53 protein-coding genes, 1 tRNA gene and 1 pseudogene (1 of these 55 cut by a window edge) are annotated in these 57,040 nt (G+C 60.9%); 49 read left to right on the forward strand and 6 right to left on the reverse strand.

The features are described from left to right. Positions 1 to 139: 139 nt before the first annotated feature. Complete coding sequence (locus ABSE61_RS16220) at positions 140 to 994, reverse strand: transporter (protein ID WP_423872141.1); 855 nt, start codon at positions 992 to 994, stop codon at positions 140 to 142. A gap of 243 nt (positions 995 to 1,237) precedes the next feature. Here ABSE61_RS16220 and ABSE61_RS16225 point away from each other — a divergent pair, with 243 nt between their 5' ends. Then, positions 1,238 to 2,095 carry a class I SAM-dependent methyltransferase gene (locus ABSE61_RS16225; RefSeq protein WP_423872142.1) on the forward strand — a complete coding sequence of 286 codons (858 nt, stop codon included), beginning with the start codon at positions 1,238 to 1,240 and terminating at the stop codon, positions 2,093 to 2,095. 85 nt (positions 2,096 to 2,180) lie between these two features. On the opposite strand, the gene pepT is transcribed toward ABSE61_RS16225, so the two are convergent. Together pepT and ABSE61_RS16235 are read right to left on the reverse strand one after the other, a co-directional pair. Beyond that, complete coding sequence (gene pepT, locus ABSE61_RS16230) at positions 2,181 to 3,440, reverse strand: peptidase T (RefSeq protein ID WP_423872143.1); 1,260 nt, start codon at positions 3,438 to 3,440, stop codon at positions 2,181 to 2,183. A gap of 129 nt (positions 3,441 to 3,569) precedes the next feature. After that, positions 3,570 to 3,870, reverse strand: a pseudogene (locus ABSE61_RS16235) (HU family DNA-binding protein). A 230-nt stretch (positions 3,871 to 4,100) separates the two neighbouring features. On the opposite strand from ABSE61_RS16235, the gene ABSE61_RS16240 reads away from it, so the two are divergent. Next, positions 4,101 to 4,177 (forward strand) — tRNA-Asp (locus ABSE61_RS16240). A gap of 176 nt (positions 4,178 to 4,353) precedes the next feature. On the opposite strand, the gene ABSE61_RS16245 is transcribed toward ABSE61_RS16240, so the two are convergent. Then, on the reverse strand, positions 4,354 to 4,548 hold the full coding sequence (locus ABSE61_RS16245; RefSeq protein ID WP_423872144.1) for a hypothetical protein: 195 nt from the start codon (positions 4,546 to 4,548) through the stop codon (positions 4,354 to 4,356). Between the two features lie 337 nt (positions 4,549 to 4,885). Here ABSE61_RS16245 and ABSE61_RS16250 point away from each other — a divergent pair, with 337 nt between their 5' ends. The 21 genes from ABSE61_RS16250 to ABSE61_RS16350 all read left to right on the forward strand — a co-directional run bounded on the left by ABSE61_RS16250 (position 4,886) and on the right by ABSE61_RS16350 (position 24,547). After that, positions 4,886 to 5,251, forward strand: a complete 366-nt coding sequence (locus tag ABSE61_RS16250) for an NADH-quinone oxidoreductase subunit A (protein ID WP_423872145.1) — start codon at positions 4,886 to 4,888, stop codon at positions 5,249 to 5,251. Further along, positions 5,242 to 5,838, forward strand: a complete 597-nt coding sequence (locus tag ABSE61_RS16255; protein ID WP_423872146.1) for a NuoB/complex I 20 kDa subunit family protein — start codon at positions 5,242 to 5,244, stop codon at positions 5,836 to 5,838. Before ABSE61_RS16250 ends, ABSE61_RS16255 begins: the two co-directional genes overlap by 10 nt. Before the next feature lie 11 nt (positions 5,839 to 5,849). Beyond that, positions 5,850 to 6,464, forward strand: a complete 615-nt coding sequence (locus ABSE61_RS16260; protein ID WP_423872147.1) for an NADH-quinone oxidoreductase subunit C — start codon at positions 5,850 to 5,852, stop codon at positions 6,462 to 6,464. A 55-nt stretch (positions 6,465 to 6,519) separates the two neighbouring features. After that, positions 6,520 to 7,716, forward strand: a complete 1,197-nt coding sequence (locus ABSE61_RS16265; RefSeq protein ID WP_423872148.1) for an NADH-quinone oxidoreductase subunit D — start codon at positions 6,520 to 6,522, stop codon at positions 7,714 to 7,716. Further along, on the forward strand, positions 7,716 to 8,681 hold the full coding sequence (locus ABSE61_RS16270) for an FkbM family methyltransferase (protein ID WP_423872263.1): 966 nt from the start codon (positions 7,716 to 7,718) through the stop codon (positions 8,679 to 8,681). Before ABSE61_RS16265 ends, ABSE61_RS16270 begins: the two co-directional genes overlap by 1 nt. 13 nt (positions 8,682 to 8,694) lie before the next feature. Beyond that, a complete protein-coding gene (nuoE, locus tag ABSE61_RS16275) occupies positions 8,695 to 9,306 on the forward strand; it encodes an NADH-quinone oxidoreductase subunit NuoE (protein ID WP_423872149.1) in 612 nt (203 codons plus the stop codon). Then, positions 9,306 to 10,631: an NADH-quinone oxidoreductase subunit NuoF gene (gene nuoF / locus ABSE61_RS16280; RefSeq protein ID WP_423872150.1), complete on the forward strand. Its 1,326-nt coding sequence runs from the start codon at positions 9,306 to 9,308 to the stop codon at positions 10,629 to 10,631. Before nuoE ends, nuoF begins: the two co-directional genes overlap by 1 nt. Positions 10,632 to 10,636: 5 nt before the next feature. Then, complete coding sequence (locus ABSE61_RS16285; protein ID WP_423872151.1) at positions 10,637 to 11,125, forward strand: hypothetical protein; 489 nt, start codon at positions 10,637 to 10,639, stop codon at positions 11,123 to 11,125. Positions 11,126 to 11,132: 7 nt separating this feature from the next. Continuing rightward, positions 11,133 to 13,208, forward strand: coding sequence for an NADH-quinone oxidoreductase subunit NuoG (gene nuoG / locus ABSE61_RS16290; RefSeq protein WP_423872152.1), 2,076 nt, complete (start codon positions 11,133 to 11,135; stop codon positions 13,206 to 13,208). 4 nt (positions 13,209 to 13,212) lie between these two features. Beyond that, the gene (gene nuoH / locus ABSE61_RS16295; RefSeq protein ID WP_423872153.1) at positions 13,213 to 14,268 is read left to right on the forward strand and encodes an NADH-quinone oxidoreductase subunit NuoH; all 1,056 of its coding nucleotides are present in this window, start codon (positions 13,213 to 13,215) and stop codon (positions 14,266 to 14,268) included. A 13-nt stretch (positions 14,269 to 14,281) separates the two neighbouring features. Next, entirely contained in the window at positions 14,282 to 14,770 is a 489-nt protein-coding gene (gene nuoI / locus ABSE61_RS16300; protein ID WP_423872264.1) for an NADH-quinone oxidoreductase subunit NuoI, read from the forward strand. 9 nt (positions 14,771 to 14,779) lie between these two features. Beyond that, positions 14,780 to 15,418: an NADH-quinone oxidoreductase subunit J gene (locus ABSE61_RS16305; RefSeq protein WP_423872154.1), complete on the forward strand. Its 639-nt coding sequence runs from the start codon at positions 14,780 to 14,782 to the stop codon at positions 15,416 to 15,418. Continuing rightward, positions 15,415 to 15,723, forward strand: a complete 309-nt coding sequence (nuoK, locus tag ABSE61_RS16310) for an NADH-quinone oxidoreductase subunit NuoK (protein ID WP_423867316.1) — start codon at positions 15,415 to 15,417, stop codon at positions 15,721 to 15,723. The genes ABSE61_RS16305 and nuoK overlap by 4 nt, the downstream gene beginning before the upstream one ends. An 8-nt stretch (positions 15,724 to 15,731) precedes the next feature. Then, on the forward strand, positions 15,732 to 17,798 hold the full coding sequence (gene nuoL / locus ABSE61_RS16315; RefSeq protein ID WP_423872155.1) for an NADH-quinone oxidoreductase subunit L: 2,067 nt from the start codon (positions 15,732 to 15,734) through the stop codon (positions 17,796 to 17,798). Between the two features lie 3 nt (positions 17,799 to 17,801). Further along, a complete protein-coding gene (locus ABSE61_RS16320; RefSeq protein WP_423872156.1) occupies positions 17,802 to 19,310 on the forward strand; it encodes an NADH-quinone oxidoreductase subunit M in 1,509 nt (502 codons plus the stop codon). Positions 19,311 to 19,326: 16 nt separating this feature from the next. Further along, complete coding sequence (nuoN, locus tag ABSE61_RS16325; RefSeq protein ID WP_423872157.1) at positions 19,327 to 20,763, forward strand: NADH-quinone oxidoreductase subunit NuoN; 1,437 nt, start codon at positions 19,327 to 19,329, stop codon at positions 20,761 to 20,763. Then, complete coding sequence (locus tag ABSE61_RS16330) at positions 20,764 to 21,552, forward strand: biotin--[acetyl-CoA-carboxylase] ligase (RefSeq protein ID WP_423872158.1); 789 nt, start codon at positions 20,764 to 20,766, stop codon at positions 21,550 to 21,552. Then, entirely contained in the window at positions 21,552 to 23,222 is a 1,671-nt protein-coding gene (locus ABSE61_RS16335) for a ribonuclease J (RefSeq protein WP_423872159.1), read from the forward strand. Before ABSE61_RS16330 ends, ABSE61_RS16335 begins: the two co-directional genes overlap by 1 nt. Positions 23,223 to 23,305: 83 nt before the next feature. Continuing rightward, complete coding sequence (gene mce / locus ABSE61_RS16340; protein WP_423872160.1) at positions 23,306 to 23,710, forward strand: methylmalonyl-CoA epimerase; 405 nt, start codon at positions 23,306 to 23,308, stop codon at positions 23,708 to 23,710. Positions 23,711 to 23,882: 172 nt separating this feature from the next. Beyond that, positions 23,883 to 24,158 carry a DUF1467 family protein gene (locus tag ABSE61_RS16345; protein ID WP_423872161.1) on the forward strand — a complete coding sequence of 92 codons (276 nt, stop codon included), beginning with the start codon at positions 23,883 to 23,885 and terminating at the stop codon, positions 24,156 to 24,158. 41 nt (positions 24,159 to 24,199) lie between these two features. Further along, positions 24,200 to 24,547, forward strand: coding sequence for a hypothetical protein (locus tag ABSE61_RS16350; protein WP_423872162.1), 348 nt, complete (start codon positions 24,200 to 24,202; stop codon positions 24,545 to 24,547). A 362-nt stretch (positions 24,548 to 24,909) separates the two neighbouring features. Here the strand turns inward: ABSE61_RS16350 and ABSE61_RS16355 are convergent, their stop codons facing one another. Beyond that, positions 24,910 to 25,395 (reverse strand): formylmethanofuran dehydrogenase subunit E family protein, encoded by a 486-nt coding sequence (locus ABSE61_RS16355; RefSeq protein WP_423872163.1) that lies wholly within the window; start codon positions 25,393 to 25,395, stop codon positions 24,910 to 24,912. Positions 25,396 to 25,634: 239 nt separating this feature from the next. On the opposite strand from ABSE61_RS16355, the gene ABSE61_RS16360 reads away from it, so the two are divergent. The 10 genes from ABSE61_RS16360 (at position 25,635) to ABSE61_RS16405 (ending at position 36,218) form a co-directional block, all read left to right on the forward strand. Further along, positions 25,635 to 25,976, forward strand: coding sequence for a DUF2946 family protein (locus tag ABSE61_RS16360; RefSeq protein WP_423872164.1), 342 nt, complete (start codon positions 25,635 to 25,637; stop codon positions 25,974 to 25,976). Positions 25,977 to 26,068: 92 nt separating this feature from the next. Then, on the forward strand, positions 26,069 to 28,564 hold the full coding sequence (locus ABSE61_RS16365) for a TonB-dependent receptor (RefSeq protein ID WP_423872165.1): 2,496 nt from the start codon (positions 26,069 to 26,071) through the stop codon (positions 28,562 to 28,564). Positions 28,565 to 28,593: 29 nt separating this feature from the next. After that, a complete protein-coding gene (locus ABSE61_RS16370; protein ID WP_423872166.1) occupies positions 28,594 to 29,106 on the forward strand; it encodes a copper chaperone PCu(A)C in 513 nt (170 codons plus the stop codon). 7 nt (positions 29,107 to 29,113) lie between these two features. Then, on the forward strand, positions 29,114 to 29,641 hold the full coding sequence (locus ABSE61_RS16375) for a YcnI family copper-binding membrane protein (protein WP_423872167.1): 528 nt from the start codon (positions 29,114 to 29,116) through the stop codon (positions 29,639 to 29,641). A gap of 11 nt (positions 29,642 to 29,652) precedes the next feature. Beyond that, positions 29,653 to 31,230 carry a copper resistance CopC/CopD family protein gene (locus tag ABSE61_RS16380; protein ID WP_423872168.1) on the forward strand — a complete coding sequence of 526 codons (1,578 nt, stop codon included), beginning with the start codon at positions 29,653 to 29,655 and terminating at the stop codon, positions 31,228 to 31,230. Positions 31,231 to 31,421: 191 nt separating this feature from the next. After that, positions 31,422 to 32,738, forward strand: a complete 1,317-nt coding sequence (gene proS, locus ABSE61_RS16385) for a proline--tRNA ligase (RefSeq protein ID WP_423872169.1) — start codon at positions 31,422 to 31,424, stop codon at positions 32,736 to 32,738. 100 nt (positions 32,739 to 32,838) lie between these two features. Continuing rightward, positions 32,839 to 34,119 carry a lipoprotein-releasing ABC transporter permease subunit gene (locus tag ABSE61_RS16390; protein ID WP_423872170.1) on the forward strand — a complete coding sequence of 427 codons (1,281 nt, stop codon included), beginning with the start codon at positions 32,839 to 32,841 and terminating at the stop codon, positions 34,117 to 34,119. Positions 34,120 to 34,126: 7 nt separating this feature from the next. Next, on the forward strand, positions 34,127 to 34,825 hold the full coding sequence (locus tag ABSE61_RS16395) for an ABC transporter ATP-binding protein (RefSeq protein ID WP_423872171.1): 699 nt from the start codon (positions 34,127 to 34,129) through the stop codon (positions 34,823 to 34,825). Between the two features lie 150 nt (positions 34,826 to 34,975). Further along, entirely contained in the window at positions 34,976 to 35,179 is a 204-nt protein-coding gene (locus ABSE61_RS16400; RefSeq protein WP_423872172.1) for a hypothetical protein, read from the forward strand. Between the two features lie 313 nt (positions 35,180 to 35,492). After that, positions 35,493 to 36,218: an outer membrane protein gene (locus ABSE61_RS16405; RefSeq protein WP_423872173.1), complete on the forward strand. Its 726-nt coding sequence runs from the start codon at positions 35,493 to 35,495 to the stop codon at positions 36,216 to 36,218. A 98-nt stretch (positions 36,219 to 36,316) separates the two neighbouring features. Here ABSE61_RS16405 and ABSE61_RS16410 read toward each other — a convergent pair whose 3' ends face one another. Next, on the reverse strand, positions 36,317 to 37,525 hold the full coding sequence (locus ABSE61_RS16410; protein ID WP_423872174.1) for a potassium channel family protein: 1,209 nt from the start codon (positions 37,523 to 37,525) through the stop codon (positions 36,317 to 36,319). A 1,008-nt stretch (positions 37,526 to 38,533) separates the two neighbouring features. On the opposite strand from ABSE61_RS16410, the gene dnaE reads away from it, so the two are divergent. From dnaE to lpxB, 16 genes are all read left to right on the forward strand, one after another. Then, a complete protein-coding gene (gene dnaE, locus ABSE61_RS16415; protein ID WP_423872175.1) occupies positions 38,534 to 42,007 on the forward strand; it encodes a DNA polymerase III subunit alpha in 3,474 nt (1,157 codons plus the stop codon). A 19-nt stretch (positions 42,008 to 42,026) separates the two neighbouring features. Continuing rightward, a complete protein-coding gene (locus ABSE61_RS16420) occupies positions 42,027 to 42,758 on the forward strand; it encodes a carbonic anhydrase (RefSeq protein WP_423872176.1) in 732 nt (243 codons plus the stop codon). 264 nt (positions 42,759 to 43,022) lie between these two features. Next, the gene (locus tag ABSE61_RS16425; protein WP_423872177.1) at positions 43,023 to 44,024 is read left to right on the forward strand and encodes a 30S ribosomal protein S2; all 1,002 of its coding nucleotides are present in this window, start codon (positions 43,023 to 43,025) and stop codon (positions 44,022 to 44,024) included. 128 nt (positions 44,025 to 44,152) lie between these two features. Further along, on the forward strand, positions 44,153 to 45,076 hold the full coding sequence (gene tsf, locus ABSE61_RS16430; protein WP_423872178.1) for a translation elongation factor Ts: 924 nt from the start codon (positions 44,153 to 44,155) through the stop codon (positions 45,074 to 45,076). A 68-nt stretch (positions 45,077 to 45,144) separates the two neighbouring features. Next, complete coding sequence (gene pyrH, locus ABSE61_RS16435; RefSeq protein WP_423872179.1) at positions 45,145 to 45,861, forward strand: UMP kinase; 717 nt, start codon at positions 45,145 to 45,147, stop codon at positions 45,859 to 45,861. 59 nt (positions 45,862 to 45,920) lie between these two features. After that, positions 45,921 to 46,484, forward strand: coding sequence for a ribosome recycling factor (gene frr, locus ABSE61_RS16440; RefSeq protein WP_423872180.1), 564 nt, complete (start codon positions 45,921 to 45,923; stop codon positions 46,482 to 46,484). Between the two features lie 61 nt (positions 46,485 to 46,545). Continuing rightward, entirely contained in the window at positions 46,546 to 47,304 is a 759-nt protein-coding gene (locus ABSE61_RS16445) for an isoprenyl transferase (RefSeq protein WP_423872181.1), read from the forward strand. Then, entirely contained in the window at positions 47,301 to 48,146 is an 846-nt protein-coding gene (locus ABSE61_RS16450) for a phosphatidate cytidylyltransferase (RefSeq protein ID WP_423872182.1), read from the forward strand. Before ABSE61_RS16445 ends, ABSE61_RS16450 begins: the two co-directional genes overlap by 4 nt. Positions 48,147 to 48,151: 5 nt before the next feature. Next, positions 48,152 to 49,372 carry a 1-deoxy-D-xylulose-5-phosphate reductoisomerase gene (gene dxr / locus ABSE61_RS16455; RefSeq protein WP_423872183.1) on the forward strand — a complete coding sequence of 407 codons (1,221 nt, stop codon included), beginning with the start codon at positions 48,152 to 48,154 and terminating at the stop codon, positions 49,370 to 49,372. A gap of 43 nt (positions 49,373 to 49,415) precedes the next feature. After that, complete coding sequence (gene rseP / locus ABSE61_RS16460; RefSeq protein ID WP_423872184.1) at positions 49,416 to 50,567, forward strand: RIP metalloprotease RseP; 1,152 nt, start codon at positions 49,416 to 49,418, stop codon at positions 50,565 to 50,567. Positions 50,568 to 50,739: 172 nt separating this feature from the next. Continuing rightward, positions 50,740 to 53,310, forward strand: coding sequence for an outer membrane protein assembly factor BamA (bamA, locus tag ABSE61_RS16465; protein ID WP_423872185.1), 2,571 nt, complete (start codon positions 50,740 to 50,742; stop codon positions 53,308 to 53,310). A 220-nt stretch (positions 53,311 to 53,530) separates the two neighbouring features. Next, entirely contained in the window at positions 53,531 to 53,989 is a 459-nt protein-coding gene (fabZ, locus tag ABSE61_RS16470) for a 3-hydroxyacyl-ACP dehydratase FabZ (RefSeq protein ID WP_423872186.1), read from the forward strand. A gap of 112 nt (positions 53,990 to 54,101) precedes the next feature. Next, entirely contained in the window at positions 54,102 to 54,401 is a 300-nt protein-coding gene (locus ABSE61_RS16475; protein WP_423872187.1) for a hypothetical protein, read from the forward strand. Positions 54,402 to 54,523: 122 nt separating this feature from the next. Further along, on the forward strand, positions 54,524 to 55,330 hold the full coding sequence (gene lpxA, locus ABSE61_RS16480) for an acyl-ACP--UDP-N-acetylglucosamine O-acyltransferase (protein WP_423872188.1): 807 nt from the start codon (positions 54,524 to 54,526) through the stop codon (positions 55,328 to 55,330). 18 nt (positions 55,331 to 55,348) lie between these two features. After that, a complete protein-coding gene (locus tag ABSE61_RS16485) occupies positions 55,349 to 56,206 on the forward strand; it encodes an LpxI family protein (RefSeq protein ID WP_423872189.1) in 858 nt (285 codons plus the stop codon). Beyond that, positions 56,206 to 57,040, forward strand: the 5' portion of a protein-coding gene (lpxB, locus tag ABSE61_RS16490) for a lipid-A-disaccharide synthase (protein ID WP_423872190.1). It continues 356 nt past the right edge of the window; the window shows 835 of its 1,191 coding nt (coding positions 1-835); its start codon is at positions 56,206 to 56,208; the stop codon falls past the right edge of the window. The genes ABSE61_RS16485 and lpxB overlap by 1 nt, the downstream gene beginning before the upstream one ends.

Below are 57,040 nucleotides of genomic sequence, written 5' to 3' on the forward strand. Positions count from 1 at the left end.
CATCAATCTCATCGGCCCGCAAAGCCTCAAGATCAGGCTCGCCTGACCCTAAAAATGAAAAAAGAGGCCCAGGATCACCGGAGCCTCTCGTTTCCACACAGCCTGCTCAGGCCGGGGCTTTTATTTCGACGATGCTTTTTTAGAACCTCGCCGAGATGCCGGTGTAGACCTGCGCTTTCGGCGCGGCGCTGTTGAGGCCGAGATTGAGGCCCACATCGAGAATGGTGTGCTGGCTCAACCGGAAATTCATACCGAAGTCGAGCGTGTAGACCGGGGCCGTGCCCGGGTCGGTGCCGACCGATGAAAACAACTCGACCGTGGCGTTGATGCCCTCGGTGCCGGGCACCGCGTGGCTGACGCTGACGAGGTTGACGAAATTGGCGAAGCGGTTGTTGCCGGTTGCGCTTTTTAGATCGTCGACTTCCGTCATCAACGTGACGATGAAATCGGCGGGCCGCAGCGCCAGCGGCGCGATCAAGCCGCCTTCAACCGCGCCGTTGCTGATGAGCGGCGTCGACGACGGCAACTTGACGTAAGGGATCAGCGCGAAACCCACGGGCCCGCTGTCATTGCCGAGCAGGTTGATCTTGCTGCGCAGGAAGACGTCGCCGAAGCCGGTGCTGTTCTGAAAATTGAAAGGCGAGGTTCCATCGACGGATTCGGTATATTGCAGTCCGTTGAACTGGACCTCGATATCCATCCAGTTGGTCAGGCCCAGTTTCAAGGTCGGATCGAGCCCCTGAAAGCTGTGCGTGGTGCCGCCGCGAGAATTTGAAATGATGGTGCTGATGAGATCGGTCTCGATCTCGAAATGCCCGGCATCGACGGTTCGAACCGAAAAGCCCTTCGCGGGCCGGTCGGGCGCGAACTTCCGCAGGAGATCGTCGGGGACAGGATCGAAAAGCGTGTAGCCGCTTTTGTCGAGATCGTCCGCCCTCGCCAAGCCGGGGATCAAGATGGTGAGGGCCGCCAATGCCACAAGCCGGACGATCATTCTTCAACCTTTAGCGGATCGGCCCGGTACGCGCCAAGCTCGCCTTTGGAGGTGCAAACACGGTGCCAGCCTGGGCGTCGCGACCTGACGTCATTCAATCCGTTTTGCCGTGCGGTTGCGCTAAATATTTTGTCATCGTGCCGCGACTGTTGCGCGCGAGAATATGAGCAACGGCGCCGCAGGATATTTTTATGCTATTGTCATCGGAGGTTCCGTTCATATGATGATGGCGAGTCGAACGACATGGACGCACCCGCAGGGCACGATCAAAACGCCGACCAGATTGCGTACTGGAACGGCGCCGGCGGCCAGCGTTGGGCCGATCGTCAGCCGGTGCAGGACATCCTGCTTCAGCCGATTGCCGATCTGCTGATCGATCGCGCCGGCATCAGGGCCGGCGAAGGGGTGCTCGATGTCGGCTGCGGCAGCGGGTCCACCACCTTCGCTTTCGCGCGCGCCGTGGGACCAAGCGGGCATGTCATGGGCATCGATATCTCCGCGCCGATGCTGACGCGGGCGCGGCAAGTGACGCCAGTGGGCGCGCCGGTTGAGTTCGTTCTCGCGGATGCGACCATCCATCCGTTCGCGCCGGAAAATTTCGACCTGCTCGCCTCGCGGTTCGGGGTGATGTTCTTCGCCGATCCGGCGCTGTCTTTTGCGAATATGCGAAAAGCGATGCGCCGATCGGGCCGGCTAGCCTTCGCCTGCTGGCGCGAACCGCGCCAAAATCCTTTTTTCATGACGCCGCTCCAGGCGGTGTATCAGCACGTTCCGAAGATGCCGCAAGTCGGCCCCGAGGATCCTGGCCCGTTTTCGTTTGCGTCGGAAGTGCGCGTCCAGCGCGTCCTGACTGCGGCAGGCTTTTCTGAAATCGCCATGGAGCCCCGTGATCTCGCGCTCGACGTGGCGGTCGGGGGCGGGCTGGATGCCGCGGTCAGGGGCGCGCTCGAAATCGGACCGGCCGCCCGTGCGCTGGCCGACCAGCCGCCGGACGTCATTGCGGCCGCGACCCAATCAATCCGCGAAGCACTGACGCCTTTCGTGAAGGAACAAACGGTGCCGCTTAACGGCGCGATCTGGATCGTGACGGCTAAAGCATGATCCGAAAAGTGGGAACCGGTTTTCCCTCGCGACAAACGTCAGAGGCGTTTGCGCGGAGATCATGCTTAGATAATAAGTTCGGAGTTTAAGCCCGCTCTTCCCAGATCATCGCGAGATGAACGATGGTCTGCACGGCTTTCTCCATGTCCTGCCGGCTGACCCATTCAAGCCGCGAATGGAAGGCGTGCTCGCCCGCGAAAATGTTGGGGCAGGGCAGTCCCATTAACGACAGCCGTGAGCCATCGGTGCCGCCGCGGATCGACGTCTTCACCGGATTGAGGCCCGCGCGCCGGATCGCCTCGATCGCATAGTCGACGATTTGCGGGTGACGATCGATCACCTGTTTCATGTTGCGGTACTGCTGCTTGATGTCGATGCGGGAGGTCGAGCGCGGATAGTCGGCCATCACCTCTTTGACAATGTTCTCCAGTAGCCGCTCCTTCTCGCGCAAACCTTCTTCAGTGAAGTCGCGCACGATGAGGCCGAGCGTGGCCGCCTCCAGAGTCCCGGACAGGCCAATGGGGTGCAAAAAGCCCTCCCGGCCCTCGGTGGTCTCGGGCGAGCAGGTGTTTTTCGGCAGGCGATCGACGATGGCGGCGGCGATCTTGATCGCGTGTTCCATCTTGCCCTTGGCAAAGCCCGGATGGGTCGAGACACCCTCGATGGTGACGATGGCCGCATCGGCCGAGAAGGTTTCATCTTCGATTTGGCCCGCGCTTTCACCGTCGATCGTATAGGCGAACTCAGCGCCAAGCTTTTTCAGATCGGCCTTGTCGACGCCGCGGCCGATTTCCTCGTCCGGCGTGAACAGGATCTTGATGGTGCCGTGTTTGACCTGCGGGTTCCTGGTGAGGAAATACACCGCGTCCATGATCTCCGCGACGCCGGCTTTGTTGTCGGCGCCGAGCAAGGTGGTGCCATCGGTCGTGATGATGTCGTGGCCGATCTGGGTGGCGAGCGCCGGGTGCTCGGCAAAGCGGATCACCTGGGAGGGATCGGCCGGCAGGACGATGTCGCCGCCTTGGTAGTTGCGGACGACTTGCGGCCTGACATTGGCGCCGGAGCAATCCGGCGAGGTGTCCATATGCGAGCAGAAGCAAATCACCGGCACCTGCTTGTCGGTATTCGCCGGAATGGTCGCGTAGACGTACCCGTTGTCGTCGAGATGGGCGTCGGAAAGGCCGATCTCGGCGAGCTCGGCGGCGAGCAGCCGGCCCAGATCCTTTTGTTTTTCGGTCGACGGGCAGGTCGGTGACGCCGGATCGGACTGGGTGTCGATCACCACATAGCGCAGGAAGCGCTCGATCACGGTGTGGGTGAAGCTTAAGGGGGCGCTCGCTGTCATGGGGGCAGCCGAGTAACAGAAAAAACGCCTCTGGGGTAGCGCAGGGTAGTGTCACTCCGGGCGGCCCACTTTCACTTCACCGGAATGACGCTATTTGGGTGAAAAACCTGAGGGTTAGGCCGACTTCTATCAGACGGCTTCCTCCAATTCCTTGGCGGCGCGGAAAGCGACCTTCTTGCTCGCCTTGATCTGGATGGCCTCGCCCGTGGCGGGGTTGCGGCCGATGCGGGCGGCGCGCTTGCGGACCTGGAGGATGCCGAGCCCGACGATGCGGATACGCTCGCCCTTTTTCAGGTGCTTGGTGATCATCGTCACCAGGTCGGTCAGGATGGTTTCCGCCTGCTTCTTGGACAGTTCCTGCTCCTCGGCGATGGCCGCGGCGAGGTGCTTGATGGTGATGGTGGGTCGCCGTCGCAGCCTTCGTCGCCATGTTTGGCCCTCCTCGTGGTTGATCCCTTAAGAAACCAAGACTTGGCAGGCCTCAAACGATTCTTGTCTTGGCCGCCTTAAGCCGATTGGCCGGAAAATAAGCCACTTTTTGCATCGAAATCGCAAAAGTGCCTGCAAGACAAGGGGATTCGGAACAACCTTGACTAAAGAGAGGCGCGCCTTTAATCCCTGCTCTCGTTGCGGACCAGTCCCTTGAGGATTACGGCATCCGCGGGAGTAGCTCAGTTGGTTAGAGCGCCGCCCTGTCACGGCGGAGGCCGCGGGTTCGAGTCCCGTCTCTCGCGCCATCTTTTTGATGGCACACTTTAAATCACCCTCCGAACTACCACTCCCCCCGCCTATATCATCATCAGCCCAGCGCGAGGCCGTGCCTTTGGCCGCCCCAAAAGCAAAAGGGCCGCCTGGGGGGAGCGGCCCTTTCACATCCTCGTTGGGGGGAACGAGGTCCTCGGGGGGACGAGGTTTAGCGAACGACTGAGGTGTCCGAACTAGTCAGCACCACGGGCTTACCCGCCTTGATGACACGGGCGGACTGGCTGTAATCGACGTTGGTGCGCGCGGAAATGGCAACACCTGCAACCGCTATTCCAGCCACAAGCGCCATCACCACGATCTTCACGTGGGTCGCACGGTCTGCGGAATGAATTGAGTGGTTCATGGAAGCCTCCGAGGCGTCTTCAGCGCCATCTGTTGGTTCCCCATGTATCCTGGGTTTGTTTCCGCCCGGTTTCGTCGGATCCGCAAAATGGTTTCGTTCCGGCTTCCTGGCAGCGTTCGGAAAGCCGTCGCCCGTATGCCCGGTCAGCGAATTTTGGACCGCGAAATTGGACGGCGGGGTTGAGCTCGAGGCCGGTTTTCCACGTGTCGCGGGGCCAGGCGGGGCGTCAAGATAGCTTGTCTTGCGCCTCTTGGTGCGCTGCGCTAAGCCTCGGAACAATTCTAATCTTTGCGAATCTGCGGACCTCTCCGATAGCCGCAGGAAAAGGTCCCTCCCGATGACCGGAATCTTGCAAAATTACCTTCCGCTGGTGGTATTTATAGCCGTGGCCGGCCTGATCGGCCTAGTGCTCCTGATCGCTCCTTTCGTGGTGGCGTTCCAACAGCCCGATCCGGAAAAGCTGTCGGCCTACGAGTGCGGCTTCAACGCCTTCGACGACGCCCGCATGAAGTTCGACGTCCGCTTCTACCTGGTCGCCATCCTCTTCATCATCTTCGACCTGGAAGTCGCCTTCCTGTTTCCGTGGGCCGTGGCGTTCGGAAAACTCGGAGCGACCGGGTTCTGGTCGATGTTTGTGTTTCTGGCCGTTCTGACGGTCGGCTTTGCCTATGAATGGAAGAAAGGCGCACTCGAATGGGATTGAGCCCAGCTCCTGCCAGGCCGGGGTTCGCAGCCGCCGTTGCCCCCGCCGCGACCGGCATCCTCGATCCCTCCACCGGCAAGCCGGTGGGTGCGAACGATCCGTATTTCCTCGAAGTCAACCACGAACTGTCCGACAAGGGTTTTTTCGTCGCCGCCGCCGACGACCTCGTCACCTGGGCGCGTACCGGCTCGTTGATGTGGATGACCTTTGGTCTTGCCTGTTGCGCGGTCGAGATGATGCAGGTGTCGATGCCGCGCTATGACGTCGAGCGCTTCGGCTTCGCGCCGCGGGCCTCGCCGCGGCAGTCGGACGTGATGATCGTGGCCGGCACGCTGACCAACAAGATGGCGCCGGCGTTGCGCAAGGTTTACGACCAGATGCCGGAGCCGCGCTACGTGATCTCGATGGGGTCATGCGCCAATGGCGGCGGCTACTATCACTATTCCTACTCGGTGGTGCGTGGCTGCGACCGCATCGTGCCCATCGACGTCTACGTGCCCGGTTGTCCGCCCACGGCGGAAGCGCTGCTTTACGGCATCCTGCTCTTGCAGAAGAAAATCCGGCGCACCGGAACCATCGAACGTTAGGGTTTTAGCTCATGGACGACGGCAGGCTTGACGCTCTGGGGCAGACGATCGTTGGCGCGTTGGCCGGTGCGGCGACGGGCCATTCGGTGGCGTTCAACCAGCTCACCGTGGATGTACAAGTCGGACGTATCGTCGATGTCGTCCGCTATTTGCGAGACGACCCGGCCTGCCGCTTCGTCAACTTGACCGATGTGACCGCGGTCGACTATCCCGGCCGCGAAAAGCGGTTCGACGTGGTCTACCATTTGCTGTCACCGACGCTGAACGCGCGCATCCGCCTGCGTGGCGAAGCCGACGAAACCACCCAGGTGCCGTCGATCATCGACGTGTTTCCCGGCTCCGACTGGTTCGAACGCGAGACCTACGATCTTTACGGGGTGATCTTCGTCGGACATCCGGACATGCGGCGGCTGTTGACCGATTACGGCTTCGACGGCCATCCCCTGCGCAAGGATTTCCCGCTCACCGGCTTCGTCGAGGTGCGCTACGACGACCAGGAGAAGCGGGTGCTGTACGAACCGGTCCGGCTCAATCAGGAGTTCCGGAAATTCGACTTCATGTCGCCGTGGGAAGGCGCGGACTATCCGTTGCCGGGTGACGAGAAAGCGAAGGCGGAGCCCAAATGATATCAGCCATTCGCTATTCGCTATTCGCTACTCGCCGGCAAGCGGGAACTGCCTCATGAACGAACAAAGCCCAGCCTTACGCAACTTCACCATCAATTTCGGACCCCAGCATCCGGCCGCGCACGGCGTGCTGCGTCTGGTGCTGGAGCTTGACGGCGAGGTTGTCGCCCGCGTCGATCCCCATATCGGCCTGCTTCATCGCGGCACCGAGAAGCTGATCGAGAGCAAGACCTATCTTCAGGCGATTCCTTATTTCGACCGGCTCGATTACGTCGCGCCGATGAATCAGGAGCACGCGTTTTGCCTGGCGGCGGAAAAGCTGCTCGGCATCGAGGTGCCGCGCCGCGGCCAGTTGATCCGGGTGCTCTATTGCGAGATCGGGCGGATTCTCTCGCATCTTCTCAACGTCACCACGCAGGCGATGGACGTCGGCGCGCTCACCCCTCCGCTCTGGGGTTTTGAAGAGCGCGAGAAGCTGATGGTATTTTACGAGCGCGCCTCGGGCTCGCGCATGCATGCCGCCTACTTCCGCATCGGCGGCGTGCATCAGGACCTGCCGACCAAGCTGATCGACGATATCGATGCGTGGTGCGATCCGTTCCTTCAGGTGGTCGCCGATCTGGAGACGCTGCTCACTGGCAATCGAATCTTCAAGCAACGCAACGTCGATATCGGCGTGGTTACGCTGCAGCAGGCCTGGGAGTGGGGCTTCTCCGGCGTGATGGTGCGCGGTTCGGGCGCGGCCTGGGACCTGCGCAAGGCCCAGTCTTACGAATGCTACGCCGAGATGGATTTCGACATTCCGATCGGCAAGAACGGCGACTGCTACGACCGCTACTGTATCCGCATGGAAGAGATGCGGCAGTCGGTGCGGATCATGAAGCAGTGCATCGCCAAGCTGCGTGCACCCGAAGGGCAGGGGCCCGTCGCTATTATGGACCAAAAGATTTTCCCGCCGCGCCGTGGCGAGATGAAGCGCTCGATGGAAGCGCTGATCCATCACTTCAAACTCTACACCGAAGGCTTCCACGTGCCCGCCGGCGAAGTCTACGTCGCGGTGGAAGCGCCCAAGGGCGAGTTCGGCGTCTACCTCGTCGCCGATGGCAGCAACAAACCCTACAAGTGCAAGATCCGCGCGCCGGGCTTTGCGCATTTGCAGGCGATGGATTTCATCTGCCGGGGCCATTTGCTCGCCGACGTCTCGGCCATCCTCGGCTCGCTCGACATCGTGTTCGGAGAGGTCGATCGGTGATGATCGCCCAGCCGCCCATTCAGTTCGACCGCGCCTCGGGAGCTCTGGAAGGAGCTAACCTCTGGGAGCGGACGGCTGCCTTGGCGCTGGTCACGGGCTCGAAAATATCGTCGCATTTCTCGCACCGTGGCTACATCGGATGCGCCAATTTGCTGCGCAAGGCGCTGCCGGAGCGCAATATTGCGATGAAACTCAACGAGGATGCGACTTACGAATTTCCCTATGGCGACGGTTACTGGAGCAAGCTACTCGACCGCTCCTACAGTTACGAAGACGAACTGGAATTTCTGTTCCGCCATTCTGCCGACGTCGACTACACGCTGCTCGATTGCGGCGCCAACTACGGCTACTGGTCGGTGCTGGTGACAAGCAGGCCGTTCGGCTCGCACAAGGCAATCGCGATCGAGCCGTCATCGGACAATTTCGCCAAGCTGGCCAACAATGCGAGCGTGAACGGCAATCGTTTCGAGCTCATGAAGTGCGCCATCGGGGCCACCAAAGGCACCGCGCAACTGTCCGGGACCAAGCACGAGAAGTTCAGTATCGCGGGCTCCCCCGGAAGCGGCTTCGAGACCGTGCCGGTGATTGCGCTCGACGATCTGCTGGATCAAGGCAAGATTGCCGCTGATGGCAAATATCTCATCAAGCTCGATGTTGAGGGCGTCGAGATCGACGCCATCAAGGGCGGCGCGCGGCTGTTGGAGTGCGACAGCGTCATCATGTGCGAAGAACACGGCAATGACCCCGACCACACGGTGTCGCGCTACATTCTCGAACAGACCCCGCTCAAGCTTATCGTCTACAATCCCCGCTCGAATCGTCTTGAGACCGTGAGCGAGCTTTCGATCCTCGATCGCATCAAGGTTTCATCCCACATCGGTTATAACGTTTTCGGCACGTCAAGCGCGTTCTGGCAGGAGCGGATCGCTGCCTTGAACGCCAACGCCGCGCGCCGCATGCAATGAGAGACTGATCACGATGTCCGTTCGCCGCCTTGCCCCCAAGGAAGTTCAGCCAGCGAGTTTTGAGTTCACGCCGGAAAATCTGACGTGGGCGAAAGCGCAGATCGCCAAATATCCGGAAGGCCGTCAGGCTTCGGCGGCAATCGCCATCCTGTGGCGCGTGCAAGAGCAGCACGAAGGCTGGGTGTCGGAGGCGGCGATCCGTGCCGTCGCGGACCTGCTCGATATGCCCTACATCCGCATGCTCGAAATCGCGACCTTCTACACGATGTTTCAGCTCCAGCCGGTCGGCAAGAAGGCGCATGTCCAGGTGTGCGGCACGACGCCGTGCCGGCTGCGCGGCGCCGAGGGTATCATCGAGGTGTGCCAGAGCCGGATCCACCACGACCCCTTCCATTTGTCGAAGGACGGCAATTTTTCCTGGGAAGAGGTCGAGTGTCTCGGCGCCTGCGTGAACGCGCCGATGGTCCTGATCTGGAAGGACACCTACGAGGATCTGACCAAGGAAAGTTTTGGCAAGGTGCTCGACGGCTTCGCCTCCGGCAAAGCGCCGGAGCCGGGCCCGCAGATCGACCGTCAATTCTCCGCGCCGGTGGGTGGGCCAACCACGCTGAAGGAAGTGACCTGATGCTCGAGGACAAGGACCGCATCTTCAAGAACCTCTACGGCCTTCATGATTGGGGCCTCGAGGATGCGCGGAAGCGTGGCGCCTGGGATGGCACCAAGGCGATCATCGATAAGGGACGCGACTGGATCATCAACGAGATGAAGGCGTCGGGCCTGCGTGGCCGTGGCGGCGCCGGATTCCCGACGGGGATGAAGTGGTCCTTCATGCCGAAGGAATCGAAAGATGGCCGGCCGAGCTATCTCGTCGTCAACGCCGACGAGTCCGAGCCCGGCACCTGCAAGGACCGCGAGATCATGCGGCATGATCCGCATCTGTTGGTCGAGGGCTGTCTGATCGCAAGTTTCGCGATGGGCGCGCATGCCTGCTACATCTATGTGCGCGGCGAGTTCATCCGCGAGCGCGAGCATTTGCAGGCTGCGGTCGATCAGGCCTATGAGGCCAAACTGATCGGCAAGGACAACGTCAACGGCTGGCCGTTCGACCTTTACGTGGCGCACGGCGCCGGCGCCTATATCTGCGGCGAGGAAACCGCGCTGCTGGAGAGCCTTGAAGGCAAAAAAGGCCAGCCGCGGCTAAAGCCGCCATTCCCGGCCAATGTCGGTCTTTACGGCTGCCCGACCACCGTCAACAACGTCGAGTCGATTGCGGTCGCCCCCGACATCCTGCGGCGCGGCGCGTCCTGGTTTGCCGCCATCGGCCGGCCCAACAATGTCGGCACCAAGCTGTTTTGTATTTCCGGACACGTCGAACGCCCCTGCAACGTCGAAGAGGCGATGGGCATTCCATTCCGCGAATTGATCGAAAAGCACTGCGGCGGCATTCGTGGCGGCTGGGACAATCTCAAGGCGGTGATCCCCGGGGGCTCCTCGGTGCGGATGGTGCCGGCCGAGCAGATCATCGATACGCCAATGGATTTCGATAGCCTCGGCAAATTACGCTCGGGCCTCGGCACGGCGGCCGTGATCGTGATGGACAAGTCGACGGACCTGATCCGCGCCATTGCCCGCATCTCCTATTTCTACAAGCACGAAAGCTGCGGCCAGTGCACGCCCTGCCGCGAGGGCACGGGGTGGATGTGGCGGGTGCTGACGCGCATGGCCGACGGTCGCGCCCACAAGCGCGAGATCGATATGCTCTTGGAGGTTACCAAGCAGATCGAAGGTCACACCATTTGCGCGCTGGGCGACGCAGCCGCATGGCCGATCCAGGGCCTGATCGCGCACTTCCGTCATGAGATCGAAGAGCGGATCGATCAATATTCGCACAAGGCCGATCTCGACGATCAGGGCATTCTCGACCCCGCGCATATGGTCGCGGCGGAGTAGGATTGATGTCGCAGCCCGCAACATTCTGGCAGAAATACGGGACGCTGGCGCAGATGGCGCAGGCGACCGTGGCGCTGCTCGGCTTTGTCGCGGTGCTGTTTCAGATCAACGAGCTTCGCTACGGCAATCGCGCGGCCAGCGCGCGTCAGGCGTTTCTCGGCTACACCGATCTGGCGTTCCGGAATCCGAAGTTTTCCGCACCCGATTTCGAAGCGATCAAGAAGGGCAGCCGCGACCAGCAGGTTCAGTACGAAAGCTTCGTGTCCTACTTCCTCTATGCCTGCGAGGAAGCAAGGGCTGCTTTCGCCGACCGGCAGGAATGGCTTGCCTCATGCGATTACGACCTGAAGCCGCATCTGCCGTTTCTCTGCGAGAAAAACCAGGCCGAGCCCGGCTATCTCGTAACCTACTCGACCGTCACTCAGGAATGGGTGAAGGCCTCCTTCAAAACCGCCAGTGTCGCGCCGCCGGACTGCAAGCTGGGAAAGACTTGAGACAGCAATGACCAAACTCATTGTCGATGGCAAAGAAATCGATGTCCCCGCGGAATACACGCTGTTGCAGGCGTGCGAGGCGGCGGGCGCGGAGATCCCGCGGTTCTGCTACCACGAGCGGCTTTCGATCGCCGGCAATTGCCGGATGTGCCTCGTTGAAGTGAAGGGCGGCCCGAAGCCGGTCGCAAGTTGCGCCTGGGGCGTGCGCGATTGCCGTCCGGGTCCCAAGGGCGAACCGCCGGAGATTTCCACCCGCTCGCCGATGGTGAAGAAGGCGCGCGAAGGCGTGATGGAATTCCTGCTGATCAACCATCCCTTGGATTGCCCGATTTGCGACCAGGGCGGCGAATGCGATCTGCAGGACCAGGCGATGGGCTACGGCGTCGACACCTCGCGCTTCGCCGAGAACAAGCGCGCGGTCGAAGACAAATATCTCGGCGCGCTGGTGAAGACCTCGATGAACCGCTGCATCCAGTGCACGCGCTGTGTGCGGTTTTCGGCCGAAGTCTGCGGCGCGCCTGAAATGGGCGCGACCGGGCGCGGCGAGGACATGGAGATCACGACCTATCTCGAGAGCGCCCTGACCTCGGAGTTGCAGGGTAATCTCGTCGATATCTGCCCCGTGGGCGCGCTGACCTCCAAGCCTTACGCGTTTGCCGCCCGGCCGTGGGAGCTGGGCAAGACCCAATCCGTCGACGTGATGGACGGTGTCGGCTCGGCGATCCGTGTCGATACCCGCGGCCGCGAGGTGATGCGGATTCTGCCGCGTGTCAACGAGGCGGTCAACGAGGAATGGATTTCCGACAAGACCCGCCACATCGTCGACGGCCTGCGTACGCAGCGGCTGGACCGGCCCTACATTCGTGAAAACGGCCAGCTTCGCGCCGCCTCATGGCAACAGGCTTTCCAGGCCATCGCCGCCAGGATTTCACGAATCGATGGCAAACGAATTGGCGCCATCGCCGGTGATCTCGCCGCGGTCGACGAGATGTTCGCGCTGAAGGAACTGCTGGCGAAATTCGGTTCGACCAATCTCGCAGTGCAGGGCGGCGACGCGTTTGACCCGAAGGCGGGGCGCGCGTCCTACATTTTCAATCCGACAATTGCCGGCATCGATCAGGCGGATGCGCTTTTGATCGTGGGCTCCAACCCGCGCAAGGAAGCCGCTGTCCTCAACGCGCGCATCCGCAAGCGTTGGCGCACCGGCCAGCTCAAGGTTGGCGTCGTCGGCGCGCGGCCCGATCTGACCTATGAATATGACTACGTGGGAGCCGGAACGGAATCGCTCGGCGATCTCGCCGCGGGCAAGCATTCCTTCGCCGACGTTCTGAAGAATGCGAAAAATCCGATCGTGTTGGTCGGCACCGACGCGTTTGCGCGGCACGACGGCGCCGCGGTGCTGGCGAAGGCGGCGAAGCTCGCGCTGGATATCGGCGCGGTCAAGGACGGCTGGAACGGCTTTGCAATCCTGCAGAACACGGCTTCGCGCGTCGGCGCACTCGATATCGGCTTTACCGCCGGCGCCAGTGGGTTGAACGCGGCACAGATGAACACGTTCGGCACGCTGGATGTGTTGTTTCTGCTCGGCGCGGACGAGGTGAAGGTGCCGGACGGAGCGTTCGTGGTTTATATCGGCACCCATGGCGATTCCGGCGCGCACCGCGCCGACGTGATCCTGCCCGGGGCGGCCTATACCGAAAAGTCCGGCATCTTCGTCAACACCGAGGGCAGGGCCCAAATGGCCAACCGGGCCGGCTTCCCGCCCGGAGAGGCCAAGGAAGACTGGGCCATCATCCGTGCACTCTCGGATGTGCTCGGCAAGAAGCTGCCTTACGACTCGCTCGCCGCGCTGCGCCAGGCGATCTTCAAGGCGGTGCCGCACCTGATGCGGCTCGATCAGATCGAGGCCGGGAATGCGGCCGACCTCACGACGCTTGCCGGCCGCAGCGGCGAAGTCGAGAAGGTGCCGTTCAAGGCGTCGGTCGAGGATTTCTATCTGACCAATCCGATCGCGCGGGCGTCTGCCGTGATGGCGGAGTGCTCGCGTCTTGCCTCCGGGCACATGCTGACGGCGGCGGAGTGAACTGATGGCCGAATTTTGGACCAGCACCTTGTTGCCGCTGATCATCATGGTCGCCGAGAGCGTGTTGCTGCTCGTGGTGCTTCTGATCGCGATCGCCTACATCTTGCTTGCGGATCGCAAGATCTGGGCGGCGGTGCAGATCCGCCGGGGTCCCAACGTGGTGGGGCCCTGGGGCCTGTTCCAGTCCTTCGCTGACCTTCTCAAGTTCGTGCTGAAGGAGCCGATTATCCCCGCCGGTGCCAACAAGGGCGTGTTCCTGCTGGCGCCGCTGGTCTCCTGCGTGCTTGCGCTCACTGCCTGGGCGGTGATCCCGACCAACCTCGGTTGGGTGATCGCCGATATCAATGTCGGCGTTCTCTTCATCTTCGCGATTTCGTCGCTGTCGATCTACGGCATCATCATGGCCGGCTGGTCGTCGAATTCGAAATATCCGTTCCTCGCAGCACTCCGCTCAGCGGCGCAGATGGTGAGCTACGAAGTCTCGATCGGATTCGTCATCATCACCGTCCTGCTGTGCGCCGGTACGCTCAATCTGTCGGCCGTGGTCGAGGCGCAGAACACCCGTGGCCTCGCCAACCTGATCGGCCTGCCGCAGCTGACGATCCTGAACTGGTATGTGTGGCCGTTGTTCCCGATGTTCGTGGTGTTCTACGTCTCGGCGCTGGCGGAAACCAACCGCCCGCCGTTCGACCTGGTCGAAGCCGAGTCCGAACTGGTGGCCGGCTTCATGGTCGAATACGGCTCGACGCCGTATCTGTTGTTCATGCTCGGCGAATACGTCGCGATTACCACGATGTGCGCGCTGGCGACGATCCTGTTCCTTGGGGGCTGGCTGCCGCCGATCGCGCTGCCGCCCTTCACCTGGGTGCCCGGGATCATCTGGTTCTCGTTGAAACTGTTTTTCATGTTCTTCATGTTTGCGATGGCCAAGGCCATCGTGCCGCGCTACCGCTACGACCAGTTGATGCGGCTTGGCTGGAAAGTGTTCCTACCGCTGTCACTCGCCATGGTCGTCATCGTTGCGGGCGTGCTGCAACTCGCGGGGATCGCGCCGAAATGAGGTCGCTATGAGTATCAACATCAACACCACCGCGCGCTCGCTTCTCCTGTCGGAATTCGTCTCGGCGTTCTTTCTCGCCATGCGCTATTTCTTCAAGCCGAAGCCGACACTGAATTATCCCTTTGAAAAAGGGCCGATCTCGCCGCGTTTCCGTGGCGAGCACGCGCTGCGCCGTTATCCCAACGGCGAGGAGCGCTGCATTGCCTGCAAGCTCTGCGAGGCAATCTGTCCTGCGCAGGCGATCACGATCGAGGCCGGTCCGCGCCGCAACGACGGCACGCGGCGCACCGTGCGCTACGACATCGACATGGTGAAGTGCATCTATTGCGGTCTGTGCCAGGAAGCATGTCCGGTCGATGCGATTGTCGAGGGACCAAATTTCGAATTCGCGACCGAAACGCGCGAGGAGCTCTACTATGACAAGGCGAAGCTTCTCGCCAATGGCGACCGCTGGGAGCGCGAACTTGCCCAGTCGATCGCCCAAGACGCGCCGTACCGGTGAGGTGAGGGAATGATCCTTCCGGCCCTGTTCTTTTATCTGTTTGCGGGCATCTGCGTCGCCTCGGCGGTCATGGTAGTTGTCTCGCGCAATCCCGTGCATTCGGTGCTGTTTCTGATCCTGGCTTTCGTCAACGCCTCCGGCCTGTTCGTGCTGCTGGGGGCCGAATTCCTGGCGATGATCCTGATCGTCGTCTATGTCGGCGCGGTCGCGGTGCTGTTCCTGTTCGTGATCATGATGCTCGACGTCGATTTCGCGGAGCTGCGCGAGGGCTTCATCCAGTATCTGCCGGTCGGGATCGTGATCGGCGGCATCTTCATGTTCGAACTGCTTTTGGTCGGCGGCGGCTGGGTGATCAACGCCAATGTCGCGAAATCGATCACATCGGCGATCCCCTCCAATGTTAGCAACACCGAAGCCTTGGGCCTCGTGCTCTACACGAAGTATATCCACTACTTCCAGATTGCCGGCATGGTGCTGCTGGTCGCGATGATCGGCGCCATTGTGCTGACGTTGCGTCACAAGGCGAGCGTCAAGCGGCAGGACATCAACGTGCAGAATGCCCGGACGCCGGAGATGGCCATGGCGGTGCGCAAGGTGGCGTCGGGTCAGGGCTTGCAGGATGCGGACGCCGCGGAGTGGGTGCAATGACGATCGGTCTTGGACACTATCTCGCGGTCGGCGCCATCCTGTTCACGCTCGGCATTCTCGGCATTTTCCTCAACCGCAAGAACATCATCGTCATCCTGATGTCGATCGAACTGATCCTGCTCGCCGTCAACATCAACCTGGTGGCATTCTCGACGTTCATCGGCGATATCGTCGGCCAGGTGTTCGCGCTTCTGGTGCTGACAGTCGCGGCCGCGGAAGCCGCGATCGGGCTTGCTGTTCTCGTCGTCTACTTCCGCAATCGCGGTTCGATTGCGGTTGAAGACGTCAATCTGATGAAGGGCTAACCCTCCATATGATCCAGGCAATCGTTTTCCTGCCGTTGATCGGCGCCATTATCGCGGGAGCCATCTCGATCGTTGGCGCGCATGCGCGCAATCCGAGCGGCGACGAGGTCGAGCATCACGACGATGCGCACGGCGCTGATGCGCATGCGGCTGACGCCCATGACGAACATCACGACGATCACGGTCACGACGATCATCACGTCGCCGAGCCTCCGGCTGCCGGCTCACGCGCGGCCGAACTGATCACGACCGGGTTCTTGTTGGTCGCTGCCGCCTTGTCTTGGTGGACATTGGGTGAAGTCGGTTTCGGACACCACGATATCCGGGTGGAGTTGTTCCCGTGGATCACCTCGGGCGATCTGCAAGTGTCGTGGGCGCTGCGCGTGGACACGCTGACTGCCGTGATGCTGGTCGTGGTCAATACGGTGTCCTCGCTCGTCCACCTTTATTCGATCGGTTACATGGACGAGGACCCGAACCGGCCGCGATTCTTCGGCTATCTCTCGCTGTTCACGTTCGCGATGCTGATGCTCGTGACGTCGGACAATCTCGTGCAGATGTTCTTCGGCTGGGAAGGCGTGGGTCTGGCGAGCTATCTCCTGATCGGCTTCTGGTATCAGAAGCCGTCGGCGAATGCGGCGGCGATCAAGGCCTTCGTGGTCAACCGGGTCGGCGACTTCGGCTTTGCGCTCGGCATTTTCGCCGTGTTCATGCTGATCGGATCGACCGACTTCGAGACCATCTTTGGCGCCGCTCCCGGGCTGACCGGCAAGACCATCAATTTCTTTGGCTGGCATCCGGACGCGCTGACGTTGACCTGTCTGCTCCTGTTCATGGGCGCGATGGGCAAGTCCGCGCAGTTCCTGCTGCACACCTGGTTGCCCGACGCCATGGAGGGTCCTACCCCGGTTTCCGCGCTGATCCACGCCGCGACCATGGTGACTGCCGGGGTGTTCATGGTGGCGCGGTTGTCGCCGCTGTTTGAACTGGCCCCGACGGCGCAAGCCTTCGTGATGTTCATCGGCGCCACCACGGCGTTCTTCGCGGCAACCATTGGCCTCGTTCAGAACGACATCAAGCGCATCGTCGCCTACTCGACCTGTTCGCAGCTCGGCTACATGTTCGTGGCGATGGGGGCGGGGGCTTACTCAGTCGGCATGTTCCATTTGTTTACCCACGCCTTCTTTAAAGCGCTGCTGTTCCTGGGCTCAGGCTCGGTGATCTATGCGATGCATCACGAGCAGGACATCCGCAACATGGGCGGGCTGTGGCGGAAGATTCCCGTCACCTTCGCGGTGATGTGCATCGGTACGCTGGCGCTGACCGGCTTTCCGATGTTCGCGGGCTACTTCTCCAAGGACGCGATCATCGAATCCGCCTATGCCTCGCACAATCCTTTCGGGACTTACGCCTATCTGCTGACGATCGGTGCTGCCGGCCTGACCTCGTTCTATTCCTGGCGGCTGATCTTCAAGACCTTCTTCGGTGAGCCGCACGATCAAGAGCATTATGAGGCGGCGCATGAAAGTCCATGGTCGATGCGGATTCCGATCATCCTGCTGGCGATCGGCTCGATTTTTGCCGGCTTCCCGTTCCGGGAAATTTTCGTCGGCCACGGCGTCGAGGAGTTCTTCCGCGATTCCGTGAAGATGAACCCGCGCATCCTGGAAGACATGGAGCAGATGCCGCATTGGCTCGGCTGGCTTCCGTTCGTGATGATGGCGGGCGGTTTCCTCGTCTCCTACATTTTCTACATCCGCCGGCCGTATCTGCCGGTCGATTTGGCCAAACAGCAACCGCTGCTCTACAACTTCCTCCTCAACAAGTGGTATTTCGACGAGCTTTACGACCTTATTTTTGTCCGTCCGGCAAAATGGATCGGCTACTTCCTCTGGAAAGTCGGCGACGGCAAGATCATCGACGGTCTGGGTCCGGACGGCGTGTCGGCGCGGGTGCTCGACGTCACCCGCAATGCCGTCAAGCTTCAGACCGGCTATCTCTACCACTATGCCTTTGCCATGCTGATCGGCGTCGCGGGCTTCATCACCTGGTTCATGTTCGGTGTGGGAGGCTAATCGATGACGACCTGGCCCATTCTTTCGGTCGTTACCTTCCTGCCTGTGATCGGCGCCCTGATGATCTATCTGGTCAGGGGCGACGACGAAGCAGCTCAGCGCAATTCGAAATGGATCGCGCTCTGGACCACGCTGGTGACGTTTGCGGTCTCGCTGATCCTGGTTGCTCGCTTCGACCCGGCGCAAGCCGACTTCCAGTTCGTCGAAAAGGCGCCGTGGCTCGCCAATGCCATCACCTACCACATGGGCGTCGACGGGATTTCGCTTCCGTTCGTGATCCTGACCACCGCCTTGATGCCGTTCTGCATCGTGGCGAGCTGGAAATCGGTCAAGATGCGGCTTCGCGAATACATGATGGCGTTCCTGATTCTGGAAACGCTGATGGTCGGCACCTTCTCGGCGCTCGACCTCGTGCTGTTCTATCTGTTCTTTGAAGGCGGCCTGATCCCGATGTTCCTGATCATCGGAATCTGGGGTGGACCACGCCGGGTCTATGCCTCCTTCAAGTTCTTCCTCTACACGTTCCTCGGCTCCGTCTTGATGCTGCTTGCGATCATGGCGCTGTACTGGAATGCCGGCACCACCGACATTCCGACCCTGATGCACACCGAGGTGCCGCGCTCCTTGCAGATGTGGGCGTGGTTCGCCTTCTTTGCGTCCTTTGCGGTGAAGATGCCGATGTGGCCGGTCCACACCTGGCTGCCGGACGCCCACGTCGAGGCGCCGACCGCGGGCTCGGTGATCCTGGCTGCCATCCTTCTGAAGATGGGCGGCTATGGATTCCTGCGTTTTTCGCTGCCGATGTTCCCGCTGGCCTCGCATGAATTCGCGCCGTTTATCTTCTCGCTGTCGGTGATCGCGATCATCTACACCTCGCTGGTTGCCTTGATGCAGGAAGACATCAAGAAACTGATCGCTTATTCGTCGGTAGCCCATATGGGCTTCGTCACCATGGGAATCTTCGCCGGCACCACGCAGGGCGTCGCCGGCGGCGTGTTCCAGATGATCTCGCATGGCATCGTGTCCGGCGCGCTGTTCCTCTGCGTCGGCGTCGTCTACGACCGCCTGCATACCCGCGAAATCGCCGCCTATGGCGGGCTGGTCAACCGCATGCCGCTTTATGCGCTGGTGTTCATGGTCTTCACCATGGCCAATGTCGGTCTGCCCGGTACTTCCGGGTTCGTCGGCGAATTCATGACCTTGCTCGGGACGTTCAAGGTTTCGCTGCCGACCGCGTTTTTCGCCACGACCGGCGTGATTCTGTCGGCGGCCTATGCTCTGTGGCTCTATCGCAAGGCGGTGTTTGGCGCGCTGGTCAAGCCTTCGCTTTCGACCATCAAGGACCTCACATTCCGCGAGAGCCTGCTGCTGGTGCCGCTGGTCGTCCTCACCATCCTGTTCGGCTTCTATCCGAAGCCGGTGCTCGATATGTCGGCGACTTCGGTGCAGCAACTTGTCAACAACTACAATACCGCAGTGACGGCCGTAAAAGCCGCATCGCTAGCACACTAAGACTGGACAACGTGCCATGAGCTTCGAGAGCGCTGGTTATCAATTGCTGCCCGTCCTGCCGGAGATCGTTCTGGCGGTGGGCGCCATGGCGCTATTGATGGTCGGGGCCTACCAGGGTGTGCGAACGACCGGCCTGATTGTCATCCTCGCGCTTGTCCTCCTCGTGGTCGCTGGCGTGCTGGAGCTGACGCTGCCGGCCGGGAAGCTCGTGACCTTCAACGGCAGCTTTATCGTCGACGACTTCGCACGTTTTCTGAAGATTGTTGCGCTGATTGGGTCGGGCGCCACGCTCATTCTCTCCACGGAGTTTCTGACCGATCCGTCCCGGCGTATCTTCGAATATGCCATTCTGGTCCTGCTTTCGACGCTCGGCATGATGATATTGATCTCGGCCGGCGATCTGATCATGCTCTATCTCGGCCTTGAGCTGATGAGCCTTGCGCTCTACGTGGTGGCCGCCAGCAACCGCGACGACATCAAATCGACCGAAGCGGGTCTGAAGTATTTCGTGCTGGGAGCGCTCTCTTCGGGCATGCTGCTCTACGGCGCTTCCCTGATCTATGGCTTCACCGGCACCGTCAGCTTTGCCGGCATTTCGGCCGCCGCCAAAACCGGCAGCCTCGGCATCGTGTTCGGCATCGTGTTCCTGCTCGCCGGACTTTGCTTCAAGGTTTCGGCGGTGCCGTTCCACATGTGGACGCCCGACGTCTATGAGGGCGCGCCGACGCCGGTCACGGCGTTCTTCGCGTCAGCCCCGAAGGTCGCTGCGATGGCGGTTTTCACCCGCGTGGCGCTGACGGCATTCCCCGGGATCATGCCGCAGTGGCAGCAGATCGTGGTGTTCGTTTCGATCGCCTCGATGGCGCTGGGATCGTTCGCGGCGATTGGTCAGACCAACATCAAGCGCCTGATGGCCTATTCCTCGATCGGCCACATGGGCTTTGCGCTGGTCGGTCTCGCCGCCGGCACGGCCGAAGGCGCGCAAGGCGTGCTGGTCTATGTCGCGATCTATGTGGCGATGACGCTCGGCACTTTCACCGTGATCCTGGCGATGAAGCGCAACGGCCAGCACGTCGAGAAGATCAGCGATTTTGCTGGCCTCTCCCGCACCAATCCGCTGCTCGCGTTTTTCTTTGCAATGCTGCTGTTTTCGCTGGCTGGTGTACCACCGCTTGCAGGTTTCTTCGGCAAATTCTATGTGTTCGTCGCGGCGATCAAGGCCGGTCTGTTCACGCTGTCGGTGATTGGCGTGCTGACCAGCGTGATCGGCGCCTATTACTACCTTTCGATTGTCAAGGTGATGTATTTCGACGAACCGCTGACGGAGCTTGATCCGGTGCGCGTGGAATTGCGCGCGGTGCTCGCGGTTGCCGGTCTCTTCAACATCTTTTTCTTTGTTTATCCCGGACCGTTGGTGAGCATGGCGACGGTCGCGGCCAAATCTTTATTCTAGATGGCATTCACGCTCGGTCCACGAGCCACATCGGCCGGCTACCGGTTCGAAAGCTTCGATCAGACTGGCTCGACGAATTCGCAAGCAATGGAACGGGCGCGCGCCGGCGAGCGTGGGCCGATGTGGTTTGTCACGACAGAGCAGACCGCGGGCCGGGGACGGCGACAGCGGCCGTGGATTGCGCCTCGGGGTAATTTGGCCAGCAGCGTTCTTGAAACCTTAGACGTCGCGCCGGCGACAGCAGCCACGCTCGGCTTCGCGGCGGGCCTAGCGCTGGAGGCAGCGCTTCGGGCGGTGGCCGGCCCAGTGTCGGTCGGCTTTTCCCTGAAATGGCCCAACGATGTCCTGGCGGGCGAGGCAAAGCTTTCCGGCATCCTTCTGGAAGCGGAGACCCTCTCGGGTGGGGGCCTTGCGGTGGTGGTCGGCATGGGGACCAATATCGTCGCCGCGCCCGAGGGGACGCCTGTGCCCGCAACCTCGCTTGCGGCGCTCGGCCTTGAGATCGGTGCGGAGCAGCTTTTTACCGCCTTGTCCGACAGCTGGGCCGAATGTCGCGGCATCTGGGATAATGGCAGAGGGTTCGGAGAAATCCGGCGGCGCTGGCTGGCGCTCGCGGTAGGACTCGGACAGCCTGTAGCGGTTCACACCGGGCACGTCACCGTGTCAGGCATCTTCGACACCATCGATGACACGGGCTGCATGATTTTGAGAACGTCCACCGGCGATAGAGTCCTGATTTCTGCGGGCGATGTGCATTTTGGCGCTGCGGCGACCGCGAGGGCAGATTGATGGCGCAGCCGGACGAACTTACCTTTGCCCCGCTCGGCGGCGTTGGCGAGATCGGCATGAACCTGTCGATCTATGGCTTCGGCAATCGCCGGCAGAGGGCGTGGCTTGCGATTGATCTCGGCGTTTCCTTCGGCGACGAAGAACACCTGCCGGGCATCGACACCATCATGCCCGACATCAGTTTTCTGGTGAAGGAACGGAAAAATCTGGTCGGGCTCGTGCTGACGCATGCCCATGAGGACCATTTCGGTGCCATCATCGATCTTTGGCCCCGGCTGAAATGCCCGATCTATGCGACGAAATTCTCGGCCGCATTGTTCGAGGCCAAGTGCGCGGCCGAGCGCAATCCGCCGAAGATCCCGGTCACGATCGTGCCGTCGGGCAGCCGGATCGAACTCGGCCCCTTCGGAGTCGAGTTCATTCCGGTGGCGCACTCGATTCCGGAATCGCATGCGCTGGCGATCCATACTTCCGTGGGAACCGCGCTGCATACCGGGGACTGGAAGCTCGACCCAACGCCGGTGGTCGGTCCGCCGACCGATGAGCGGCGGTTACGGGAACTGGGCGACGCCGGTGTGATGGCCCTGATCGGCGATTCCACCAATGCCGTACGGGACGGCCGTTCGCCGTCGGAGACCGAAGTCGCAAAAACCGTCACTGAGCTGGTGAAGGCGGCCCGAGGCCGGGTCGCGGTGACGACGTTTGCGTCGAACGTGGCACGGTTACGTGCGGTTGCGGATGCCGCGCGGCTGTCAGGACGCGAGGTGGTGGTGGTCGGACGCGCGATGGAGCGCGTCGTGCAGGTCGCCCGCGAAACCGGCTATCTCGATGGCGTGCAGAACTTCCGCAGCGCCGAGCTTTACGGCCATTTCCCGCCGGACAAGGTGCTGGCGCTGTGTACCGGAAGTCAGGGCGAACCGCGCGCAGCGCTTGCGCGTATTGCCAATGACGACCATCCGCAGGTGACGCTCAACAAAGGCGACTGCGTGATTTTTTCCTCGCGCACGATTCCCGGCAACGAGAAGGCGGTGGGATCGATCATCAACGGCCTGATCAGACAGGGGATTGAGGTCATTACCGATCGAACCCATCTCGTGCATGTGTCGGGCCATCCGCGCCGCGACGAATTGCGCGACATGATCGGCTGGGTCCGCCCGCCACTGCTGATTCCCGTGCATGGCGAAGCATTGCATCTGTTCGAGCACGCCAAACTGGCGCGGGCTGCTGGTGTCCCGAAGGTGCTGATTTGCCGTAACGGCGACCTCGTCAAGCTGGGACCGGGCGAGGCCGGCATCATCGAGGAACTGCCGTCGGGCCGACTCTACAAGGACGGCAACATTCTGGAGGATTCCAAGTCTCGGGCCGTCGTGGAACGGCGGCGGCTCGGCTTTGCCGGCTGTGCCTTTGTGGCGCTGGCGATGGATGAGAAGGGCGAACTCGCCGACGACCCCGAGATCGAGCTGATCGGAGTCCCGGAAAAGAACGTGGCCGGAGAAGCCATCGACGATATCGTGTTCGATATCGTGGTCTCGACGGTCGAGGGCTTGCCGCGTGCGCGGCGCCGCGACCCGGACGCGCTGGCGGAATCGGTGCGCCGGGCCGTGCGCGCTTCGGTGAACGAGCACTGGGGCAAGAAGCCCCTGTGCTTTGTTCACGTGTTGACGGTTTGATTCTGCGAAATCGTCGGCAGGCTAGAGACCAAGGCTTTTGCGGACGCTGCGTCTCCAAGCTATAAGGAAGGAAGGAGAACGCCATGCTCGGCCGGCTTAATCATGTAGCTATCGCGGTTAAGGACGCCGAGAAGGCTGCCAAAATCTATGGCGCGGCATTTGGTGCCGAGGTATCGGCCGCGGTGCCGTTGCCCGAGCACGGCGTCATCACCGTCTTTGTCACCTTGCCCAACACCAAGATCGAATTCATTCAGCCGCTGGGGGAAGCTTCCCCGATTGCCAAATTCCTGGAGCGTAATGCGGACGGCGGCATTCATCACATCTGCTACGACGTGCCTGACATCATTGCGGCGCGCGATCGTCTGATCAGGGAAGGCGCGCGGGTGCTCGGCGACGGCGTTCCCAAGATCGGGGCCCACGGCAAGCGCGTGCTCTTCCTGCATCCGAAGGACTTTTCCGGCGCGCTTGTCGAAATCGAGCAGGCCTGACCCTGTTGGAGTGGATTTGACATTCGCCAGCCCACTAGCCGCGAGTTCGTTAGGCGAATGTCAAATCCAGAACTCCACTAGAAACTGATATTTGCTCGTGGTCCCTTTGATTCTAACATTCGCAAAAGTGGCCGCTGAGAAGGGATGCGAATGTTAGAATCGGACCACTAGCATGGCCTATACCATCTCAACCGGCTTCGCGATCTACTTCGTCCTGTGGTGGGTCGTGCTGTTTTTGACGCTGCCGTTCGGCGTGCGCAGCCAGCACGAAGACGGCGCGGGTAGTCCCGGCACCGATCCGGGCGCGCCGGTCGCGACGCGGATGGGCCGCAAGCTGATCTGGACCACGCTATTGTCGGCTGTGATCTATGGGGTCGGCATGGCAGCTTATTACGAGGGTTATTTGAGCGTCGAACGGCTGTCGAAGATGATGGGCATGCCGTTCTGACGATCAGTTACCAGCCGCTTTTGGGACATTGGGGGAATACGATGTGGTTTCAGCGGATCATTGCCGGGCTTTTGCCGCTCACGATCGCCGGTGTTGCGGTTGCTCTGTATTTGAACTTCAGAATTAACAACCAGCTTCAGACGGTAAAAACATTTACCGAAGGCTACGTATTTGCCGAAGCGGTTGCGGCTTGCGAAAAATCGTCGAGCAGCACCCCGTTCAAATGGAACGGCGGCACCACGACGCGCGTGATTGGTCTGAACTCGGTCAAGCTCGACAAGTACAACATGGTCGCAAGTTACACGCTGTTTGCCGACGGCGTTTTTTGCGATTTCGATCCGATCAAGAAGAAGGCCAATATCGGATCGAACTTTCTCGAGCGCGAGTGATCCCGTTCGAAATTTTCCGGTAGATGGAAAATGCGAGGAAGAGCGCCAAGTAAAAAAGGAGCAGGACTTTGACAGTCCTGCTCCAAAAATTGTGTCGACCCTATTTTCCCGTATCAGTGATTGGTCTTGATTGACGGGGCGACGCTGCTTGTGCGCGCCAGGGCTCCTCCCGAGACTTGGACCACCAGACGACCTCACGATCAATCTGAGGGTCGGATTCGTAGACCAAAATTCGTGACATGTCACCCATTTCGGCAACGATTGTTCAAAATTACAGCATGTTGTGAAATGAATGGAATTTCGGCATTTAAAACCTAAATGGAGGTATATTGGTAGTCTATCGGATGGCCGGGCCAGTGCGTCTAGGGTGCTGGTTCGGATTGGAAGAGATGCTCGGCGGCCATGGCCGCTTCAAACCTCGCCGCCGGGTCGAGCTTGTTCCAGCCCAGGATGATCGGGAGCCGATCGTCGGCGATGCTGTATCTCAGGCCTTCCCCGGTTTTGCGATTCCGGATGACGATCGCAGCCATGATGCCGGGCGGCGCTTTCTCCAAGGCCATCTGAAGCGTTCCCTGCCCGGGGCTGGCCTGGGTTGCAATCATCACGCCGTCAGCCACGCAGGGGCAGGGCGGCTTCTCGCCGTTGTAATAGGTGACGGCAAGACCCCGCGGGTCCGCCTTGAGCCGCTCCTTGGCATCGAGACCGATGCGAATTCCAACCGGGATGAAAGCGCCGAAGGCGCCGTGCACCCTTGCACCGAGTTCGATCCATTGCTCCGGCGTTTCGGACCGGGCGGGAGAGAGGCCAAGCAGCAGCACGGCCGCAGCAAGCAACGTTGACGACTTCAATGAAATCTCCAATAGGCGCAGATCGGTGTCGGTACGGCTTCGGTTCAATCATGCAACGGCTGGGCCGAGATCGCAAAAATCAGGTCGGCTCGGGAATAAACGGACCGCGCGTAAGGTTGATCTCCTTGAACCATTTCACGGCGTAAGCGACTCGAACTCGACTTGCGGTTCATTTGGTGATTAAAAGGCCCGAACGGGTTTTGAGGATGCGGCGGCTTAAAGGATATTTCCCGATCTTCATGATCGCGCTGATGGTGCAGCTTCTTGCACCGATCGGCGCGAGCTGGGCCTTTGCGTCGGCTGTTTCCGATCCGCTAGCTGCGGCGGAAATCTGTCATCAGAGCGACCCGTCTGCTAATGGAAGCAACCAGGGCGGCCAGCATCGGAGCCATGATGCGAGCTGCGTGCTCTGCTGCGGTTTCGGCGCCAGCGCCACGCCGGGCAGCACACCCGAACCAGCCGGCCTCATCGCTGCATATCGCGCCTCCAGCACCATCGTCTGGCGGGATTATGCTTCGCAACTGTTGGAATCTAGCACCGGCTCCAACGCCAAAGCGCGCGCGCCACCTTCCATTTCCTGACTGCGATTCCCTTGAAGAAGCGGTGCTGCGTTTCGCGCCGCCCTGTGCGTCGTTCTGGCCGGCCGTGAGAGCCGGTATGTCAGGAATATCAGATGTCGAAGGTATGTGCCCTCTGTGGCGCAAGCGCGATCGCTATGAAAATCGCGTTGCTTGCCCCGTTCAATACGGCTTACGCCCAGAGCAACGATAGCACCTTGCCGCCGGTGACGGTGCAGGCACCGCCCAAGGCCGTCGCCAAGCGCCCTGCCAAAAAGCCGGGTGAACGCGTCGTGGTGGAACGGCGCCGCGCGCCCAAGCCGGCTGTCGCGGCAGAGCAGCCGCCCAAGCCTGCCGTCTCTCCAGGTATCGACGGCGGCGGCGTGAATGCATCCTACGGAACGCCGCCGGTCGTGGCGCGATTCCAGTTGCCGCAGGAATCCTACAGCATCACCTCCAAGCAGATCGACGAGACGATCAACCTCAAGGACCCTGAGGATGCGGTCAAATATTTGCCGGATCTATTTGTGCGCAAACGTAACGACGGCGACAACCAGGCGGTACTCGCGACGCGCGACTGGGGCCTCAGCTCAAGCGCGCGCACGCTGATCTACTACGACGACATCCTTGTTTCGGCGCTGATTGCCAACAACAATACCAACGGTTCGCCACATTGGAACCTGATCTCGCCCGAGGCGATCCAGCGGATCGACTTCCTCGATGGCCCCTTCGCGGCCGCCTATCCCGGAAATTCCATCGGCGGCGTGCTCCTGGTCACCTCTAAGATGCCGGACAAGCCCTTTGCGGTTGCCAAGGAAACCGTCTCCGTGATGCCGTGGAACCAGTACGGCACCAAGGATACCTATGTAACGAGCCAAACCAGCGCGGCTGCGGGAAACCGTAACGGCGCGGTGTCATGGCTGATCAGCGCCAACTATCTCGACAGCTATCAGCAGCCGCTGACCTATACAACGAACGCCACACCTCCGGCCAACACGACCGGGACCATTATCGCGCTCAACAAGCAGGGCTTGCCGGCCGACGTGGTCGGGACCGGCGCGCTGGCCCACTCGCAACAGACGTCGGAGAATGTCCGGCTGGCCTACGACCTCAATGCGATGGTCCAGGCAACGTACTCGTGGGGCATTTGGAACAACCACCAGGTTTCCAACCCGCAAACCTATCTGACCTCGACGGTTACGGGACAACCGACCTTTGGCGGTGTATCCAGCTTCGCCAGCAATAGATACGTCTGGGACCAGACGCATATGAGCAACGCGGTATCGCTCAAGAGCGACACCAAGGGCGTGTTCGATTTCGACTTGTCCGCGTCGACCTATAACTATCTCCAGGACATCATGCTCAATCCGTTCACGGTCGCCTCAACGGGCGTCGGCTTCTCCCAGAACGGCAAGATCACCCGGAACGATGGCACCAACTGGCAGAACGCGGACGCCAAGGGTATCTGGCGTCCGTTCGGTTATGACGGTCCGCAGGAGATCAGTTTCGGTTTACACGGCGATCGCTATCAACTGGAAAATCCGGTTTTTGCCTCCGCGAACACGTTTCAGACGTCATCGACCGGCACTGGACAGCTTTACTCTGATGGCGAGGGCGAAACCCATACCGGTGCGATCTGGGTGCAGGATGCATGGAAGATCCAGCCCAATTTGAAACTCACGCTGGGAGGGCGTTTCGAGGCTTGGGAGGCGATCAACGGCTTCAATCTAAATACAACCACGAATGCAGCGGGCACGACAATTACGAGCTCCGTCGCGACGAACCAGCCGGGCTTGCAGTCGACGAATTTTTCGCCGAAAGCATCGCTCTCTTACGACCCGAACAAGGAGTGGAACATCACCGCCAACTTCGGCCAGGCCTATCGATATCCGACGGTGGCCGAGCTCTATCAGAACATCAGCGTTGGCGGCGTGGCGACCGTTGCCAATCCGTTTTTGACACCTGAGCAGGATCTCAACGGCGAACTCAATATCGAACGCCACTGGAATGACGGAAAGGTCAGGCTCACGCTCTTTGACGAACTGGTCCACAACGCGATCATTTCGCAGACCAACCTGGCCACCAATCCGGTGAACGGCGCGCAGGTGCCCACCACGACGATCGGAAACGTCGATCTGATCCGGTTTCGAGGCGTTGATTTGTCAGCGGATAAGAACAACGTCTTCATCACCGGCCTGCAAATTTTCGGCAGCGTCACCTACGTCGATTCCCGAATCCTGTCAGATCCCACCTATGCCGGCAGCAATCCGCTGACGGGCATTCCCGATACCGCAGTCGGCAAGCAGGTCCCCAACGTCCCGGACTGGCGGGCCAAGCTGGGCTTCACCTATCGGCCCGACGACTTTTGGGCCTATACGGTGGCTGTGCGTTACAGCGGCAAGCAGTTTTCGACGCTGGATAACACCGATATCGTTTCCCACGTGTTCGGAGCGTTCGACTACTTCACCGTCGTCGATATGAAGATCCATTACAACGCGACGAAGAATTTCTCGTTCGACTTCGGGATCGATAATCTGCTCAACCAGCAGTATTTCCTGTTCCATCCGTTCCCCGGCAGAACCTATGTGCTGGCGTCGAAATACACGTTTTAGGTAGCGGCAATCCAAGCAAGGAGCATTTCATGAGAAGAATGATCGTAACGTCGTTTTGCATAGCGCTGGCCGCTTGCATTGCAGGCGCATCGGCTCGCGCCGAAGAGGTCAAGGCCGGCGATCTCGTGATCTCGCAGGCCTGGAGTCGCGCCACGCCGAACGGCGCCAAGATCGGCACGGGCTACTTCACCATCGAGAACAAGGGGACGACGGCCGACAAACTGGTCGGCGTGAGCGGCGAGGTGTCCGACAAGATCGAGGTGCACGAGATGTCGATGAACAACGGCGTCATGAAAATGCGTCCCGTCGACGGAGGTCTCACCATCGACCCCGGCAAGACGGTCAAGCTCGCGCCGAACGGCTATCACCTGATGATCATGGATCTGAAAAGCCCGCTGAAGCAAGGCGGCAAGGTGCCGGTTACGCTTGAGTTCGAGAAGGCGGGCAAGGTGGCGGTCACGCTTGACGTGCAAGGTATCGGCGCCCAGGGACCGGGTAGCGGCGACGGCATGATGAAGATGTCACCCGGCATGAAGATGTGAGGCAACGATGACAGTGAAATCATCAGGTTTGATGCTCGCGGCGGTGTTGTTGATCGCAACGCCGTCTTATGCCCATGTCACCCTTGAAGGCCGTCAGGCCACGATCGGGACGTGGTACAAGGCGGTGTTCGCGGTGCCGCACGGCTGCGCCGGTTCGACGACGACCAAGCTCCGCGTTCAAATTCCTGACGGCGTGATCGATGTGAAGCCGATGCCAAAGCCCGGCTGGAACGTCGAGGTCGTGAAGGGAAAATATGCCGTGCCCTACGATTTCCATGGTGCCAAAGTTTCCGAAGGTGCCAAGGAAGTGGTCTGGAGCGGCGGCAAGTTGCCGGACGACAATTACGACGAGTTCGTTGTCAGCACATACCTCACGGCCAATCTCAAACCCGACACGGTGCTGTATTTTCCGACCGTGCAGGAATGCGAGCAGGGGGTCAGCCGCTGGATCGATATTCCCGCAGAAGGCGAGGCGGAACATGGGCATGGCGCCAAGTCGCCGGCGCCCGGTGTCAAGCTGATCGCAAAACCCTGATCGGCTTGAATGTGCGCCTGATTGCGGGCTTTGCGACCCTGTTGTCGGTTCTCGGCTTTGCCACCGGCGCTTTCGGACACGCGTCGCTGATTTCGACCGAGCCTAGCGACGGCAGCATGATGTCGCAGGCTCCGAAGACGGTGCGCCTGCGGTTCAACGAGCCCATAGCGCCTGCCTCGATCAGGCTGATCGATGGCGAGGGCAAAACGCGTGATGATGTGTCGGTCAGCGCGCATGACGATACGATTGAAATCGGTTTGCCGAATGATTTGCCGCGCGGCACGCAAGTCGTCAGCTATCGCGTGGTCTCCGCGGACGGACATCCGGTCGGAGGGTCGCTGGTATTTTCACTCGGCATGTCCGCCAACAAGGTCGTCCGGCCGGCCGATCGGGCGCCCGTGCTGGATGCGCTGATCTGGCTGGCACGCCTAGGCGTTTACGTCGGGTTATTCGCCGGCGTTGGCGGCGCGTTTTTTGGCGCGTGGATTTCACGTACAAGTTCCGCTCGGCGGCAGATCGTGGCGTCCCTAGCGACAGGCTCTGCGAGTGCTATGGCCGCCTGGGGTCTTCAAGGTCTCGATTTGTTGGGTCTTGCCCCAGCTGACATTCTGTCCTCCGCGCCGTGGCAAGCCGCCGCGAGCACGAGTCTGGTGACGTCCTTGCTGATCGCCATCGTCGCGATGGCTTTGGCGATGACGTCGCTGCTCAATGTGGCGGGCGAGACCAAGCGCGCGTTATCTGCCGCCGCAATCTTGGGCGTCGGGACCGCGCTGGCGGTCAGCGGACACGCCAGTACGGCGTCACCGCAATGGCTGACCAAGCCGATGGTGTTCTTGCACGGCGTAGGCGTTGCCTTCTGGGTTGGAGCACTCTCGCCGTTGGCTTCGATGGCGAAGCGGCCGACCGCTCCGCTACTCGTCATTTTGAACCGGTTTTCGCGCATCGCGGTGCCCGTCGTAGCGGCCATCGCGTTGACAGGGCTGGCCTTGGCATTCGTACAATTGGTAAACGTTCGTGCGCTGATCGAGACCAGGTATGGGCTGATCCTGTCGATCAAACTCGTGCTGGTCGCGGGCCTGCTTGGCCTCGCGGCGCTGAACCGTTTGCGCCTGACGCCGCGGCTTGCCTTCAATCCCCTCGACACGAAGGCCTTGGTTCGATCGATTATTCTGGAATGTATCGTGGCTGTGGGAATTCTGGCGGTGGTTGCCGGCTGGCGCCTGACGCCGCCGCCGCGGGCGCTGGTGAAGGCCGCCGTCAAGCCGTTGGCAATTCATATCCATACGGACGCCGCGATGTTTCAGGTTCTGATTTCGCCCGGCAAGGTCGGAAGAGACAGCTTCGTCCTGCAACTGATGGAGGGCGATGCGAGCCCGCTCACAGCAAAAGAAACGACACTGATCTTGAGCCAGCCCGAGCGCGGTATCGAGCCCTTGCAACGCGCGGCCACACTTGGCGCCGACGGCTATTGGCGCGTAGCTGACGTGCCAATTCCCTATCCGGGCCGTTGGCACATGCGCATCGAGGCGCTGGTTACCGACTTCCGCAAAATTACGCTGGAAGACGATTTTGACGTGGCATCGCCATAGATGATTGTGATTCTTTCGTTTTCTCGGGCAAGCGCAGGGGCAACCACCGGGATTGGAGCCTGACTTCGGTAAAATCGCTGCTAGTCTGGATGCTTAGCGGGTTTTTCTAACGCTTTCTCTTGTGTTTTGGCGCCTGATCCGCTTTCACTGCCGAACGCCCTTTATTTTCGCCGATTCTTTCTGGTGTAGCCATGCGACTGTCGCGTTTCTTTCTTCCCATCCTCAAGGAGAATCCAAAAGAAGCGGAGATCGTGTCGCATCGTTTGATGCTGCGTGCCGGGATGATCCGACAGGAAGCCGCCGGCATCTACGCCTGGTTGCCGCTCGGCTTGCGGGTGCTGAAGAAGGTCGAGCAGATCGTGCGCGAGGAGCAAAATCGCGCCGGCGCGCTTGAGCTGTTGATGCCGACCTTGCAACTCGCCGATCTCTGGCGCGAGAGCGGCCGCTACGATGCTTACGGCCCCGAGATGCTGCGCATCGCCGACCGGCACAAGCGCGAGTTGCTGTACGGGCCGACCAACGAGGAAATGATCACCGAGATTTTCCGCGCTTACATCAAGTCGTACCGAAGCCTGCCGCTCAACCTCTATCACATCCAGTGGAAGTTTCGTGACGAGCAGCGGCCACGTTTTGGCGTGATGCGCGGACGCGAATTCCTGATGAAGGATGCCTATTCATTCGATCTCGATGAGGCCGGTGCGCGGCGGGCCTATAACCGGATGTTCGTGGCTTACTTGCGCACCTTTGCGCGCATGGGGTTGAAGGCGATCCCGATGCGTGCCGAGACCGGCCCGATCGGCGGCGACCTCAGCCACGAATTCATCGTGCTGGCGGAGACCGGCGAGTCCGGCGTCTATTGCGACCGCGACGTGCTCGATCTTCCGGTGCCCGGCGAAGATGTCGACTATGACGCCGATCTGACCCCGATCATCCAGCAATGGACATCGGTCTATGCGGCGACCGAAGACGTCCATGACGCCGCGCGGTTCGAGCGCGAAGTCTCGGCCGAGAAGCGGGTGCACACCAGGGGCATCGAGGTCGGCCAGATCTTCTATTTCGGCACCAAATATTCCGAGCCGATGAAGGCCTTTGTCGCAGGCCCCGACGGTGCCGAGGTCGCCATTCACGGCGGCTCCTATGGTGTCGGCGTTTCGAGACTACTCGGCGCCATCATCGAGGCTTGTCACGACGAGGCCGGCATCAAATGGCCGGAAGCCGTGGCGCCGTTCAAGGCGGCGATCTTGAACTTGAAGCAGGGCTCAGCGGATACGGACGGTGCCTGCGAAGCGCTTTACCGGGAGTTGACCGCCAAAGGCGTCGAAGTGCTTTACGACGATACCGACCAGCGTGCGGGTGCGAAATTTGCCGCGGCCGATTTGATCGGCATCCCCTGGCAAATCCTCGTCGGCCCGAAGGGCCTCGCGGAAGGCAAGGTTGAACTCAAGCGCCGAAGCGATGGCACGCGTGAGAATTTGAGTTCGGCTGAACTGCTGGCAAGACTGGCTTAATTCGAAAGCGTCCGACTTTATTTGAGCTTATCCACCGCAGGGCAGGCGGGAATACCGGCCGTCATGGCCACAATTAGCCCGAATCGTGTGAAAAGCGGACATGGACCAAGCCATGAGCGAGCCCGTTCAAACCCCACCCTTTGCGCCATTCGAATGGCTGCTCTCCGGACGCTATCTGCGGGCGCGTCGCAAGGAAGGATTCATCTCGGTCATCGCCGGGTTTTCCTTCCTTGGCATCATGCTCGGCGTGGCGACGCTGATCATCGTGATGGCGGTGATGAACGGCTTCCGCAAGGAGCTGCTCGACAAGATCCTCGGCCTCAACGGTCATCTTCTGGTGCAGCCGCTGGAATCGCCGCTGACCGACTGGAAGGACGTCGCCGACCGCATCAACCAGGTTCAGGGCATAAGGCTCGCAGCACCCGTTGTGGATGGGCAGGCGCTGGCATCCTCGCCCTACAATGCGTCGGGCGTCTTCGTTCGCGGCATTCGCGCCGACGACCTCAATAACCTCGCCTCGATTGCCAAGAACATCAAACAGGGCACGCTGGAGGGATTTGACGAAGGTCAGGGCGTCGCCATCGGCCGCCGGCTCGCCGATACGCTGTCGCTGCATGCCGGCGACAGCGTGACGCTGGTGGCGCCGCGAGGTGCGGTGACCCCGATGGGCACGACGCCGCGCATCAAGCCCTACAAGATCACGGCCGTGTTCGAGATCGGCATGTCGGAATATGACGCGAGCTTCGTGTTCATGCCGCTGGCCGAGGCGCAGGCCTATTTCAACCGCAACAACGACGTGACCGCGATCGAGGTGTTCACGACCAACCCCGATCGGATCGATGCCTTTCGCAAGAGCGTAACGGAGGCGGCGGGACGTCCGGTCTATTTGGTCGACTGGCGGCAGCGCAATTCGACCTTCTTCAACGCGCTTCAGGTCGAGCGCAACGTGATGTTCCTGATCCTGACCATGATCGTTCTGGTCGCAGCGCTCAATATCGTGTCGGGCCTGATTATGCTGGTGAAAGACAAAGGCAGCGACATCGCGATCCTGCGCACCATGGGGGCCTCGCAGGGTTCTATCATGCGGATATTTCTGATCACGGGAGCATCGATTGGCGTGATCGGGACCCTGATGGGGTTTCTGCTCGGCATGCTGATCTGCCTGAACATCGAATCGATCCGGCTGTTCTTGTCCTGGGTCACCAACACCGAGATTTTCGATCCCACGATCTATTTTCTCTCCAAATTGCCGGCCGAGATCGATTTCGGTGAAACCAGCGCGGTCGTCATCATGGCGCTGACATTGTCTTTCCTGGCCACGCTCTATCCGTCCTGGCGTGCTGCTCGCCTCGATCCCGTCGAAGCGCTGCGGTACGAGTGAGGAACCGATGAGCGAAGGGACGGAGGAGGTACCGGTTGTCTATCTCCACGAGATAAAGCGCCAATACGTGCAGGGCGAAACGCCGCTGATCATCCTCAACGGCGCCAAGCTCGCGCTGTGGGCAGGACAATCGGTCGCGCTCGTCGCGCCGTCCGGCGCCGGCAAATCGACGCTGCTGCATATCGCCGGCCTGCTCGAAAGCCCCGACGATGGCGAGGTCTATGTCGGAGGTACGCCGACGTCGGGTCTGTCGGATGTCGACCGCACCCAGATCCGCCGCACCGAAATCGGCTTCGTCTATCAGTCGCATCGGCTGCTGCCGGAGTTTTCCGCGCTGGAAAACGTCATGCTGCCGCAGATGATTCGCGGTTTGAAACGCTCGGAAACCGTCAAGCGCGCAACCGAGATTCTGGCCTATCTCGGGCTCGGCGACCGGATCAAACATCGGCCCGCGGAATTGTCGGGCGGCGAACAACAGCGGGTGGCAATCGCGCGCGCGGTTGCCAATGCGCCGCGCGCGCTTCTGGCGGACGAGCCGACGGGCAACCTGGATCCGAATACGGCCGACCACGTGTTCCAGGCCCTGATGCAACTGGTGAAGGCCACGCGCGTCGCCATGCTAATTGCAACCCACAACATGGAATTGGCCGGCCGGATGGATCGACGGGTGTCGCTCGTCGACGGTGAAGTCGTCGAGCTCGACTAGGATCGCCGATCTGAAGTCCCGCACTAGCCGCGGCCGGTTTCGTGAAAAATTCTATTTTCGCTAATCTTCCCAAAAAGATGAACGGTGTACGAAGGAAATGTGATCCGGTTCGGACTGGAAAGCTGCGCGTGAGCGCGGCATAACGTCGGCATGAAGAAATCAGACCTGACCTGTCCGACCTGCCACGCCGGCTATCGCCGTATCGAATTGACGTCCCGGCCCGGTGCGAAGGGAGAATATCGTTGCCTGCTCTGCGACGAGGTTCTCGAGACATTCGACGGTTCCACCGACATTGCGATCCGACTCACGGTCCAGCCGGAACGGACTTTCGACTCGGATTTCGGATCGTCTTAGTCCGGCCGTTCTTCGGAAATAACGCCGCGTTGTTCGCGCGTTATGAGCGCAGTTTCGTCAAATTTTCGAATCGTTTTTGACGCGATTGGTTCATTCGGCTGATGGAACCCGTGACAGCAAGGTTTATATGTCTATGTGTTTCAAGAAGCTCTTTTGTTCCAAAGGTTTCTTAAAGTTTTTTAATGCGGTTTTCTCTGCAAATTTTTCTCTGCAAATGTTGCGTGACGGCTACAGCATTCTTGGACAACGCTGCTAGAGGTTTTGGCGGGGCACTTGGGCTAACTAACACAGCTTCGAAAGCAGGAATCTAGATATGAACAAACTCACCATTCTCGCGACGGCAATGATCGCGGTCGGCGCCGTTGCACCGGCCGTCGCTGCAGATCTTCCCGCTCGAGCACCCGCAACTTACACGAAGGCGCCGGCGATCGTTCAGGCCGCCTATGACTGGAGCGGCTTCTACATCGGCATCAACGGCGGCGGCGCGACCGGCAACGTCGACTGGAATGCGGACGGCTTCGGCGACGAAGGCAGCCATCACCCGTCGGGCGGCACGGTCGGTGGACAGATCGGCTATCGCTGGCAGATGTCGTCCTGGGTGTTCGGTCTGGAAGCGCAGGGCAACTGGGCTGACTTCAAGGGCAGCAACACCAGCCTGGTATTCGCCAACACCACCAACCAGACCAAGATCGATGCCTTCGGCCTGTTCACCGGTCAGATCGGCTACGCCTGGGATCGCACGCTGGTTTACGTGAAGGGCGGTGCGGCGGTTACCGATAACAAGTACACCTCGATCACGACGGGCCTTGGCGTCGATACGGCCAACGAAACCCGCTGGGGCGCTGCAGTTGGCGTTGGTATCGAATACGCCTTCGCTCCGAGCTGGTCGGTCGGCTTCGAATATGATCACCTGTTCATGGGTAACAACGACGTGGTCTCCAATGCCGGCTTCATCGCCGACCACATCAAGGAAGACGTCGATCTCTTCACCGCGCGCGTGAACTACAAGTTCGGCGGCCCGGTGGTCGCTCGTTACTGAGTTAGGCTCCCGTCAACTTTAAAACCCCGGCCGGTTGGCCGGGGTTTTTGTTTGACGTGAGGATTTCCGCCGGAGAGCATCATGCTCGGCAGAAAGCTTCAGCCACGCACGCCAGCCCGGCGGCGCGGCTCGAACAAGGCGGCGAGCGCCTCGCCGCGGCCGGCGCGGCCGATGACGACGACGCCGTCGCCTTCGCGCACCACCGTGTCGGATGGCGGGTTGGTATGCACATCGCCGTCGCGGCGGTTGATCTGCACCACGAAGAAGGCACCGCGGGCCTGGCGTTCGATCGCAGCCACCGTCATCAGGATGGCGGCGCTGTGCTGGACCGCCGTCACCACTTCGAGCTCGATACCGAAGGTGCGCAGCGCGCGCTGGAAGCCGTGAGCGCGCTCGAGGCTGTCGATCAAACGGGTCGATTCTTCGAACAGGATCATGTCGGCCATCCGCTCGGCGCCGATATGGGTCGGCAATACCACCTTGTTGGCGCCGGCCTGCAACAGCTTTTTCTCGGTGCTGGCCTCTTCGCCGCGGGCGATGATGGTCAGTTCGGGATTAAGGGCGCGCGCACTCAAGGTAATGAAGACGTTGACCGCGTCGGTGGGCAGCGCGGAAACCAGAATATGGGCGCGCATGACGCCGGCGGCGTAGAGCACCGTCTCGTTGGCGGCGTCGCCTTGCAGGCAGAGATAGCCGGCCGCGATCGCCTGATTGATCCGCTCCTCTTCTTTCTCGACAATGACGAAGCCCGCGTGCGCATCGCTCAGCGATTTGGAGAGCGGCACGCCGATGCGGCCGAAGCCGCAGATGATGACGTGATCGGTGAGGTGGTCGATCTGGGTCTTCATGCGCTTGTGCCCCATGGTTTTGGTGAGATGGCTGAGCGTGATGTATTGGACCAGCGCGCCCGTGAGGAAGATGACGCCGGTGCAGCCGAGCACGATCAGCGCCATGGTGATGATGTTGAGCGCCGGCGTATTGATCGGACGGACTTCGTTGAAACCGACGGTGTATACGGTGATGACGACCATGTAGATCGCATCGCGGAAGCTCCAGCCCGCGGCCATATAGGCGACGGTGGCGAGCACCATCACCAGCACGACGTAGATCATGCCGAAGGTGAGATTGCGAACCGGCGAATCGAGCAGGCCGGTCAATCGCGGTTTGGGGACACGGCGGATGCCGTCGGACCGGGGCCGCGGCGCAACCGGCGAGGGGGCTGCGGGGGACACCGAATATGTCACGTCGGACGGCGCGGGCCTTGCGTCATCCACCGCTATATCAGGCGCAGTCGATTGCTCGCTCATCGGCCGGCTTCGCCCGCTGCTTCAATCAGGTCCCACTGGCCGGCACGGCGCGCACTGCCGCTTCCGCAACCAGCTTCCGTTTGCGAAAATAAAAAGCAGGATCGATGCCATCGCGGGCGGGTTACCCGTTAAAATTTAATAGCTTTTCGCGCTCGGTGATTTTGGTTGATGGTGGCGACGGTGAACAATCGCGGAATGAACCAATGGCCCCTGTTTTCAAACTGCCCTTACTACTCGGAGCTTAGTGGGTCAGTTTGATTGTGGCGGCCGGACGGGGTGTAAAATCGGGTGGGTCCAGCGCATATTCTGCGGATGACCGTAAGAGACTATTGGGTAGACGATCTGAAATGTCCGAGATGTGGGAAGACGGCCAAGCCAAAACCTTCGCAGGCTGATGGCCACGCTTTCCTGCACGGTAAAACTCTAACTATCATCGATGAAATCCCGGCGGGATTCGGCTACGGAATGAGACGCAACGCGATCACGTTCTTCTGCAAAGACTGCAAGGTGGCCGCCAAATGACCTCCAAACGCCCTAGGGACCCCAACCAGAGCTAGCCAAGTCGATGTCGACAGACCGGTCAGAAGCTGACCGCGATCCTGCGAAACGACGGCGACGCTTATCAAGCGTTGCTCGGCAGGGGGCGAGCCTCGTTAACCAAGCGATTTCCTGTACGTTCTTAATCAGGGAGGCGGTGATGTTGAGGGTTTTTGTCGAGGAAGCAGCGGCTTTGGCGTCGATCGGGCTGTTTGTTGGGATGATCGCGATATGGGCGCAGGTGATCCCCAATCTGTGATCCCCCCAATCAGTAAGGGCTTTGAGCCGGGTTTCGGGGACGACCAGCGCGCCGAAGCTGGTCCTTTTGGTCCCCTTGGGGAAAAGCCTGATAGCGGCGGGCGGGGGAGCAAGGCTTCGTGGACTTAAAGGTTCGGAGCCCTCACGATAGCGGGTAGCGAGTCGCCCTGAAGCGGCTCGGCCCCCACCATAACCGCTGAGTTGCCGAACGACATGTCAAAGCCCGTGGCGCCGTCCAATCCCGGATTTGTCCATCTCCACGTCCATTCGGCCTATTCGCTGCTGAAGGGTTCTATCAAGATCGCTCGCCTTGGCGAACTCGCCAAGGCCGACCGTCAGCCGGCGCTGGCGTTGACCGACACCGACAACATGTTCGGGGCGCTCGAGTTCTCCGACAAGATGGCCGGCTACGGCATCCAGCCGATCGTGGGGTGCGAACTCGCGGTCGATTTCGGCGATCAGGATCCGAACGCCCGCAACGCCATGGCCTCAGCGCCGTCGCGAATCGTTCTGTTGGCCTCGCGCGAGCGCGGCTACCGCAGCCTGATGCATCTCAATTCCCGCGCGTTTCTGGAAACGCCTATCCATCAGACCCCGCACGTCAAGTTCGAGTGGCTGGAGGGGCAAACCGAAGACCTGATCGTGCTGACCGGCGGTCCGGACGGTCCGGTCTCGCTGGCTTTGGCCGCCGATCAATCGGCGCTGGCAATGTCGCGCTGCGAACGGCTCGCCGGCCTGTTCGGCGATCGGCTGTATGTCGAGTTGCAACGCCACGGCATCGAGAAGGAACGGCGCGTCGAGGCCGCCCTGATCGATCTTGCCTACGCCAAGGGCCTGCCGCTGGTCGCGACCAACGAACCGTATTTCGCCACCGCGGACGATTACGAGGCACACGACGCGTTGCTTTGTATTGCCGGCGGCCGGTTGATTGCCGAGACCGAGCGCGAGCAACTGACGCCGGATCATCGTTTCAAGACGCGCGCGGAAATGGCGGTGTTGTTTGCCGACATTCCCGAGGCCTTGAACTCCACCGTCGAGATCGCCGAGCGCTGCGCGTTTCGCCCCAAGACACGCAAGCCCATTCTGCCGCGCTTCACGGTCGGTGCCGGCGCCAATGCGGCGGATGCGGTCCATGAGGAAGCCGGCGAATTGCGCCGTCAGGCCGAGGACGGTCTGAGCAACCGGCTTGCCGTTCACGGCCTCTCACAAGGAAGCTCCGAAGAAGACTATAGCGCGCGGCTCGCCTTTGAGCTCGATGTCATCACCCGCATGAACTATGCCGGTTACTTCCTGATCGTTGCCGACTTCATCAAGTGGGCCAAGTCGGAAGGCATTCCGGTCGGTCCCGGCCGCGGGTCGGGCGCCGGCTCGCTGGTGGCCTACGCGCTCACCATCACCGATCTCGATCCGATCCGCTTCGGTCTGCTGTTCGAACGCTTCCTCAATCCGGAACGCGTATCGATGCCCGACTTCGACATCGACTTCTGCCAGGATCGCCGCGGCGAGGTGATCGACTACGTGCAAAAGCGTTACGGCCGCGATCAGGTGGCCCAGATCATCACCTTCGGAACGCTTCAGGCGCGCGGCGTGCTGCGCGACGTCGGACGCGTGCTGCAAATGCCTTACGGGCAGGTCGACAAGCTGACTAAGCTCGTGCCGCAAAATCCTGCCGCCCCCGTGACGCTTGCGGCCGCGATCGAAAGCGAGCCGAAGCTGCAGGCGTTTCGCGACGAGGATCCGGTGGTGGCGCGCGCCTTCGATATCGCGCAGCGTCTGGAGGGCCTGACGCGGCATGCCTCCACCCATGCCGCCGGCATCGTGATCGGCGACCGTCCGTTGAGCGAACTCGTGCCGCTCTATCGCGATCCGAAATCCGACATGCCGGTCACCCAGTTCAACATGAAATGGGTCGAGCCCGCGGGCCTCGTCAAATTCGACTTCCTGGGCTTAAAGACGCTGACCGTGCTCGATGTCGCCGTGAAGCTGCTCAAGCTGCGCGATGTCGACGTCAATCTCGAAACGCTGCCGCTGGATGACGCGCCCAGCTACCAGATGCTGGCGCGGGGCGACGTGGTCGGCGTGTTCCAGGTGGAAAGCCAGGGCATGCGGCGGGCGCTGGTCGACATGAGGCCCGACCGCTTCGAGGACATTATCGCGCTGGTGGCGTTGTATCGTCCGGGCCCGATGGCGAACATCCCGACCTATTGCGCGCGCAAGCACGGCGATGAGGAGCCGGAATATCTGCACCCGCTGCTCGAACCGATCCTGAAAGAGACGTTCGGCGTCATCATCTACCAGGAACAGGTGATGCAGATCGCGCAGGTGATGGCCGGCTATTCACTCGGCGATGCCGACTTGTTGCGCCGCGCGATGGGCAAGAAGATCCGCGCCGAGATGGAGAAGCAGCGCGCCATCTTCGTTGCGGGCGCAGTCAAGAACAACGTGCCGAAAGGGCAGGCCGAAACCATCTTCGAACTGCTCGCGAAATTCGCCGACTACGGCTTCAACAAGAGCCATGCTGCGGCGTACGCGCTGGTGTCCTACCACACCGCCTACATGAAAGCGCACTACCCGGTCGAATTCCTGGCCGCGTCGATGACGCTGGAACTCAACAACACCGACAAGCTGTCGGAATTTCGGTCCGAGGCGCAGCGGCTGGGAATCAAGGTCGAGGCGCCCAACGTCAATCGCTCGGGCTCCGTCTTCGAGGTCGCTGGCGGCACGATCTATTATGCGCTTGCTGCGCTCAAAGGCGTCGGCCCGCAGGCTGTCGAACTGATCATCGATGCGCGCCGTGGCGGGCAATTCACTTCGTTGGCCGATTTTGCATCGCGCGTGAACCCGCGTGCGATCAACAAGCGGATCATCGAGAGCCTTGCTGCTGCCGGCGCCTTCGATTCGCTCGATCCGGACCGGGCGCGGGTTTTTGCCGGTGCGGATGCGATCCTGGCCGCGTGCCAGCGCAGCCACGAGGCTGTGACCTCCGGCCAGAACGACATGTTCGGTGGTGCGGCGGACGCGCCGACCATCATGCTGCCCCAGGTCGAACCGTGGTTGCCGGCCGAGCGGCTGCGGCGCGAATATGATGCGATCGGCTTCTTCCTGTCCGGTCATCCGCTCGACGACTATGCCACGGTGCTCAAGCGGCTGCGCGTGCAGTCCTGGGCCGAGTTTTCGCGGGCGGTGAAGACCGGCGCGACCGCCGGCAAGGTGGCCGCAACCGTGGTCTCGCGCATGGAGCGGCGCACCAAGACTGGCAACAAGATGGGCATCATCGGGCTATCGGACCCAACCGGCCATTTCGAAGCGGTGTTGTTCTCGGAAGGCCTCGCTCAGTACCGCGATATTTTGGAGCCGGGCGCAGCGGTACTTCTGCAACTGGGCGCGGAGTTGCAGGGCGAGGATGTGCGGGCGCGCGTGCTACACGCCGAAGCGCTCGACGATGCCGCCGCCAAGACGCAGAAAGGGTTGCGGATTTTCCTGCGCGATACCAAACCGTTGGAGTCCATTGCGCGGCGACTTTCGCCGCCGGCCGGCCAGTCCGGCAGCGGCGATGTCGCGCTGGTGCTGCGGCTCGACATGCAGACCGAGGTCGAGTTCAAGCTGGAAGGCCGTTTCCAGGTGTCGCCGCAAATCGCCGGTGCCATTAAGGCGGTGGCGGGTGTAGAGATGGTGGAGACGCTCTGATCGGGGAAAGGATTTTCCGATGTGTGAGATGTGCCGCCGAAATTCGCTAGCGAGGTTTGAACCTTCCCGTCGCGGCGTGCTGAGCGGCGCGGTCTGGACCATGGGACTTTTGTTGGCGAGCGCGGCCGGTGCCAAGGAGATGAAGGCGCCGCCAAAGCCGCAGAACGTGCTGACGCCCGCGGCCTCCCTCGAACGCCTGCAAAAAGGAAATGCGCGCTATGTCGAGGGCGTATCGCTGCGTCACGACTTCAAGCACGAGCGCGAAGCGCTGACCGGAGGCCAGAACCCCTACGCCGCTGTACTGAGCTGTGCGGATTCGCGAATTGCACCCGAATACGCCTTCGACAGCGGCCGCGGCGATCTCTTTGTTTGCCGCGTGGCGGGCAATTTCGCCAACAACGAATCGGTCGCCAGTTTGGAATACGCCGTCGCTGAACTCGGAACGCCGCTGATTCTTGTTCTCGGTCACGACGCCTGCGGCGCAGTCAGTGCGACGATCAAATCGCTCAAGGACAACACCACATTGCCCGGGCACTTGTCCTCGCTGGTCGAAGGCATCGCGCCTGCGGTGAAGGCGGTATCGGGTCAAAACGGCGACACCTTGGCCAATGCGATCAGGCAGAATGTGATCGATAATGTCGGCAAGCTCAGCTCTGCGACACCTATCCTGAGTGCTGCGGTGGAACAAAATAAGCTCAAGGTCGTCGGCGGGATCTATCGGCTCAAGGACGGCAGGGTGGAGATGGTGTAGGCCCCCGCCGCTCGCGGGGAGGGCCTGGGGTGTCGTGGCCTTAAGAAACCGGCCCTCCGCCCCCCGAATTTGCGGGATTTCGCCTGGATTGCCGGCCTCCGGGCGTCCCAAAAACCCCGTATTTCCTTGCTTCTCGCGAAAATCCGGCTATATACCGCGCCATCTCACACGGAAACATGGCTCAAAAGGCCGTCCGGTGGCAGCCGGGCCATAAGGCTCGCTTGCTCACACGTTTCCGGAGGAACCAACCGGAGAATTAGAACCATGGCAGTACCCGATTTTTCTATGCGTCAGCTGCTTGAGGCTGGCGTGCACTTTGGCCACCAGTCGCACCGCTGGAATCCGAAAATGGCTGACTATATTTTCGGTGCGCGCAACAACATCCACATCATCGATCTGGCGCAGACCGTGCCGCTGATGCATCGCGCGCTTCAGGCGGTCAGCGATACGGTCGCCAAGGGCGGCCGCATCCTGTTTGTCGGCACCAAGCGGCAGGCCCAGGACGGCGTTGCCGAGGCCGCCAAGCGTTCGGCGCAGTACTTCGTCAATTCGCGCTGGCTCGGCGGTACGCTGACCAACTGGAAGACGATTTCCGGATCGATCAAGCGGCTGCGGCATCTCGACGAGGTGCTCAACTCCGGCGATGCCAACGCCTACACCAAGAAGGAGCGGCTGACGTTGCAGCGCGAGCGCGACAAGCTCGACCGCTCGCTCGGTGGCATCAAGGACATGGGCGGCTTGCCGGACATGATCTTCGTGATCGACACCAACAAGGAAGACATCGCGATCCAGGAAGCCCAGCGGCTGAATATCCCGGTGGCTGCGATCGTCGACACCAACTCCGACCCGAAGGGCATCACCTATGTCGTGCCCGGCAACGACGACGCCGGCCGCGCGATCTCGCTCTATTGCGATCTGGTGGCGCGCGCTGCGATCGACGGCATTTCGCGGGCGCAAGGCGATGCCGGCATCGACGTCGGTGCCTCGGCTCGTCCGGTCCAGGAGCAAGCTCCCGCCGCTGCGCCGCAGGCGTCCGGCTTCCAGGGCCTGGCGGGTCCGCGCGGTGCGCCGGACAATCTCAAGAAGCTCACCGGCGTGTCCGGCGCGATCGAGAAGAAGCTCAACGATCTCGGCATCTTCCACTACTGGCAGTTGGCCGAGCTCGATCACGATACGGCGCACAAGATCGGCGAAGAGGTCGGCCTTCCGAGCCGCGCCGACGCCTGGGTGGCCCAGGCCAAGACGCTTACCGCTGAAGCGGAATAGTAAATATGCCGGCTGGAAATCCCGGCCGGCATCACAGGCACATTCCAGTTACGGCATCGGTGACGGTGGATCGCGGCGGACGTTGAACCGCGCGGCCACCACCGTCGCAGGCAAAGGACGATAGCGACATGGCGACAATCACGGCAGCGATGGTCAAGGATCTGCGCGAATCCACCGGCGCGGGCATGATGGATTGCAAGGCGGCACTGACCGAGAGCGATGGCGACATGCAGGCCGCGCAGGATTGGCTGCGCAAGAAGGGCCTGTCGAAGGCCGCCAAAAAGGCGGGCCGCGTGGCGGCCGAGGGCCTGATCGCCGCGCTGACCAAGGATACCAAAGGTGTCGTCGTTGAGGTCAACTCCGAGACTGACTTCGTCGCGCGCAACGAGCATTTCCAGGGGCTGGTGAAGATGATCGCCCAGGTGGCGCTCGACGTCGGCGCCGATGTCGAAAAGATCAAGGCCGCCAAGGTCGGCAATGTGACGGTTGAGACGGCTATTGCGGATGCGATCGCCACCATCGGCGAGAACATGACGCTGCGCCGTGCCGCTGCGCTGGAAGTCGGCAAGGGCGTGGTGTCGAGCTACGTCCACAATGCGGTGGTCGAAGGCGCCGGCAAGATGGGCGTGATCGTCGCGCTGGAATCCACCGGTAAGACCGATGAGCTCGCTATACTCGGCAAGCAGCTCGCGATGCATGTCGCGGCCGCCAACCCGCTGGCGATTGATCCGGCCGGGCTCGATCCGGCGACCGTCAAGCGCGAAAAGGACGTGCTGGCCGATAAATACCGTCAGCAGGGCAAGCCGGAGAACGTGATCGAAAAGATCGTCGAGTCGGGCTTGAAGACCTATTACAAGGAAGTCTGCCTCTTGGAGCAGGCCTTCATCCATGACAGCGGCAAGTCCGTTACCCAGGCACTCAAGGAAGCTGAGGGTAAGGTCGGCGGGCCGATCAAGGTGGCTGGATTTTTGCGCTATGCTCTCGGCGAGGGAATCGAGAAGCAGGAATCGGACTTTGCTGCCGAGGTCGCCGCTGCCAGCGGCCAGAAATAGCTGCTCCGACAACGCTTGCGGTCCGTTCGCGCCGACGCGCGGTGCGGGATAAAGAAAGCGATTCGCAAATGACAGGGCCGGTTTATCGTCGCGTGGTGATCAAGCTCTCCGGCGAGTACCTCGCCGGCAGCCACGGCTCCGGCATCGACCAGCCGACCCTCGACCGCGTGGCCGCCGATCTGATCGCGGCGCGGCAGCTGGGCGCCGAAGTGGCGGTTGTCGTCGGCGGTGGCAACATGATCCGCGGCGTCGAAGTGTCCGCGCAAGGCGTGTCGCGGCCGACCGGCGACACCATGGGCATGCTGGCCACGATGATGAACTGCCTCGCGCTCGAGGCGGCGATCGAACGCAGGGGAACGCCGGCGCGAACCCTGTCGGCATTCGTCATGCCGGAGATTTCCGAGCTTTTCACCCGAAGTGCAGCGCACAAATATCTTGCCGAGGGGCGTATCGTGCTGCTCGGCGGCGGAACCGGTAATCCGTTTTTCACCACCGATACCACGGCGGTATTGCGGGCGGCTGAAATCGGCGCGCAGGCGGTGCTGAAGGCGACCAATGTCGACGGCATCTACAGCGCCGATCCGAAAAAAGACCCAACTGCCAAGCGATTTGATCGTCTGACCCATTCCGAGGCCATCGGGGGCGGCTACAAGGTCATGGACGCCACAGCATTTGCGCTTGCCCGCGAGACGTCGCTGCCTATCATCGTGTTTTCGATCGCCGAACCGGGTTCGATCGGCGCCATTCTGAGCGGCACCGGTCGCGGGACGATCGTTGCCGGCTAGTGCTTGTTGCGCCAGAGATGAAAGGCGCGCGGCGGCCGTATTCAGGAGGAGAGAGCGTCATGTCCACGGGTAGTTTCGACATCAACGAACTGAAGCGCCGGATGCAGGGCGCCACGCAATCTCTCAAGCACGAACTCGGCGGCTTGCGGACCGGACGTGCCGCCGCATCGATGCTGGAGCCGGTCCAGGTCGAGGCCTATGGTTCGCACATGCCGCTCAATCAGCTCGCGACCGTCAGCGTGCCCGAGCCGCGCCTGCTGTCGGTCCAGGTCTGGGACAAGTCGATGGTGAAAGCCGTCGAGAAGGCGATCGTCGATTCCAATCTCGGTCTAAGTCCGGCAACCGAAGGGCAGGTGCTTCGCCTGCGGATTCCCGAGCTCAACGAGGATCGCCGCAAGGAACTGGTCAAGGTCGCCCACAAATATGCGGAAGCGGCGAAGGTCGCCGTTCGGCATGTGCGGCGCGACGGTCTCGATACGATCAAGAAGCTCGAGAAGAATCACGAAATTTCCGAGGACGATCAGGAACGCCTGGGCAATGACGTACAGAAGGCGACCGACGGCACGATTTCGGAAATCGATCAGATGCTGGCGGCGAAGGAAAAGGAAATCCTGACCGTCTAGGTTTCACTCGGGCGCGAGCTGCCGAACATGATGTTCGATATCGTTTCCAAAGGATTGATTGATGTCGAATGCCGCCGCACCCGTGACTGAAGGGCCCGATCGAGCCGGTGGTCCCTTGCACGTGGCGATCATCATGGACGGCAACGGACGCTGGGCCGCTGCGAGGGGGCTGCCGCGCGTCGAAGGGCATCGGCGCGGTGTTGAGGCGTTGCGCAATGTGGTTCGCGCCGCCGGCGAACTCGGTGTTCGCTACTTAACGATTTTCTCGTTCAGCTCTGAAAACTGGTCGAGGCCGGCGTCAGAAATTGGCGACCTGTTTGGGTTACTGCGGCGCTTTATTCGCAACGACCTCGCCACGCTACATCGCGATGGCGTTCGTGTCCGCGTGATTGGCGAACAACAGGGACTTGAGCCGGATATCTGCGCGCTTCTCAAGGAAGCCGAGGACCTGACGCGGGACAATGATCGCATGCATCTCATTGTCGCATTCAATTACGGATCGCGGCAGGAAATCGCGCGTGCGGCACAGCGGCTGGCCGGTGAAGTGGCGGAAGGAAAGCGTGATCCCTCCTCGATTGACGCCGACACGCTCGGGCGTTATCTCGACGCACCCGAAATTCCCGATCCCGACCTGATCATCCGCACCAGCGGAGAACAGCGACTGTCGAATTTCCTGATGTGGCAGTCGGCCTATAGCGAGCTGGTTTTCGTTCCGGTCCACTGGCCTGACTTCGACAAGGCCGCGCTTGAAGGCGCCATTGCGGAATACGCCAGGCGCGAGCGCCGGTTTGGTGGCCTGGCTGTGAAAACCGGATCGTGACCGAAGGCCAGGCATCGATCGCAGCAAGCGGGCGGGAGGGCAACAACCTTCTGTTGCGGATTATCGCCGCGCTGGTGATGGCTCCGCTGGCCATTGCCATAGCGTATGTCGGTGGATGGCTTTGGACAGGCCTCGTCACCGCCGCAGCCATCGGACTTTACATCGAGTGGCTGACCATCATTGGTGCGCGCAAGCCGCGCCTGGTGCTTGTGGGCGTCCTCATTCTTCTCGGCGTCGGCTGGGTCGACGTCGGCCATATCAACGAAATCTATCTTTCAGCGCTTGTGGTGCTGGGTGTTGTCGCCGTTGCGTTTCTGTCTTCCGAACGCCGGCTCTGGACCGCGGTTGGAATGGGCTACGCCTTGGCGGCATCCATCGGTTCAAGCGCGGTGCGGCTTGATCCGCTCCGGGGATTAGCCGCGTTGATGCTGGTGCTACTGGTGGTTTGGGCGACCGACATCGGCGGATACTTCGCCGGCCGGCTGATCGGCGGACCCAAACTCTGGCCGCAGGTCAGCCCGAAGAAGACCTGGGCGGGCGCAATCGGCGGCTTTGCGGCGAGCCTCGGCGTGGCGGCTTCCTTTGCGGCATTTAATTTCGGAAAGATCATACCGCTGCTGCTGTTGAGCGGGGTTCTCTCGATCGCCTCGCAACTCGGCGATCTCTTTGAGTCCGCTGTCAAACGCAGATTTGGCGTCAAGGATTCCAGTCACATCATTCCCGGACATGGCGGGTTGATGGACCGCCTTGACGGCTTCGTCGCCGCCATCGTCCTGGCGGCCATTTTCGGCTTTTTGCGGGGCGGCGCGGATGGCGTCGGCCGCGGTCTTATGGTTTGGTGAGAAGCATGAGCGCTGTTCCCTTGCGTAACAATAAAGCGGCGACCGCCGTTCGTTCAGTCACCGTGCTGGGCGCGACCGGTTCCATCGGCGACAGCACGATGGATTTGCTACGGGCTTCGCCCGACCGCTACCGTGTCGAGGCATTGACCGCTCATACCAACGTGCAGAGCCTCGCCAAACTCGCCAGGGAATTCGGCGCGCGCTATGTCGCCGTCGCCGACCCCACGAGATTAGGCGAATTGAAGGATGCGCTCGCAGGCACGCGCACGGAGTGTGGCGCTGGCGAAAGTGCGGTGGTCGAAGCGGCCGCGCGGCCGGCCGATTGGGTGATGGCCGCAGTCAGCGGCGCGGCGGGTCTGAAGCCGGCGCTGGCGGCGGTGGATCGCGGCGCGACGGTGGCGTTAGCCAACAAGGAATGCCTGGTTTGTGCAGGCGATTTCTTCATGGAGCGCGCGACGAAGGCCGGGGCCTGTATTTTGCCGGCTGATTCCGAACACAACGCGCTGTTTCAGGCCTTGAGTTCCGGGAACCGCGCAGAGCTAGTTCGCGTCATCATCACCGCCTCAGGCGGCCCGTTCCGTACCTGGTCGAGCACTGACATCGAACAGGCAACGCTGGCGCAGGCCCTCAAGCATCCGAACTGGAGCATGGGGCAGAAAATCACCATCGATTCAGCCTCGATGATGAACAAGGGCCTCGAGGTGATCGAGGCAGCGTACCTGTTCGGATTGACGGCGGAAGAAATCGACGTCCTGGTTCATCCGCAATCGATCATTCATGGCATGGTGGAGTTTTCCGATCGCTCCGTGGTGGCGCAACTCGGCGCGCCGGATATGCGCACGCCGATCGCGCATTGCCTTGGCTGGCCCGATCGAATCGTGGGGCCTGCGGCGAAACTCGATCTCGCCAAGATCGGGCAGCTGACGTTTGAAGCGCCGGATTTCGCGCGCTTTCCGGGACTGCGGTTGGCGTATGAGGCGTTGCGGACCGGCCGCGGTGCGACCACGGTCTACAATGCGGCGAACGAGGTCGCGGTTGCCGCGTTCATCGCGGGCAAGATCAGGTTTGGCGCCATTGCGCGGCTGGTCGAGGCGACACTTGAAGCTTGGATTCGCGCCGGGAATCTGTCTCCACTGACCTCCGCCGACGATGCAATTGCTGTTGACCATAACGCGCGAAATAAGGCGGTCACCCTATTGCCTCAAATTGCCTTAAAGGCATCCTAGAGCGTTGGGGTTGGGCCTGGCGGCTCCGGGTGAGGGGAATTGAATGTCCGAGTTTTTTCAGCATAGTTTCAATGTGTTAGGTCACGGCGTGATCGGATACATTGTTCCCTTCTTGTTTGTGCTGACCATCGTCGTTTTCTTCCATGAACTCGGTCATTTCCTGATTGCGCGCTGGGCGGGCGTGAGGGTGTTAACCTTTTCGCTCGGGTTTGGCCCCGAATTGGCCGGCTTTAACGACCGCCACGGTACGCGCTGGAAGATTTCTGCCATCCCGCTCGGCGGCTACGTCAAATTCTTCGGCGACGACAGCGAGGCCTCGACCCCGGACCTGGAAACACTCGGCAACATGAGTGCCGAGGAGCAAGCGGACAGTTTCCATCACAAGAAGGTCGGTCCTCGCGCGGCAATTGTGGCCGCCGGCCCGATCGCGAATTTTCTCCTGGCCATCGTGATCTTTGCCGGGATGTCGCTCTATTTCGGCAAGCCCAGTTCGATCCCGCGCGTCGATGTGATTCAGCCCGACAGCGTCGCGGCGGCCGCAGGATTCCAGGTCGGCGACATCGTAGCCTCGATCGATGGAACGGGAATCGAAAGTTTCGCCGACATGCAGCGGATCGTTTCCACCAGTGCCGGCTCCAAGCTGACGTTCCGGGTGAAGCGCAATGATGCGCTGATCACTCTGTCGGCGACGCCAGCACTGAAGGAAGTGAAGGATATCTTCGGCAACAGCCACAAGATCGGCGTGCTGGGTATTCAGTACAACGCGCAGCCGAGCGATCCGAAAACCGCGCCGGTCGGTTATCTGGAATCGCTGAAGATCGGCGTCGAGCAGGTCTGGTTTATCGTCGATGGCACGTTCAAGTTCGTGGGCTCGCTGTTTGTCGGCGCCGGCTCCACCGGCGATCTCGGCGGGCCGTTGCGGATCGCGCAGCTCTCGGGCCAGGCGGCAAGCCTCGGTTTCCAGTTCTTGCTCCAGCTCTGTGCGGCGCTTTCGGTATCGATCGGCTTGCTGAATCTGTTTCCGGTGCCGCTGTTGGATGGCGGTCATCTTTTGTTCTATTCGGTGGAAGCCGTGCGGGGGCGTCCATTGTCTCAGAGAGCCCAGGAAATGGGCGCACGAATCGGGCTAGGGCTGGTGCTGATGTTGATGGTATTCGTCACCTATAATGACATCTTGCACCTCGCCGCATCGTGAAGCGGCTTTTTTATGACGTGGCCGATGGGCAACGTCTTGGAATGAAAATGAAATCACGCTGCGACATAAGGTTTGCCGGCTTGGTAAAATTGGCTACAAGCGGGTCGGCAAATGGTGATTTGCCGGTTCGTGGGGTGCGGGCCGGCAGCAGGATTGTAAGGGCGCTTAGCGCATGAAGCTTGGAATGGGGGTACGGGGAGGCTTGTTGGCCGCCCTGATCATGTTGGCGACGCCGTTTGCCGCCACCTTGGCGGTTGGGCTCGCGTCCTCGCCGGCGTCGGCGCAGACCGTGGATTCGATTCAGGTCGAGGGGAATCGTCGGGTCGAGGCTTCGACGATTCGTTCCTATTTCAAGCCGGGTGTCGGCGGAAAGCTGGACCAGGGGCGCCTGGACGATGGTTTGAAGGGCCTGATTGAGACCGGCCTGTTCCAGGACGTGAAAATCAACACGGCCGGCGGGCGAGTCGTCGTGACGGTGATTGAAAATCCGGTGATCGGCCGCGTGGTTTTCGAAGGCAACAAGAAGATCAAGGACGAGCAGCTCACTGGCGAAATTCAATCGAAGCCGCGTGGAACGCTGTCGCGCCCGATGGTCCAGTCCGATGCGCAGCGAATCTCGGACATCTATCACCACGCCGGCCGCTACGACGTGTCGGTGGTTCCTGAAATCATCGAGCAGCCGAACAACCGAGTCGACCTGATCTTCACGATCACGGAAGGCAACAAGACCGGTATCAATTCGATCGAGTTCGTCGGCAATACGACTTATTCGGCCTATCGCCTGAAAGACGTCATCAAGACGCGCGAATCGAATCTCCTGAGCTTCCTTGGCGGCAACGACGTCTACGATCCGGACCGCATCGAAGCCGACCGCGACCTGATTCGACGCTACTATCTCAAGCACGGCTTCGCCGACGTGCAGGTCGTTGCCGCGTTGACGGAATACGACCCGCAACGCAAGGGCTTCCTGGTCACCTACAAGATTGAGGAAGGCCAGCAATACCGAGTCGGCTCTGTCAATTTCCAGTCCAGCATTCCGGCGTTGGATGGAAATGTGCTCGCCCGATTCTCGCGCGTTAATGTCGGCTCGCTCTATAATGCCGAGGCGCTGGAGAAATCGGTCGAGGAGATGCAAATCGAAGCCTCGCGGCGCGGATTTGCTTTCGCAGTTGTCAAGCCGCGCGGCGATCGCGACTTCCAAACGCACACCGTCTCGATTGTATTTGCCATCGACGAAGGTCCGCGCACCTACATCGAACGCATCAACGTGCGCGGAAATACGCGTACTCGGGACTATGTGATCCGTCGCGAATTCGATATCGCCGAAGGTGACGCCTACAACCGGGCGCTGGTCGACCGGGCCGAGCGCCGACTGAAGAATCTCGACTTCTTTAAGTCCGTCAAAATAGCAACCGAGCCGGGCTCATCGAGCGACCGCGTGATTCTTAATGTCGAACTCGAAGAAAAGTCGACCGGCGACTTCTCGGTATCGGGCGGCTATTCGACGACCGACGGCCCGCTCGCCGAGGTCAGTGTTTCCGAACGGAACCTTCTGGGCCGCGGCCTTTTCGGCAAGGTGTCGGTGACCTATGGCGAGTACGCGCGGGGACTGACGGTTTCGTTTGTCGAGCCCTATTTGCTCGACTACCGTGTTGCGCTGGGTCTCGACGCCTACTACCGCGAGCAGTTGCCCAACACCTATATTTCCTACGAAACCAAGACCATCGGTTTCAGCCCGAGAATCGGTTTGCAACTGCGTGAAGATTTGAGCATGCAGCTGCGGTATTCGATCTATCAGCAGCAGGTGTCGCTGCCGAGCTACCTGGACAATTGTAATAACAATCCCAACAACGGGCTTCCCTTTAACCCGTCACCGGCATTTGCGAATACGGCGGCGGGACAGTCGCTGATCCAGTCGCTCATCCCGGGCGGCGTGGATCCCTCCGGAACAGGCCTCTGGTGTTACTCCGACGGCGAAGCTTCGTTGCCGGTGCGCAAGGAACTCGCCGCAGGCTCAACGATTACGTCGGCGGTCGGGTACACCTTTGATTACAACACGCTGGACAACAACAAGAACCCGACCGACGGTCTCTTGATCGACTGGAAGCAGGACTTCGCAGGCGTCGGTGGCGATGTGATCTACCTGAAGTCGGCGCTCGACGTGAAATACTACACGCCGCTGGTGGCTGATATCGTCAGCATCATTCACCTCCAGGGCGGCGTGATGACCCAGGTCGGCAACAACGCGATCCGGATGCTGGATCAGTTCCAGGAAGGTCCGAACCTGGTACGTGGTTTTGCGCCGAACGGTATCGGTCCACGCGACATCAATCCTTACGGTACCCAGGACGCGCTCGGCGGTACGCAGTATTGGGGCGCTTCGCTGGAATTTCAGATGCCTTTCTGGTTCCTGCCGAAGGAAGTTGGTCTGAAGGGTGCCGTATATGCGGACGCCGGCTGGCTGGGCGACTACAAGGGACCGACCGATTGGGCCACCACGGGTGAAGTCAATCTGCCCGGCTGTATTCCGCCAACCAACAACGGTTCGGCTAACCCTGCCGCGCCGGGTACCTGTTTGGGCTTGCAGTATGATCCGGGCAACGTTGTGCGCACCTCGGTCGGTGTCGGTTTGATCTGGCAGTCGCCGTTCGGTCCGCTCCGCTTCGACTACGCGATCCCGATCACCAAGGGTAAGTACGACGTCGTACAGCAGTTCAAGTTTGGCGGCGGCACCAGCTTCTAGCCGCTGCGCCGGCCCGGCTACACCGTCAGCCGAACGGGGCCGGAACAAAAAACTGGCCCGCTGCCCTTGCGACGGGCCACGTGAGGATTGCCAAGGATCGTCAACGACCGCAAAGTCGGCCCTTGGGCCGACCATCGGGCCATGGGCTTAAGTGCTGGAGCTCGAAGGTGATGGTTGTGACGCGGGCGCGGGACGCGCTTGAAGGGGAGGAGCGTGAAAAATGGCGGAAGCGTCGGTCAAGTTTGCGCTCGTGGATATCAACGATATCCTGAAGACGCTGCCGCACCGTTACCCCATGCTGCTGATTGACCGGGTCATCGATATCAGAAGCGATTACAGCGGAATCGGCATCAAGAACGTGACCTATAACGAGCCGTCGTTTCTCGGTCATTTTCCCGAACGCCCGATTTATCCGGGTGTCATGATGATCGAGGCCATGGCGCAGACCGCCGGCGTCATCGGAATCAAATCGGTCGAGGGCACCGAAAAGCCTCGGGCGGTCTATTTCCTGACCATCGACAAATGCAAGTTTCGCAAACCCGTGCTGCCCGGCGACACCATCGAGTACCACATGCGCAGCATCGGCAGACGCAAGGCGATGTGGTGGTTTCACGGCGATGCCAAAGTGGACGGAACGATCGTTGCCGAGGCCGACGTTGGGGCCATGCTGACCGACTGACGCCGACGTTACGTGGGCAGCAAACGTTAATGCGCCGGCGCCGCGCCGTCTTCCAATCGACAGGCCGAATTTTCTGTGTTCTAGTTTCGCAATCGGGCGCCGGAAGGGTCGGATGCGAAACCTGACGATATTGGCGGCTTCGGCGACGTTGCTTGTTGTCCTCAATAGCGCTGCCGTTGCGGGCAAAACGTGCGTTGTCACGGCGACCGAGGCATTGCCAAAAATCACGGGGCTGGTCGTCAAGCGATCCCGGACACGCCCGGTCTCGCCTGAGATTCTGGCCACCTGGAAAGGCCAGTCGAAGCCGGTCATCATCGATGTTGACGTCGAAACCGAAGGTGACGCGCAAACTTTTTCCTATATGTGCGTGATTACGCAAGGCTCAGCCTTTGTCCAACGCACCATGAACTAGGCGCGAATTCACCCTGCCGGGACCATGGATGGCAGGTCACTGGACAGCCCCCGCGGCTCGCGCTAACCACTGAAAAACCGGGCAATTCCCGCCAAATCCCTGCAAGAGAGAGCGGCTCCTCGATGACTACGATCGACCCAACCGCGCGGGTTGAAGACGGCGCTGCGATCGGCGAGGCCGCGACGATCGGTCCCTACTGCATGATCGGTCGCAATGTCGTTATCGGCGCCAATTGCAAACTTGTCGCCCACGTCCATGTCATGGGGCACACCAGCATCGGCGCCGGCTGTACGGTCTATCCTTTCGCTTCGCTTGGTTCGCCGCCGCAATCGCTCGGCTATCGCGGTGAGCCGACCAGGCTCGAGATCGGCGAGAGCTGCACCATCCGCGAGTCGGTGACGATGAATACCGGCACGGTTGGCGGCGGCGGCATTACCCGCGTCGGCAACCGCGGTTACTTCATGAATTGCAGTCATGTGGGACATGACTGCCAGGTCGGCAATGACGTCATCTTCGCGACCTCTGCTACGCTTGGCGGTCATTGTGAAATCGGCGATTTTGTCTTCATCGGCGGCTTGTCCGCGGTGCATCAGTTCACCCGAATTGGTCCGCAGGCCATGATCGGCGGCGTCTGCGGCGTTCGCGGCGACGTCATTCCGTACGGCCTCGTCAACGGCCAATATGCGCGTCTCGAAGGCCTCAATATCGTCGGGATGAAACGACGCAAATTTACCCGCGAACGATTGACCGTCGTGAGGTCGTTCTATCAAAAGCTTTTCGACGCCCCTGGAATCTTTTCCGAACGGTTCGAAGCGGTACAGTCTCTCGCGACGACGGATCCTGCGGTCGCGGAAATCCTCAGCTTTATCGACACGGGCAAGCATCGTTCTCTGTGTTTGCCGTCCGGCCGGAACGATGAACAGGGATGACGGAGTAGTCGCACCCCCATGACAGCCGCGGCTTTGGAAATTGCATCGCCGGTTGGCGTGATTGCGGGGGGCGGCGCGATGCCGTTTGCGGTGGCGGATTCCTTGCGCGCGCGCGGTCTCGATCCCATCCTGTTTGCGCTCAGGGGCGTTTGCGATCCTACGGCCGCCGAACGCTTCCGCCATCATTGGATCGCGGTCGGTCAGTACGGGCGTGCGAAGAAGTTATTCCGCGCGGAAAACTGCAAGAACCTGGTTTTCATCGGAACCCTGGTCCGACCGTCGCTCTCGGAAGTCCGGCTTGATTGGGCCACGCTTTTCGTCATGGGGCGGGTATGGTCGGCCTTTCGCGGTGGCGACGATCACTTGTTGTCCGGCGTAGGCCGGATATTCGAGCAAGACGGCTTCCGTCTTTTGGGACTGAAGGAAGTCGCGCCGGATTTGCTGATGCCCGAGGGGTGCGTCACGCTCACCGCGCCTGATCAGGATGCGATGGCGGATATCGCCAGGGGGCGCGAGGTGCTTCGCGCGCTCGGTCCATTCGACATCGGTCAGGCCGCGGTCGTCATCGATGGCCATGTCGTCGGCGTCGAGGGCATCGAAGGCACGGACGAATTGCTGAAGCGTATTGCAAGCTTGCGAGAGGGGAGACGCATTCGCGCTCCCGCAGGCCGCGGGGTGCTGGTGAAAGCGCCCAAGAGCGGACAGGACTTGCGCTTCGATTTGCCGACGGTCGGATCGCAGACCGTCAAAGGGGCCGCGGCGGCCGGCCTTGCCGGTCTCGCCGTCATCGCAGGCAATACGGTGGTTGCCGATCCGCAAGCCATGATCGAGGCGGCGGACACCGCCGGGCTTTTTGTCACCGGTTTGCCTTCCTGATGCCGGGCCCTGCAAACGGCGGCGTCGCGCGCAAAATTTTTCTGATCGCAACAGAAGAATCCGGCGACCGGCTAGGGGCGCATCTGATGAAGGTGCTCCGTCAGCGGCTCGGCGGCGCCGTCAGGTTCGAGGGCGTCGGCGGTCTTTCGATGGCGCGTGAGGGGCTGAAATCGCTGTTTCCGATCGAGGAGCTGTCGATCATCGGCTTTTCGGCCGTCGTCAAACAGCTTCCGAAGGTGCTGCGTTTGATCCGGCAAACCGCCGCCGCTGTGTTGCGCGCAGGGCCCGACATTCTCATCATCATCGACAGCCCCGACTTTACCCATCGGGTCGCCCGCCGCGTCCGGGCCCGCGATGCGACGATCCCGATCATCGACTACGTCTCGCCATCAGTCTGGGCGTGGCGGTCGAGCCGGGCGCGCGCGATGCGGACCTATGTTGATCATGTCCTGGCGTTGTTGCCGTTTGAACCGGAGGCGTACCGCCGCCTGCATGGGCCGCCCTGTACTTATGTTGGCCATCCCTTGATCGAACAGCTCGGCTCGCTCAGACCGGGGCCTGAGGATCAGGGGCGCCGCAATGGGATACCGCCGGTGCTGGTGGTCTTGCCCGGAAGCCGCCGCAGCGAGATCAGACATCACATGGCGATTTTCGGCGACGCTCTGGAGCGGTTGCAGGCGCAGGGGAACGCGTTTGAACTTATCCTGCCAACCATGCTGCATCTGCTCGAAGGCGTCAGGGAAGGTGTCAAGACCTGGAAAGTTGCGCCGCAGATTGTGGTCGGCGAGCAGGAAAGGCGCACAGCTTTCCGGATTGCTTCGGCAGCGTTAGCCA

This window comes from Bradyrhizobium sp., assembly GCF_049519115.1.
In the GTDB taxonomy this organism is placed as follows: domain Bacteria; phylum Pseudomonadota; class Alphaproteobacteria; order Rhizobiales; family Xanthobacteraceae; genus Bradyrhizobium.

Bases quoted from the DNA above. Each gene is read 5' to 3' on its own strand.
- ABSE61_RS16445 (WP_423872181.1), top strand. From the start codon at position 46,546: ATGTCGAATGCCGCCGCACCCGTGACTGAAGGGCCCGATCGAGCCGGT.
- nuoK (WP_423867316.1), top strand. From the start codon at position 15,415: ATGACGATCGGTCTTGGACACTATCTCGCGGTCGGCGCCATCCTGTTC.
- ABSE61_RS16350 (WP_423872162.1), top strand. From the start codon at position 24,200: ATGTGGTTTCAGCGGATCATTGCCGGGCTTTTGCCGCTCACGATCGCC.
- ABSE61_RS16335 (WP_423872159.1), top strand. From the start codon at position 21,552: ATGGCGCAGCCGGACGAACTTACCTTTGCCCCGCTCGGCGGCGTTGGC.
- nuoN (WP_423872157.1), top strand. From the start codon at position 19,327: ATGAGCTTCGAGAGCGCTGGTTATCAATTGCTGCCCGTCCTGCCGGAG.
- ABSE61_RS16370 (WP_423872166.1), top strand. From the start codon at position 28,594: ATGAGAAGAATGATCGTAACGTCGTTTTGCATAGCGCTGGCCGCTTGC.
- nuoF (WP_423872150.1), top strand. From the start codon at position 9,306: ATGCTCGAGGACAAGGACCGCATCTTCAAGAACCTCTACGGCCTTCAT.
- ABSE61_RS16260 (WP_423872147.1), top strand. From the start codon at position 5,850: ATGGACGACGGCAGGCTTGACGCTCTGGGGCAGACGATCGTTGGCGCG.
- nuoH (WP_423872153.1), top strand. From the start codon at position 13,213: ATGGCCGAATTTTGGACCAGCACCTTGTTGCCGCTGATCATCATGGTC.
- ABSE61_RS16485 (WP_423872189.1), top strand. From the start codon at position 55,349: ATGACAGCCGCGGCTTTGGAAATTGCATCGCCGGTTGGCGTGATTGCG.
- nuoG (WP_423872152.1), top strand. From the start codon at position 11,133: ATGACCAAACTCATTGTCGATGGCAAAGAAATCGATGTCCCCGCGGAA.
- pepT (WP_423872143.1), bottom strand. From the start codon at position 3,440: ATGACAGCGAGCGCCCCCTTAAGCTTCACCCACACCGTGATCGAGCGC.
- ABSE61_RS16255 (WP_423872146.1), top strand. From the start codon at position 5,242: ATGGGATTGAGCCCAGCTCCTGCCAGGCCGGGGTTCGCAGCCGCCGTT.
- fabZ (WP_423872186.1), top strand. From the start codon at position 53,531: ATGGCGGAAGCGTCGGTCAAGTTTGCGCTCGTGGATATCAACGATATC.
- ABSE61_RS16405 (WP_423872173.1), top strand. From the start codon at position 35,493: ATGAACAAACTCACCATTCTCGCGACGGCAATGATCGCGGTCGGCGCC.
- ABSE61_RS16420 (WP_423872176.1), top strand. From the start codon at position 42,027: ATGTGTGAGATGTGCCGCCGAAATTCGCTAGCGAGGTTTGAACCTTCC.
- ABSE61_RS16250 (WP_423872145.1), top strand. From the start codon at position 4,886: ATGACCGGAATCTTGCAAAATTACCTTCCGCTGGTGGTATTTATAGCC.
- ABSE61_RS16320 (WP_423872156.1), top strand. From the start codon at position 17,802: ATGACGACCTGGCCCATTCTTTCGGTCGTTACCTTCCTGCCTGTGATC.
- frr (WP_423872180.1), top strand. From the start codon at position 45,921: ATGTCCACGGGTAGTTTCGACATCAACGAACTGAAGCGCCGGATGCAG.
- nuoL (WP_423872155.1), top strand. From the start codon at position 15,732: ATGATCCAGGCAATCGTTTTCCTGCCGTTGATCGGCGCCATTATCGCG.
- pyrH (WP_423872179.1), top strand. From the start codon at position 45,145: ATGACAGGGCCGGTTTATCGTCGCGTGGTGATCAAGCTCTCCGGCGAG.
- proS (WP_423872169.1), top strand. From the start codon at position 31,422: ATGCGACTGTCGCGTTTCTTTCTTCCCATCCTCAAGGAGAATCCAAAA.
- ABSE61_RS16475 (WP_423872187.1), top strand. From the start codon at position 54,102: ATGCGAAACCTGACGATATTGGCGGCTTCGGCGACGTTGCTTGTTGTC.
- ABSE61_RS16305 (WP_423872154.1), top strand. From the start codon at position 14,780: ATGATCCTTCCGGCCCTGTTCTTTTATCTGTTTGCGGGCATCTGCGTC.
- ABSE61_RS16330 (WP_423872158.1), top strand. From the start codon at position 20,764: ATGGCATTCACGCTCGGTCCACGAGCCACATCGGCCGGCTACCGGTTC.
- dnaE (WP_423872175.1), top strand. From the start codon at position 38,534: ATGTCAAAGCCCGTGGCGCCGTCCAATCCCGGATTTGTCCATCTCCAC.
- tsf (WP_423872178.1), top strand. From the start codon at position 44,153: ATGGCGACAATCACGGCAGCGATGGTCAAGGATCTGCGCGAATCCACC.
- bamA (WP_423872185.1), top strand. From the start codon at position 50,740: ATGAAGCTTGGAATGGGGGTACGGGGAGGCTTGTTGGCCGCCCTGATC.
- ABSE61_RS16375 (WP_423872167.1), top strand. From the start codon at position 29,114: ATGACAGTGAAATCATCAGGTTTGATGCTCGCGGCGGTGTTGTTGATC.
- ABSE61_RS16285 (WP_423872151.1), top strand. From the start codon at position 10,637: ATGTCGCAGCCCGCAACATTCTGGCAGAAATACGGGACGCTGGCGCAG.
- ABSE61_RS16410 (WP_423872174.1), bottom strand. From the start codon at position 37,525: ATGAGCGAGCAATCGACTGCGCCTGATATAGCGGTGGATGACGCAAGG.
- ABSE61_RS16425 (WP_423872177.1), top strand. From the start codon at position 43,023: ATGGCAGTACCCGATTTTTCTATGCGTCAGCTGCTTGAGGCTGGCGTG.
- ABSE61_RS16390 (WP_423872170.1), top strand. From the start codon at position 32,839: ATGGACCAAGCCATGAGCGAGCCCGTTCAAACCCCACCCTTTGCGCCA.
- ABSE61_RS16270 (WP_423872263.1), top strand. From the start codon at position 7,716: ATGATCGCCCAGCCGCCCATTCAGTTCGACCGCGCCTCGGGAGCTCTG.
- ABSE61_RS16345 (WP_423872161.1), top strand. From the start codon at position 23,883: ATGGCCTATACCATCTCAACCGGCTTCGCGATCTACTTCGTCCTGTGG.
- nuoE (WP_423872149.1), top strand. From the start codon at position 8,695: ATGTCCGTTCGCCGCCTTGCCCCCAAGGAAGTTCAGCCAGCGAGTTTT.
- lpxA (WP_423872188.1), top strand. From the start codon at position 54,524: ATGACTACGATCGACCCAACCGCGCGGGTTGAAGACGGCGCTGCGATC.
- ABSE61_RS16220 (WP_423872141.1), bottom strand. From the start codon at position 994: ATGATCGTCCGGCTTGTGGCATTGGCGGCCCTCACCATCTTGATCCCC.
- rseP (WP_423872184.1), top strand. From the start codon at position 49,416: ATGTCCGAGTTTTTTCAGCATAGTTTCAATGTGTTAGGTCACGGCGTG.
- ABSE61_RS16400 (WP_423872172.1), top strand. From the start codon at position 34,976: ATGAAGAAATCAGACCTGACCTGTCCGACCTGCCACGCCGGCTATCGC.
- ABSE61_RS16265 (WP_423872148.1), top strand. From the start codon at position 6,520: ATGAACGAACAAAGCCCAGCCTTACGCAACTTCACCATCAATTTCGGA.
- mce (WP_423872160.1), top strand. From the start codon at position 23,306: ATGCTCGGCCGGCTTAATCATGTAGCTATCGCGGTTAAGGACGCCGAG.
- dxr (WP_423872183.1), top strand. From the start codon at position 48,152: ATGAGCGCTGTTCCCTTGCGTAACAATAAAGCGGCGACCGCCGTTCGT.
- ABSE61_RS16360 (WP_423872164.1), top strand. From the start codon at position 25,635: ATGATCGCGCTGATGGTGCAGCTTCTTGCACCGATCGGCGCGAGCTGG.
- ABSE61_RS16395 (WP_423872171.1), top strand. From the start codon at position 34,127: ATGAGCGAAGGGACGGAGGAGGTACCGGTTGTCTATCTCCACGAGATA.
- ABSE61_RS16365 (WP_423872165.1), top strand. From the start codon at position 26,069: ATGTCGAAGGTATGTGCCCTCTGTGGCGCAAGCGCGATCGCTATGAAA.
- ABSE61_RS16225 (WP_423872142.1), top strand. From the start codon at position 1,238: ATGGACGCACCCGCAGGGCACGATCAAAACGCCGACCAGATTGCGTAC.
- ABSE61_RS16245 (WP_423872144.1), bottom strand. From the start codon at position 4,548: ATGAACCACTCAATTCATTCCGCAGACCGTGCGACCCACGTGAAGATC.